Origin of the sequence: Mesorhizobium sp. M8A.F.Ca.ET.202.01.1.1, from assembly GCF_004791595.1 — a bacterium.
Classification (GTDB): Bacteria; Pseudomonadota; Alphaproteobacteria; order Rhizobiales; family Rhizobiaceae; genus Mesorhizobium.
This window is the reverse complement of the sequence record NZ_SRUN01000001.1, coordinates 567,007-622,374: the sequence shown is the minus strand read 5'-3', so window position 1 is coordinate 622,374 and position 55,368 is coordinate 567,007. Positions and strand designations below refer to the sequence as shown.

Below are 55,368 nucleotides of genomic sequence, written 5' to 3'. Positions count from 1 at the left end.
TCTGAAAGTATCGGGTGCCTTTCGCGGTCTCGGCGCCATTGCCATCGAGCACGCGCATGCGCCGTTCATGCTCCTGGTGATGGTGACGCTCCTTACCGGCGTGCTGTCGGCCTTCCTGGTCAACGACGCCATCTGCCTGGTCATGGCGCCGATCGTCGTCCACATCACCCGTGTCATCAACCGCAATCCGATCCCCTATCTGATCGCCATCGCCACCGCTTCGAACTGCGGCAGCGTCGCCACCATCACGGGCAACCCGCAGAACATGGTCATCGGCGCGCTGTCGGGGATTTCCTATCCGGCCTTTTCGGCGGCGCTCGCGCCGGTCGCCTTGTTCGGCCTTGTCGCGGTCATCGTCATTGTGCGGATCGTCTATCGCGCCGAATTCAGGCGCAACGGCGAACTGGCGCCACACATCTCGCGCGGCCGCATGCATCGTGGCCAGGTGCTGAAGGCCGTGGTCGTCTGCATCGGGCTGGCGATCGCCTTCTTCGCCGGTGTTCCCGTAGCCAAGGCGGCGCTCATCGGCGGCGCCATCCTGCTGCTCACGCGCGCCATCAAGCCATCGCGCATCTACCATGAGATCGACGGACCGCTGCTGTTCATGTTCGCGGGTCTGTTCGTGGTGGTTGCCGGCGCGGAAAAGACGCTGCTGACGCCTGACATGATCGCCTCCGCCAAGAACATCGGGCTCGACGACGTCTGGAGGCTGTCGGGGTTCACCGCCGTGTTGTCCAACATCATGAGCAATGTTCCTGCCGTGCTGGCGCTCAGGCCATTCATACCCGGCCTGGAAAACCCCGAGCGCGCCTGGCTGGTGGTGGCCATGAGTTCGACGCTGGCCGGCAACTTCACCTTGCTCGGCTCGGTCGCCAACCTGATCGTCGCCGAACAATCCAAGGCCGCTGGTACACCGTTGTCTTTCGGTGCCTTCTTCAAGGTCGGCCTGCCGCTGACACTGATCACGCTCGCCGCCGGTACGGCGTGGCTGGCGTTCGGGGCCTAGCCTTGCATCTGACTGACCGACATCCGCGCCCTGACCAGCGTCGCCGCGGCTCGTCCGGCGGCTTCGACGTAGTCGGGATTGCGATGGATCAGCATGATCGAAAAGCAGCCGTCTATCAGCAGCACGATCTCGCGGGCCAGTGCCTGCGGCCCCTCGATATCGTGCCCGGACAATTCCGTGGCCAGCCATGTCTCGAAGTTGGATTTGTGCCGCGCCCCGACCTTGACCGCCGGGTGTCCAGGCATCGAGGCAAGCTCGGCAGCTGTGCGCAGGAAGCCGCATCCCTTCCATTTTGGATGGCGCGTGGCCCGGGCCAGATTGGTGAAGATGGCTTCGACCTTGCTGTCCACGCCCCCTTGCTCGGCTTCGAACCAGCCGGCCATCCGTTTCAGATTGGGCTGATCGCGGCCGTCGAGATAGGCTGCGATGAGGTCGTCCTTGCTCTTGAAGTGGTAGTAGAGCGTCCGCTTGGTGAGGCCCGCTTCCTCGGCGACGGCGTCGACACTGACACGGCCGATTCCTTCCGCGTAGAACAATCTGGTTGCGGCATCGACTAGGCGCTTGCGGGTGGGGCTTTGTGCTTCGGCCATGGGTCCATGTATACCGACTAGTGAATATACACAAGGTGCGAACGACGTAACCTTCCAACTCGTCAACAAGCTGGAAGGAAGCCAAATGACCGATCTTGTCCTGAACGAGACCCGCGACGGGGTTACCGTCCTCACCCTCAATCGTCCCGAAAAGCTCAATGCACTGAATTATGCCCTGATCGATCGCCTGCTTGCGGTTCTCGACGACATTGAAGTCGATGACGGCGTCCGGGTTGTCATCCTCACCGGAGCAGGGGAGCGGGCTTTTTCGGCGGGTGGCGACATCCATGAATTCTCGGCCAGCGTGGCGCTTGGCGCCGATATCGCAATGCGCGACTTCGTCATGCGCGGGCAGCGGCTGACGGCACGGCTGGAAGCGTTCCGCAAACCGGTCATCGCTGCCGTCAACGGCATTGCCTTTGGCGGTGGCTGCGAAATCACCGAGGCCGTTCCGCTCGCCATCGCCAGTGACCGTGCGCTGTTCGCCAAGCCCGAAATCAACCTTGCAATGCCGCCGACTTTTGGTGGAACCCAACGCCTGCCGAGGCTGGCCGGGCGCAAGCGGGCGCTCGAACTGCTGTTGACGGGCGACTGGTTTCCGCCGCCGCGGGCGCTTGAGCTGGGTCTCGTCAACGAGGTTGTGCCGCATGCCGAACTGATGCCGGCGGCATTTGATCTGGCCAAGCGTATCCTGCGGCATTCCGGACCGGCCGTCGCAAGCATTCTCACGGCGGTGGCAAGGGGCCTCAACCAGGGTATTGCCGAGGGGCTGCTGATTGAGGCGGAGCAATTCGGCCGTATGGCTCCGACCGCCGACCTGCGTGAAGGGCTGAATGCGTGGATCGAGCGGCGCAAGCCGAGCTACGACGGTTCGTGGACCCATATCACACGGCCCGATGAGGCGCGGCGAACCTCGTTGGCGATCGACCGGCGCGGGACGCGGACCAGGACGCCTTCGCCGCCACACGGCCCTTGACGTCTAGCGGGAGCAACACAAGTCACCGAACCTTCAAAGAGAGCCGTGGCCGATAGACCTGGAGCAATCCCGGACGGAAAACCGCCACGCACTTTTCCGGGATTTGCTCCAATATTCCGATCGACGGCGAAGTGGTCTTTTCGCCATCGATCTCTCAGTCTCACGGCGCCACAACCAAGCGGCCTTTCATGTTGGGGTGGAAGCGGCAGAAGTAGTCGATGGTTCCCGCCGCCTTCAAATTCAGGCTTGCCGACTTCTTCGGCGGGATCATCACCTCCCAGCCACCCTTCACCGTAGCCGTATGGGCGATCACGTCCTTGTTCACCCACTCGATCGTGTCGCCGACCTTCGCATCGACGCTGGCCGGCGAGTAGACGAGCCTGTCGATCGTCACCTGGATGGTTGCGGCCGCCGCCGGCGCCGCCGTAAGGGTCAGCGCCAGCATTGCCAGCCACGTCAGACGTTTCAAGGCGCCCGCTTTCATTTCAGCATGCCGGCAACGTGTTCGGCATGCTGCTCATGGCCCTGGAAGATCGTGAGGCCGGTCTCGAGCAGGCTCTTCAGTTCGGCATTGCTGGCCGAGGGAATGAGCAGCGTTTCGAGCGCGCCGTTGACCTGCTTGTGATAGGCGACCTCGTTTTCGATATAGGCCTTGTCGAAAGCCGCACCTTTCAGCTTGGCGAGCTTGGCGCGTTCCTCAGTCGCAGCCTTGGTCAGCGCCTGGCTGGTGGCGTTGTCCTCGGGCTTCACCTTCAGCTTCTTGACGAGATCGAGCGCCTGCTTGTTCACCGCTTCGTGGTCGCGCTCCATGTCCTTGGCGAAATCGATCACCTCCTTGCTCTTTGATTTCTTGATCGCCTGCTTGGCCGCCTCGATGTCGATGATGCCGGCCGTATAGGCGATATGGGCGATCTGCGGGTCCGTCGGCTTGTCGGCGGCTTGCGAGACCGGGGCAGCGCCGACGAGAAGCAGGGCGGCAAGGGCAACGGTATATCGGGTGAACATGGCATCCTCCTTGGCCCGACCGCGCGGAGGCGCGGGGCTCAAATTTCAGTTGACGCTCATTGGATGCGCGACGGGAGGAAACGTTCCCGGAAAATCAGGACGGCATCATTCGAAACCCAGCCGTCCCATCACCGCCTGGGTCAGTCGCTCGCAGCGCCGTCCGGCGAACGGGAAGGCATCGAGCAGCACCGGACCGATTTCATTGTCCAGCGCCTTGCGCAGCAGGACACGGGCCCGGTGCAGCCTCGTCTTGATGGTCTCCGGCCGCACACCAAGCAAATCGGCGGTTTCCTCCATGCTCAGGCCCTCGACGACGCGGGCGACGAAGACCATGCGGTAGATGTCGGGCAGACTGTCGGTCGCCCGTTCGACAAGTGCGAGAATCTGCCGCTGCGCCATCGCCCGCTCCGGATCGTCGTTGGAATTGAGGGGAAACCGGATGATTTGCGCTTCCGGGTTGTCAGGCATCCCAACTGTGCGACGCTTCTTGCGCACGCGGCCAAGAGCTTCGTTGATGACGATGCGCGACAGCCATGTGGCGAGAGTGGATTCGCCGCGAAACGCCGCCAGGCTGACAAAGGCGCTGACATAGGCCTCCTGGACGACATCCTCGGCTTCGGCGTCGTTGCGCAGAATGCCGCGCGCGATGCGGTAGAGCCGCTGGTTGTGTATCTTCATGATGGCGCGAAAGGCATCCGGTTCGCGCGCCAGCGCCCGGTGGACGAGCAGCATGTCGCCGGAAAGGCTTTCGGCAACCATAGGCACCGTGGCGGGCGTTGCGAGCTTGCTCATCGCGACCGGATCTCCCTGAACAGACGCCTCTTCGAACAGGCGCCTCTTCGAACAGGCGCCTCTTCGAACAGGCGCTTGACTGCACGTTGGATGCGCCTGCCGGCAAAAGGTTCCCGGATCGGTGGGATCCACGTCCGCTATTCTAGGCCGCTGCCAGACCCCTGTCTGCCGTCTGCACGCGGGCGGCCGCCGCCAGCAGGTCGGTCTGCGTGATCAGGCCGAGAATGCGCCGCTCGCCGTCGACGATGACCACGGCATGGCTGCGGCCGTCGGTCAGCACGGGAAGCAGGCTCATCGCCGGCGTCTCGGGCGAGGCGGTGCCGGCCTTTGCCATCACGTCCTTCACCGTTTCTACGGCTTTCGTCAGCTCGCGCAGGCCGACGGCGCCAACCAGCCGGGCATCCGCATCGACCACCGGCAACGTACGGATATTATGATCGAGCAGTTGCTGGCGTGCTTCGTCGGTGGTGGCTTGTTCGGGCACCGAAATCACGTCGCGCGACATGATGTCCTCGCACAGCAGCGTCCGGTGCGACCGCACCATGGCCTGCAATTCGACCTGTCGCAGCAGTCGTTCGAGGTCGTCGCGGTCGATATCGAAGGTCTCGTCGAGCGCCGTCAGCGCCGCGTCGATGTCCTCGGGCTGGAAACCGGCGCGCTGCTGAGCCGGCGGATCGGCGGTACCGTGGCTGTTTGCGGGCGGTGCGGCGACATGCGGGTAGTTGCGCCGCGCCAGCTTGTGGAAAAGGAAGCCCAGCGCCACCAGGATGGTCGAATTCAAGGCCACCGGCACGAACGGGAACAGGAAGCCCGCGCTGATGACGGCCGGCCCGCCGAGCACCGCCGTCAGCGCGGCGGCACCACCTGGCGGATGCAGGCAGCGCGTGAACGACATCGCGGCGATGGCCAAGGCCACCGCGAGACCCGAGGCCATCACCGGATCATGGATGAAATGCGCCACGGTCACGCCGACCAGCGCCGATATGGAATTGCCGCCGATGATCGACCAGGGCTGCGCCAGCGGGCTCGCCGGCACGGCGAACAGAAGCACGGCGGAGGCGCCCATCGGCGCCACCAGCAGGGCCACATGCGGGCCGCCGCCCATCGCCAGCCCGCTGATCACGCCCGTCAACGCGATGCCGATCGTGGCACCGATGCACGCCAGGATGCGTTCACGCAGCGTCGCGCCGGCGAGGATGGGAACAAAAAGACGAAAGGCCATGGCAAGCTTTATGACGAAATGGATTTGGCGCGGACGCCCTGTCCAACGCAATGGAGCCGAACTCGCGGATTTGAAAGTCAAACAAATCCGCAAAGTCGCGGCGTGGGAGAATAATATTGCGCGAGACCGCTCGCCGGGATGCTGCGAGCGGCTCGCGCTTTGCCATCAGCGTCAGTGTGTTGTGGCCGTCCGCCAACTCTTCCGGGCGGCCAGACAGATCAGGCGGTGGCCGCTGCAAGCCCGCGCATGATGTCGGCCTTCAGGTCGTCGACATCCTCGAGGCCGATCTGCAAGCGGATCAACGGACCTTCATAAGGGCCTTTCGCAACGACGCGGTCGACAAGCCAGACCGGCACCGCCAGGCTCTCATAGCCGCCCCAGGAATAGCCGAGACCGAAGATGCGCAATGCGTCGAGGAAAGCGTGCTGCTCCCGCTGGCCACCGCCGGCCAGCACGATCGAAAAGATGCCGCTCGAACCGCAAAAGTCCCGCTTCCACAGATCGTGGTCCGGATGGCTGGGAAGGGCAGGGTGGAGCACCCGCGCCACGCCCGGCTGGCTTTCGAGCCATGAGGCGATGGCAAGCGCGCTGCGCTGATGATGGTCGAGCCGCACGCCCATCGTGCGCAGGCCGCGCAGCACCTGATAGACATCGTCGGGTCCCGAACAGCAGCCAAGCGTGCAAAAACTCTCGTAGAGCTGCTTCCAGCAGGCCTCATTGGCCGAGACCGTGCCGAGGAGCACGTCCGAATGGCCGGCCGGATATTTCGTCGCCGCGTGGATCGAGATGTCGACGCCGTGGTCGAGCGGCCGGAAATAGAGTGGTGTCGCCCAGGTGTTGTCCATCATCACGATGGCGCCGGCCGCATGCGCCGCCTTGGCGATCGCCGGGATATCCTGCACCTCGAATGTGTTGGAGGCCGGCGATTCGGTGAACACCACTTTGGTGTTCGGCTTGATCAAGGCCGCGATGCCGGCGCCGATACGGGGCGCATAATACTCGACCTCGACGCCCAATCGCTTCAGCATCGTATCGGCGAAGTTTCTCGTGGGGTGATAAACGGAATCGACGATTAGCAGATGGTCGCCCGCCGATACGAAGGCGAGCAGCGGAATGGTCACCGCCGCCAGGCCCGATGGCACCACGATCGTGCCGGCGGACCCCTCCAGCGCATCGATCGCCTGTGCGAGGGCATCGGTCGTCGGTGTTCCGCGCGTGCCGTAAGTGTATTTCTGGTTGCGTGCGGCCATCGCGGCGGCATTGGGGAACAGCACGGTCGAGGCGTGCACCACCGGCGGATTGACGAAGCCGAAATAGTCGTGCGGGTTGTTGCCTGAATGGGCAAGCCGGGTGTTGATGCCCACCTTGCCGGAACCCTGCTCGCTGCCGTCTTTCGCCATTCTTGGTCGCCCTGTCTGATAAGGCGCTAGCCATAGTGCGGCGTCGTGGACCGTGCAACAGCCCACTGTCCGCCAGGAATGGACTTCGAATATGCCAATTCCCGGGTCCGGAAAACAGCTGGGGGTTGATCTGAATCGGACCGACCAGGGCGGCCGTGCCTTGCCGGACGCCCAGTCGCCGGCCGGTCGGCCTATTGTAGCCGGCTGTGAAAGATATATACTCAAGTTCTAATATTAATCGCCGGATTGCTTCGATCAGATGCTGCCGGATGGTTTTTGCCGGCTACCTCTCCTGGTCCCCAATCCGGGTATCGCGCCCACCGAGCGCGGCAAAGGGAGGAATGCCATGCCTGACGTCAAATGGACGATGAAGGCGCGCGAATTCATCAACTGCAATTGCGCCTATGGCTGTCCGTGCCAGTTCAACGCCATGCCGACATACGGATTCTGCCAGGCCGTGGCCGGCATGGAGATCGAGACCGGCCATCACGGCGACACCAAGCTGGACGGGTTGCGGTTCGTCGGCATTTTCAGCTGGCCCGGCGCGATCCACCAGGGCAGGGGCGAGGCCGCGGTGGTTATCGACGAGAGGGCCAGCGAAGCCCAGCGTGAAGCTCTGCTTCGCATATTGGGAGGCCAGGACACCGAGCCGGGCGCAACGATATTCCAGGTTTTTTCGACCACGCTGGAGAAATTCCACGATCCGATCTTCGCCGCGATCGATTTCAAGGTTGACGTCGACGCGCGAACCGGCCGGCTGCATGTCAAGGGCGTCACTGACGGCCATGGCGAGCCGATCAAGAACCCGGTCACCGGTGCCGAGCACAGGGCGCGCATCGACCTGCCGCACGGCTTCGAATACGCGATCGCCGAGATCGGTCGTGGCTGGACCAAGGCGACCGGCCCGATCAAGTTCGAGGTGGCCGACACGCACAGCCATTTCGCCAATCTGCATCTCACGCAGAGCGGCGTCGTGCATTGACCTGATCCAATGGGCGACACGGCTCTCGAGGCTGTGCTGCGGCGCGACCGCGCGGTCGTGATGACCGCGCTCGTCGTGATTGCCATTCTCGCCTGGACCTACGTCCTTTGGCTCGCCGCCGACATGGCCATGCCTGGTGTCCCCGTCGCGGACGGCGCGGCAGGCGGCATGGCCGGGATGGACATGTCGAACACGGATATTGGTGGCATGGATATGGGCGCCGCCGTGGCGCCGGGTTTCAGGACCTGGGCATCGGCCGATTTCGTCTTCATCTTCACCATGTGGGCCGTGATGATGGTCGGCATGATGACGCCTTCGATCGCGCCGATGTTGCTGCTCTATGCAGGCGTCGGCCGCAAGGCACGGGTCGATGGCCAGCCTATCGCGTCGACGGCATGGTTTTTTGCCGGCTATCTCATCGTCTGGATCGTCTTCAGCATCGCGGCCACCGGCGCGCAATGGGTGCTCGCCCATTTCGCCTTGCTTGATCCGGCAATGGCTACCAACAGTGCGACCCTCGGTGGCCTCGTCCTGATCGCCGCCGGCCTCTATCAATGGACGCCGGTCAAGGGCGTCTGCCTGCGCCAATGCCAGGCGCCGATCGCATTCCTGGCCAGCCATGGCGGCTTCCGCACCACCCCGCCCGGCGCGCTTCGGCTCGGCATCGGCCACGGCGCCTATTGTCTCGGCTGCTGCTGGGCGCTGATGGCCTTGCTGTTTGTCGGCGGTGTCATGAACGTCCTGTGGATCGCCGGCATCGCCATCCTTGTTCTCTTGGAGAAGATGGTCCCGGCCGGGCAATTGATCCCGCGCATCTCCGGCGCATTGATGGTTGCGATCGGCGTCTGGCTCGTCTTTCCCGCGCTTTGACCTGCGTACCGGCTTTGTTCACGAGCAATATTGACCGGCAATCGCCGGCCGGGGGTATTCCGCGACGTCAATGCATTTCGTGCTGGAGGCAGTAACACTCAGGTATTGCCGGCAATGGATTTCACGGAACCGGCTCACATCCGCGGCAAATGAGCTTTGCCGATTCAATTCGCGCTTGTGACTAAATCGCGGGCGCGTTTGTCTGCAATTCAGGCATTTCGGACAATCGATTTTCAAACCCGTTGCAATTCGGTCATTTTCCTTGACCTCACGAGAATTATCGCCTTCGATGCTGTTCGTGAATGGGAGGCGGCGCGTCGATTTGCGACGCGGGGTTCCGGGAATGGGCCGGGATGGGAGCTTCGTTCACACGGGAGAAAAGATCAGGGTCTGCCTGAAAAAACAGAAAAGGGTCTGTGGGTTATGAAACACATTGCTATCGGCATTCTCGGCGTCGCCACGCTCGGACTGATGGCGTCGGCCGCGTCGGCCGGCACGCTCGATACAGTCAAGGCGAAGGGCTTCATCCAGTGCGGCGTCTCGACCGGTCTGGCCGGCTTCTCGGCGCCGGACGACAAGGGCGACTGGCAAGGCATCGACGCCGATTTCTGCCGCGCGGTTGCCGCCGCTGTCTTCGGTGATGGCACCAAGGTCAAGTTCACGCCGCTCAGCGCCAAGGAGCGCTTCACCGCACTGCAGTCCGGCGAAGTCGACATCCTGTCGCGCAACACCACCTGGACGATCAACCGCGACACCGCGCTTGGCCTGAATTTCATCGGCACGACCTACTATGACGGCCAGGGTTTCATGATCAACGCCAAGAAACTGCCGGGCGTCAATTCGGCGCTGCAGCTTTCGGGCGCCGCCGTCTGCGTGCAGAGCGGCACGACCACCGAGCTCAACCTCGCCGACTACTTCAAGGCGAACAAGATGGAGTACAATCCGGTCGTCTTCGAGAAGCTGGAAGAGGTCAACGCCGCCTATGATGCCGGCCGCTGCGACGTCTACACCACCGACCAGTCGGGCCTTTACGGCATTCGCTTGACGCTCGGCTCGCCGGCCGATCACGTCGTGCTGCCCGAGATCATCTCGAAGGAGCCGCTCGGACCTGCCGTTCGCCAGGGCGACGACCAGTGGTACCACATCGTCAAGTGGACCTATTTCGCTCTGCTCGACGCCGAGGAACTCGGCATCACCAAGGCCAATGTCGACGAGATGAAGAATTCCGCCAGCCCGGAGATCAAGCGCGTGCTCGGCCAGGAGGCCGACACCAAGATCGGCACCGATCTCGGCGTCTCCAACGACTGGGTCGTCAACATCGTCAAGGCCACCGGCAATTACGGCGAAATGTTCGACCGCAATGTCGGTTCGGGCAGCCCGCTGAAGATCGCCCGTGGCATCAATGCGCTGTGGACCAAGGGCGGCCTGCAATACGCTCCGCCGATCCGCTGATCGAAATGTGATCCGGAAGGCAGGCACCTGCCTTCCGGTTTCTCTTTCACAGGGGACGTGACATGGCATCGCAGGAAATCCTACGCGAGGAGCCTAGCCGCGGCTCCTTCGTCAATGATCCGAGAATACGCAGTCTCTTCTTCCAGACGCTGGTCGTCGTCTTGTTGTTCGGCTCCATCTGGTGGATCGTGCAGAACGTCATCGACAATCTGCATCGCCTGCACATCGCCTCGGGCTTCGGCTTCCTCAAGGGGCGCGCCGGCTTCGACATATCGGACACGCCGATCGCCTATACGTCGGACTCGACCTATGGCCGCGCCATCATCGTCGGCCTGATCAACACCATCATCGTTGCCGCCGCCGGCATCATCACCGCCACCATTATCGGCTTCATCATCGGCATCGGGCGCCTGTCGCAGAACTGGCTGATCCAGAAGATCTGCACGGTCTATGTCGAGATTTTCCGCAACATCCCGCCGCTGCTGGTCATCTTCTTCTGGTATTCCGGCGTGCTCGCCGTGCTGCCGGCGCCGCGCGACTCCTATCATCTGCCCTTCGGCTCCTTCCTCAACCAGCGCGGCTTCTATTTTCCGCGCCCGGTCTGGGGCGACGGCTCCTGGCTGATCCTGGTCGCCCTCGTCGTGGGCATCGCAATGTCGTGGTTCGTCGCCCGCAGGGCGCGTCAGCGGCAGATGGCGACAGGCCAGCAATTTCCCGTGTTCTGGACTTCCGCCGCGCTGATCGTCGGCCTGCCGCTGCTCGCTTACGTGCTGAGCGGCTTTCCGCTGACCTTTGATCTTCCAAAACAGTCGACCTTCAACCTGACCGGCGGCTTCCAGGTCAAACCGGAATTCCTGTCGCTCTATCTGGCGCTATCCTGCTACACGGCGGCCTTCATCGCCGAAATCGTGCGCGCCGGCATCAGGGGCGTCAGCAAGGGCCAGACCGAGGCGGCGGCAGCGCTTGGTCTGCGATCCGGGTCGATCCTGCGGCTGGTCGTGGTGCCGCAGGCCATGCGCATCGTCATTCCGCCGCTGACCAGCCAGTATCTCAACCTGACCAAGAACTCGTCGCTGGCGATCGCCATCGGTTATCCCGACCTGACGGCGACAGCCGGCACGGTTCTGAACCAGACCGGACAAGCGGTCGAAGGCGTGCTGATCATGATGATCGCCTATCTCATACTCAGCCTGGTGACCTCGGCCGTGATGAACGTGGTCAACGCCAGAATGGCGCTGGTGGAGAGGTAGAGCCATGCAGGAACATGACATGTCCTGGGTGCGTACCGAAATGGCGCTGGCGCAGCCCGCGCCAGCGAGCGTCAGCGGTCCCGTCGCCTGGGTGCGCAGGAACCTGATCGGTTCGGTCGGCGACACCATCCTCACCATCCTCGGCATCGTCATCGTCGCCTGGGTACTGCCGCAGGTCATCAACTGGGCGTTCATCAACGCACAGTGGACCGGGCCGGACCGCACGGTCTGCGCGACCGTCGCGCAAGGCGGTATTCAGCCCGACGGCTGGAGCGGCGCCTGCTGGGCTTTCGTCAACGCCAAGTTCGGCCAGTTCATGTTCGGCACCTATCCGGTCGAGGAGCGCTGGCGGCCGATCCTGGTCGCCATCCTGTTCGTGGCACTGCTGGTGCCGATGCTGATGCCACGTGTGCCGCGCAAGGGGTTGAACGCGATCCTGCTGTTCCTGGTGCTGCCGATCGTTTCCTTCTTCCTTCTGGTCGGCGGCATATTCGGCCTGCCGCATGTCGAAACCTCACGCTGGGGCGGGCTGCTGATCACGCTGAGCCTGTCCTTCGTCGGCATCGCCGTGTCGCTGCCGCTGGGCACCGTGCTGGCGCTCGGCCGGCGCTCGAAGATGCCGATCGTCAAGATGCTGTGCGTCATCTTCATCGAAGCCGTGCGCGGCATACCGCTGATCACGGTGCTGTTCTTCGTCAGCGTCATGCTGCCGCTGTTCCTGCCGGCCGGCGTCACCTTCGACAAATATCTGAGGGCGCTGATCGGCGTGTCGCTGTTTGCCGCCGCCTACATGGCCGAAGTCGTGCGCGGCGGCCTGCAGGCGATCCCGAAGGGACAGTATGAAGGCGCCGATTCGCTCGGCCTCGGCTACTGGCAGAAGATGGGCCTGATAGTGCTGCCGCAGGCGCTGAAGCTGGTCATTCCCGGCATCGTCAACACCTTCATCGGCATGTTCAAGGACACCAGCCTGGTCCTCATCATCTCGATGTTCGACCTGCTCGGCATCGTCAAGCAGAACTTCTCCGATGCCAACTGGGCAACGGCGCAGACCGCGAAATCCGGTCTTGTGTTCGCGGCCTTCGTCTTCTGGCTGTTCTGCTTCGGCATGTCGCGCTATTCAATGTACACGGAACGCCGGCTCGACACCGGCTACAAACGCTAAACAAAAGAACAAGGGGACCCAGCCATGGCCACCGAAAACGCCGTCAGCGCGGAAGAGATCAAGGTCAACGCCGCCAAGATGCAGATTTCCACCACCGATGTCGCCATCGACATCGTCGCCATGCACAAATGGTACGGCGAGTTCCATGTGCTGAAGGACATCAACCTGAAAGTGATGCGCGGCGAGCGCATCGTCATTTGCGGCCCGTCCGGCTCCGGCAAGTCGACCATGATCCGCTGCATCAACCGGCTGGAGGAGCATCAGAAGGGCAAGATCATCGTCGACGGCAAGGAACTCACCAACGATCTCAAGAAGATCGACGAGGTGCGCCGCGAGGTCGGCATGGTGTTCCAGCACTTCAACCTGTTCCCGCATCTGACCATCCTGGAGAACTGCACACTGGCGCCGATCTGGGTGCGCAAGACGCCGAAGAAGCAGGCCGAGGAAATCGCCATGCATTTCCTCAAGCGTGTCAAGATTCCCGAGCAGGCCAACAAATATCCGGGCCAGCTTTCCGGCGGCCAGCAGCAGCGCGTGGCGATCGCACGCTCGCTGTGCATGAACCCGCGCATCATGCTGTTCGACGAGCCGACCTCGGCGCTCGACCCTGAAATGATCAAGGAAGTGCTGGAGACCATGGTGGGGCTGGCCGAAGAGGGCATGACCATGCTGTGCGTCACTCACGAGATGGGTTTTGCGCGAAAAGTCGCCAACCGGGTGATCTTCATGGATCAGGGCCAGATCGTCGAGCAGAACACGCCGGCCGAGTTCTTCGACCATCCGCGCCACGAACGCACGAAACTGTTCCTGTCGCAGATTCTGCACTGAGCGCTTCACGCCAACTCGAGAAAGCCCGGCCACGCCACGGCCGGGCTTTTTAGCGTCTGGCCGATCGGATATTGATCTTCTCCATTGAGCCGCGACGAATCGCGAAGCTGCACCGATGAAAAAACTCCTGCGTTTCCTGGTCATGCTGGTTGCCGCAGTGGTGCTCGCCGTGTCGCTCGGCACGCTGGTGCCGCGGCCGCTCTGGCCCACGGCTGCCGCAGGCGAGGGCACGCGGCGCATATTGGTGCTGAAGAACCCGATCCACACCGACATCGCCATTCCGGTGGATGACGGGATGCGCCGGCGCTTCCGTTTTCTTGCCGATGCCGGCCTGCCTTCAGACGCCCCCGAAGTGCGCTACCTCGTCTTCGGCTGGGGCGGGCGCGCCTTCTACCTGGAAACGCCGACATGGTCGCAAGTGAAGGCGCTGCCGGTATTCAAGGCGCTGACACTCGACGCCTCGGTGATGCATGTCGACGTCGCCGGCGATATCTCCGAGCCGCGCCCCGATGTCGCCGGCTTCGACGTCGGCAACGACCATTTTGCCGCGTTGCTCGACTTTGTCGAAGCGAGTTTCCAGCAGGGACCGAGCGGCCCGATCGTCATCGACAATGCCGCCTATTCCAATTTCGACCGCTTTTATGAGGCCAATGGCCGTTTCAACGCGCTGATCGGCTGCAATACCTGGACTGCGGCCGCACTGCGCACCGCCGGCCTGCGCACCGGCTGGTGGAATCCGCTGCCGGCATCGCTTGGGTTGTCGATGCGGCTGTATAATTAGCTTTGCCGCATCTCCTTTTAGCGACGGATGACCTGCTGCTGTTCCCAGCCGTAGAGCCAGTCCAAATCCGCCGCGAGCTTCTCTCCTGGCCGAGTCGCCAGGACCAGATTGCGCGCCAATGCCACCGGTCCCCGGGCGTGCCAGGCGAGGCGGTTCAGCGCGCCGCGTTTCAGCACCTTTTCGATGCGCGGTCGTCTTAGGTGCTCCCAGATGGTGAGGCTTTGTGTCAGGTCACCGGGGAAGTCGGCGAGGAGGTTGGCAAGCGTCGCGGCGTCCTCGATTGCCATGGCGGCACCTTGCGCCGCGAACGGCGTCATTGCGTGTGCGGCGTCGCCGATCAGCGCGATGCCGGCTGGCATTGTCCAAGGCTGTCTCTGTTCGACGGTATGCAGCGGCCAGGTCAGCCACGGGCCGGCTATTTCCACCAGCTTCACGAGTCCTGGCGCGGTGCCGCGCATGGCGGCGGCGAGTATGCCGGGATCGGCATGGCCGGACCAGCCCTCGGTAATGCGCTCGCCTTTGGTGAAGGCGACGAGGTTGAATGCGTCGCCCTTACTGACGGGATAGACGACCATGTGGAAACCCGTATGCAGGAAAGTCGTGACGCAATCGGCTGCACCGATCGCGGCGAAGGCCCGCCCGGCGCTGCTGTCTGCCGCGACGGTGGTGCGCCAGGCCAACTCTCCCGAAAAACGGCTTCTTGGCGATGCCATCCTTTGTGCATCGACAAGCTCGCGCACCGACGACCAGACGCCATCGGCGCCGACCAGCAAGGAGCCTTGTTCCTCCGCCGTATTGCCACCGATCTCGACGGTCGCCGTGACACCATGGCTGCCAGTCGCAATTCTTTGGACGCGCGCCCCGACGGTGAGATGGATATCAGGTATCTCGGCAACCCGTGCCATCAACGCGCTCTGCACATCGGCCCGGTGGGCGACGAGATAGGGCGCGCCCCAGCGGCTCTCGCCGGCTTCCCCTAGCGGCACGCGCGCCAGTTGGCGCAACGTCCTTGCGTCCTTCAATACCACGGCCTCCGGCCTTACCACCGCCGACAGCAGTCGGTCGAGCACGCCGAGTTGACGAAGGATGCGTGTCGCATTGGGAGAGAGCTGGATGCCCGCGCCGACCGCTTCAAGGCGCTGCGCCTGCTCGAACACCTGCACGGGATAACCGCGTTCGGCGAAGGCAACCGCCGCGGTCAGTCCGGCAATGCCAGCTCCGGCGATGACGACTTGCCGGGAGCGCGTGTCGTCCATCCGGTTTGCCGCGAAAGGCTTCAGGCAGCCTGGTCGATGTAGAGGCAGCCCGTGGGCAGGGTTTCCGTCGCCTTCAGCTTCGGCGAATAGCGGTAGAGGGTCGAGCAGTAGGGGCAGACTTTCTCATTGTCGTCGCCCATGTCGAGAAACACATGCGGATGATCGAAAGGCGGGTTGGCGCCCGTGCACATGAATTCCTTGACCCCGATGTCGATTGCCGGATGGCCCGCATCGTTCTGGAAATGGGGAATGGAACCGCCTGCCATCGTCGTCTCCTTAACGCAGTCTCTCTGCATCTGGATCATATCAAGCCTCTTTGCAAGTTCGATGAAATCAAACTGTCGCAAAAGCCTGTCAGAGAACTGTCGCAAAAGCCTGCCACAGGATAAGTTAAGCCGGTTGACCGGCCAGGGCGGGCGAAAGAGCGGGAATCATGAACGAATTGAAGCCGGTACAGAGCGAATTCAACAACGTCACGGCAGCGAGCCCGGAAGGCAATCCGGACCGTTTCGTCAACCGCGAGTTCTCCTGGCTGCAGTTCAATCGCCGCGTTCTCGAAGAATCGCTGAACACCCATCACCCGCTGCTGGAGCGCGTCCGCTTCCTGTCGATCTCGGCCGCCAATCTCGACGAGTTCTTCATGGTGCGCGTCGCCGGCCTTGCCGGCCAGGTGCGCGAGGGCATCGTGCTGAAGAGCCCGGACGGACGCACCCCCGAACAGCAGCTCGAACAATTGCTGCGTGAAGTCGAGCGGCTGCAGGAAGACCAGCAGAAGAGCCTTTCGGCACTCGCGGTTCTGCTCAACAAGGAAGGCATCGAGAGCATCACCCGCGATGCGCTGACCAAGGACGAAAAGGTCTGGCTGGAAGAGCATTTCCAGGACCAGGTGTTTCCGGTGCTCACCCCGCTGTCGATCGACCCGGCGCATCCGTTCCCGTTCATTCCCAATCTCGGCTTCTCCATGGCGCTGCAGCTTCGCCACCGCAAGAATGGCGAGGAGATGAGCGCATTGCTGCGCCTGCCGGTGGCGCTGAAGCGCTTTATCCGCCTTCCGGACCGCAAGAACCATGTCCGCTTCATTCCGCTGGAGGAGGCGGTCGGCCTTTACATCGGCAAGCTGTTCCCCGGCTACGAGGTCAAGGGCTCCGGCACGTTCCGTATCATCCGCGACAGCGATATCGAGGTCGAAGAGGAGTCGGAAGACCTTGTGCGGCTGTTCGAAACGGCGCTGAAGCGTCGCCGCCGCGGTTCGGTTATCCGCATCGAGTTCGACATGCTGATGCCGGGGGAATTGCGCGATTTCGTCGCCGGCGAGCTTGGTGTCTCGTCGAGCCGCATCAGCGTGCTCACCGGGCCGCTGGCGCTCAGCCAGATCTCCGAGATCGTCTCCGTTCCCCGCGACGACCTGAAGTTCACGCCCTACAACCCACGCTTTCCCGAACGCATCCGCGAGCATGGCGGCGACTGTTTTGCCGCCATCCGCGAGAAAGACATCGTCGTTCATCATCCCTACGAGTCGTTCGACGTGGTGGTGCAGTTCCTGCGCCAGGCAATGGCCGACCCCGAAGTGGTGGCGATCAAGCAGACGCTCTATCGCACCTCCAACGACAGCCCGATCGTGCGTGCGCTGGTCGACGCGGCCGAGGCTGGCAAGTCGGTGACGGCGCTGGTCGAGCTCAAGGCGCGTTTCGACGAGGAAGCCAACATCCGCTGGGCGCGCGATCTCGAACGCGCCGGCGTGCAGGTCGTGTTCGGTTTCCTCGAACTCAAGACCCATGCCAAGATGTCGCTGGTGGTGCGGCGCGAGGACGGCAAGCTGCGCAACTACGTCCATCTCGGCACCGGCAACTACCATCCGGTGACGGCGCGCATCTACACCGACCTGTCCTTCTTCACCACCGATCCGACGATTGCCCGCGACGTCGCCCAATTGTTCAATTTCATCACCGGCTATGCCGAGCCGACCGCCGAAATGCGGCTGGCGATCTCGCCCTTCACGCTGAGGAACCGCATCCTCCAGCACATTTCAGCCGAGATCACCCATGCGTTGGAGGGACGGCCGGCGCGCATCTGGATGAAGATGAACGCGCTCGTCGACCCTATCATCATCGATGCGCTCTACGATGCCAGCCGTGCCGGTGTGGAAATCGACCTCGTCGTGCGCGGCATATGCTGTCTGCGGCCGCAGGTGCCGGGTCTGTCGGAGAACATCAGGGTCAAGTCGATCGTCGGCCGGTTCCTCGAGCACAGCCGTATCTATTGCTTCGGCAACGGCCATGGCCTTCCCTCGGACGAGGCGATTGTCTACATCTCCTCGGCCGACCTGATGCCGCGCAATCTCGACCGCCGCGTCGAGACCATGGTGCCGATCACCAATCCAACTGTGCATGAACAGATTCTGGGCCAGATCATGCTGGGCAACATCATGGACAATCAGCAAAGTTTCGACGTATTGGCTGATGGAACCTCCCGGCGCGTGGTGCTGGAGGAGGGCGAGGAACCGTTCAACGCGCAGGAATATTTCATGACCAATCCGAGCCTGTCGGGACGCGGTGACGCGCTGAAATCGCATGCGCCCAAGCGAATCGCGCAGTTCAAGCGCCGCAAGAAGAACGCCACCACCTGATGCTGTTCAATTCCCAGGGCCGGCTGCAGGACCGCCGACCGCTGTCCATCATCGACATCGGATCCAATTCGATCCGTCTTGTCGTCTATGAGGGGCTGGCGCGTTCGCCGACCGTGCTGTTCAACGAAAAGATGCTGGCCGGCCTCGGCCGCGGCATCGTCTCGACAGGGAAGCTCGACCCCGAAGGGGTGGCGCGTTCGATGGAGGAGTTTCGCCGTTTCCGCGCGCTCTCCGACCAGGCCGGTGCCGAACACATGTACGTGCTGGCAACCGCCGCCGCCCGTGAGGCGATCAACGGTCCCGATTTCATCCATCGCGCCGAGGAGGTGCTCAAGACCGAGATCCGCGTGCTCTCCGGCCGCCAGGAAGCGCATTATTCCGCGCTCGGCGTCATCTCAGGTTTTCATCCGGCCAACGGTATTGCCGGCGACCTTGGCGGCGGCAGCCTGGAACTGATCGACATCGATGGCGAGGCGATCGGCGACGGCATCACGCTGCCGCTCGGCGGCCTGCGCCTGCAGGATATGGCGAAGAACTCGCTCGTCCAGGCGCAGAAGATCGCGCGCCAGGAATTGGCCCGGGCCAAGCTCTTGAAGGGCGCGCAGGGCAGGACTTTCTACGCCGTCGGCGGCACCTGGCGAAACCTCGCCAGGCTGCACATGGAGATGAACAACTACCCGCTCGGCGTCATGCACCACTACGAGATATCGGCCGACAGTGCCCAAACCTTCCTCAAGCAGGTGGCCAGGGGCGAGGTCGAAAAGGTGAGGGGTATCGAGGGCGTCTCCAAGAACCGCCGCTCGCTGCTGCCATACGGCGCGCTCGTGCTGCAGGAAATCATGACGGCGATGCAACCGTCCAGGATCGTCGTTTCGGCGCAAGGCGTGCGCGAAGGCTTTCTCTATTCACTGCTCGAGGCGGCCGAGCAGAAGGCCGATCCGCTGATCTCGGCCGCCGAGGAGCTTGCGCTTTTGCGCTCGCGTTCGGTCCACCACGCGCATGATCTGGTCGAATGGACCGGCAAGGCCTTCAAGGCTTTCGGCATCGACGAGACGGAAGACGAAGCGCGCTATCGCCATGCCGCCTGCCTGCTTGCCGATATCGGCTGGCGCGCTCATCCGGAATATCGCGGCAAGCAGTCGCTCAACATCATCGCGCATGCGTCCTTCATCGGCGTCGATCATCCCGGCCGCGCCTACCTGGCGCTTACCAACGCCTACCGTCATGACGGCGTCTTCAATGAATTGGTGGCGCCCGAAATCAAGGCGCTGGCGCCGCCGCGCCTGTTGGAGCGCGCGCGCGTGCTGGCGGCGATGATGCGCGTCGTCTACCTGCTGACGGCCGCGATGCCCGGCATCATGCCGAGGCTGAAATGGGAAAGCCGCGCCAACGGCGTGCTGGCGCTGGTGCTGCCGGCTTCGCTTTCCGATCTCTACGGCGAGCGGCCGGCCGGCCGGCTGGCGCAACTGGCACGCGTCACCAATCGCCGTCTGGTGCTGGCGGTCGAGGGCGGCCAGAGCGTGTCGGTCAAATAGTCAAGTCGCGTCGGCGCCTATGCCGAAGCCTCGCCCGTCGGCCGACCATGCGCCGGCGCCAACCATGGCAAGCGCCAGGAAACCGCCCGATATCGCGATATCCTTCATCAGCATCTGCTGGTGCAGGAAAGCGAGCGTCGCATCACCGGCGCCTTGGCCATAGTGGCCGATATAGCCGGCCGCAATGCAGAAGGCGGCCAGCAGCAGCGCGACGATCCTCGTCTGGAACCCAACGAGGATCAGCAGTCCCGCGATCAGCTCAAAAAGGCCGGTGCCCCAGGCGGCGAGCGCCGGCAGCGGCAGGCCAAGACCGGAGAAATAGCTGGTGGTCCCAGCAATATTGGCGAGCGCCTGGAAGCCGGACGGCACGAACAGCACGGCAAACAGCAGCCGCGAAACCATAAGCAATGCATTGCGACCCATGGCACCCTCCCTTGCCGGCACGGTCACCGGCGACCATTGCAGTCTACGCCTGTGATCACACAACGAAAAAGCGGCGCGGAAAATTCCGCGCCGCTTGTTTCGGGTCCTTGGGAGGGGAAAGCGTCAGCCGCGCTTGGCGTCGATCGAATAGGCGCCGGCGCCCGAGGAGGCGAGCAGGATGAAGCCGCCGGTGATGGCGAGGTTCTTGAGGAACTGGATCATCTGCATCTGGTCGGCCCAGCCGGTGTGGGCGACCAGCCCGGTTGCGATCGTGAAGATCGCGAGCACCCAGGCGGCGATTCTGGTCTGGAAACCGACGAGGACGGCAAGGCCGCCAAGCAGCTCGATCAGGCCGACGATGACGGCCGTCGCCGTCGGTGCCGGCAGGCCGAGGCCGCCGAAATAGGCGGCGGTGCCGGAAATGGCTGACAGCTTGCCGAATCCGGAAAGCAGGAAAATGACTGCGAGCAGGATACGGCCGAGAAGGATGGTGACAGAACTGTTGGACGCGGTGCCGGCGCCGGCGGCGGAAGTGTTGATGGACATGGTGGCTCTCCGAATGGGTTGAATGACCACTCACATAGACGATGCCGACTGTTCACCAAAGTCGGCTATGCGGCGACACATTGTTCACAGGAAGGATGTTTTCGGGATTGGCGGCCGCGCGCGAAAATCGTGTCGCGGGATTGGGTTGGAGAAGTAAATTGTGCTGCCGCAAAACGGGATCCTCGGTTCCGAAGTTTGCGAGCACTTGCTTCGGAGATTAGCCGAGACGCTCGTGACGTCGTCATCCACGGGCGAAGCAAGGAGCGAAGCGACGCGCGCAGACCCGAGGATCCATGCCGCGACCTCAAAACAGTCGCAAGCGGTGGAGGATCTACACCGTTGTGCCCTTCGACTGGAGTAGCGGCATGGATTCCAGGGTCTTCGCGACGGAGCTTCGCTCCTGCATCGCCCTGGAATGACGACCTCTTGGGCCTGTCCGCAGGGACCTACCCCGGATGGGTCATGTCCTCCGGCCGCACCAGACGGTCATAGTCGGCCTCGCTGACCAGTCCGGTTGCCAGCGCTTCCTCGCGCAGCGTCGTGCCTTTCTTGTGCGCGGTCTTGGCGATCTTGGCCGCGTTGTCGTAGCCGATGGTGGGCGCAAGCGCAGTCACCAGCATCAGCGAACGGTCGAGGGCCGCCTTGATGTTGTCCTCTCGCGCCTCGATGCCGACGACGCAATTGTCGGTGAAGGAGACCGAAGCGTCGGCCAGCAGTTGCACCGACTGCAGGAAATTATAGGCCATCAGCGGATTGTAGACATTGAGCTCGAAATGGCCCTGGCTGCCGGCGAAGGTCAGCGCGGCATTGTTACCGAACACCTGCACGCAGACCTGCGTCAGCGCTTCGCACTGGGTCGGGTTGACCTTGCCCGGCATGATCGAGGAGCCAGGTTCGTTTTCCGGCAGCGACAATTCACCGAGGCCCGAGCGCGGGCCGGAGCCAAGGAAACGGATGTCGTTGGCGATCTTGAACAGTGCCGCGGCCGCCGCATTGATGGCGCCGTGCGAGAAAACCATGGAATCGTGGGCGGCGAGCGCTTCGAACTTGTTCGGCGCGGTGACGAAGGCGATCCCTGATATGGCGGCGATACGATCGGCCACCCGCTCGGCGAAACCGACCGGCGCGTTGAGGCCTGTACCCACGGCGGTGCCGCCTTGCGCCAGTTCCTGCAGGCCGGGCAGCGTCAATTCGATGCGCTTGATCGACGAGGCGACCTGCGCCGCGTAGCCGGAGAATTCCTGGCCGAGGGTAAGGGGGGTGGCATCCTGCGTGTGGGTGCGGCCGATCTTGATGATGTGATTGAAGTCCCGGCTCTTGGCGGCGAGCGCCTTGTGCAGGTGCTTCAGCGCCGGCAAGAGGTCGTGCACGATGCGCTCGGCGCAGGCAATGTGCATGGCCGTCGGGTAGGTGTCGTTCGACGACTGGCTCATATTGACGTGGTCGTTCGGGTGCACCGGCTTCTTCGAGCCCATGACGCCGCCCAGCATTTCGATCGCGCGGTTCGAGATCACCTCGTTGGCGTTCATGTTGGACTGCGTGCCCGAGCCGGTCTGCCAGACCACCAGCGGGAAATGATCGTTGAGCTTGCCGTCGATGACCTCTTGCGCGGCCTCGATGATCGCCTTGCCGATGGCCGGATCGAGCCGCTTGAGTTCCATATTGGCTTCCGCCGCCGCCCGCTTGACGATACCCAGCGCGCGCACGATCGAAGCCGGCTGCTTTTCCCAACCGATCTTGAAGTTTCCCAGGGAACGCTGGGCCTGCGCGCCCCAATACCGGTCGGCGGCAACCTCGATGGGGCCGAACGTATCGGTTTCAGTTCTGGTCTTTTCAGCGCTCACGGGAAATCTCCGGTCTGTCGATTTGCGCAAGGGCGTATCGCGTTGCACAAATGGCTTCAAGCGGAGAATGACGCGGGTGCGGATGCAAATCGGTTGAAGGAAAGGTCAATCTCCCCCCTCGTGGGGGAGATGCCCGGCAGGGCAGAGGGGGGCGCGAAGGATCGCGGCGTCTGGAAGATGAGATAACGGACACGGCGGCCCGGGATTGCGCATCGACAATCCGTTCCGCGACCTTCGAACAGGAGCGGAAGGCTGGCGGGACAGCGCCCCCCTCTGGCCTGTCCTCACCCTGCCGTATAGCCGCCGTCGATGGCAAAGATCGCGCCGCTGGTCCAGGCGGCCTCGTCGCTGGCAAGATAGACCGCCATCCCGGCGAGGTCGTCAGGGCGGCCGATGCGGCCCAGCGGATAGCTGCGCTCGACATAGGCTTTCAGCTCCGCCTTTGCCTCGACCGGCAGGTTGTCGACGGTCTTGCGCCGCATGGCCGTGTCGACCGTGCCGGGCGCGATGGCGTTGACGCGGATGCCGCGCGGGCCAAGTTCGAAGGCGAGCGATTTGGTCAGCGAATTCAGCGCGCCCTTGGACAGGGAGTAGAGGCTGGACGGACGCTTCGGGATCATCTTGTCGGCGAAGTAGGACGAGATGTTGATGACGGATGCGCCGGTGCCGAAATGCTGCAGCAGCCCCTGTGTGAGGAAGAAGGCCGCCGACACATTGAGCGCGAAGGAGTGCTGGAACTGCGCCTCGCTGACGGTCTCGAATGGCACGAGATAGGCAACACCGGCATTGTTGACGAGAACGTCGAGCGGCCGGCCGGAAGCTTTCGCGTGCTCGACCGCCGCTGCTATGCCGGGGCTGGTGGCGAGATCGGCCGACAATGTCTCAACGGTGCCGACCGGGCCGGAAGCCGTCAGCTTCTGGCGAGCGGCTTCGAGCTTGCCCGCGTCGCGGCCGACGATCAGCACATCGGCGCCCTCGCGCAGGAATGCCTCGGCGATCGCCAGGCCGATGCCGTCCGATCCACCGGTGATCAACGCCCGCTTGCCGTGAAGCCTCATCGCTCACCTCACCATGTGCTTGGCATCAAACAGAGGGATCGCACCGCATGTGCGCGACGGGGTCAAGCCATCAGGCTATCCCAGGGTATGAACTTCGGCAGCCGACTGCTCACGCGCGGGCGGTCGAGCGATCCCGAGTGGCCAGCCGCGCGGCGACATAGTTCTTAACCTGCCGGATCGCCTGTTCGCGCGAGACGCTGCCTGGCTGCAGGCCGAGGCGAAGCCAAAGTCCGCCGATCAAGGCCGTGACGCCAAGCGCGATGTCGTCGGCCTCGCTGGGTGAGGCGAGGCCGCGCAGGCCGGACAACAGGTTCGAGCGCATGCGCCCGTGGATCACCTTCTGGATGCGCGCCAGCTTTTCATCGCGCGGCACCTCGGCGCAGAGCGAAAGCCAGGCATGGCAAAGAGGCGGCAGGAAGAGATGCTCCTCGAAATTGCCCTCGATCACCGCATCCAGGCGTTCCATCGACGTCCGTGCCTGGCGAAGCCTTGCGACCACCGCGTCGCCCAGGACCGCGTTGGCCTCGCGCATGGCGTGCTCGAACAGTTCCTGCTTGTTGCGGAAGTAGTGCAGCACGATGCCTTTGGAGGCACCGGCCTGGGCGGCGACCTTTTCCAGCGTGGCCCCAGCAATGCCTTCGCGCTCCAGAACCGCGAAGGCCGCCTGCCGCAATTCCTTGCGGCGTATGTCGCCGAGGCGCTTCAGTTTCACGGGATCGTTCCATGCATCACGAATCCACGTTGACATTTTCGTCCCGCGAGATCAATCATTGACCAGTGGGACAATAAAAAGACCGATTGGTCAATTTGAGCAATGAGGAGAACGGAATGTTGCGCATCCTTGCAAACGGAGCCTGTCTTGCCGCGCTGGCCCTGGCCTCGCAGGCGGCCCAGGCGGTGGACGCCGAGCAATGCCGCGTGGTCCGCATGGCCGAGCCCGGCTGGAACGATCTCGCTTTCACCACGGGTGTGGGCAATGTGCTTCTGCAAGCGCTGGGCTATCAGCCACAGAGCGAGGTGCTCGGCATCAACGTCATCTACGAAGGCATGAAGAACCGCGATCTCGACCTGTTCCTGGGCTACTGGGACCCGGCGATGGTCACCTACTACGAGCCTTACAAGAAGGACGGCTCGATCGAGAATGTGCGCGTCAATCTCGTCGGCGCCAAATACACGTTTGCCGTACCGACCTATGTCTGGGAGGCGGGGGTCAAGGACGTCTCCGACCTGCACAAGTTCGCCGACAAGTTCGGCAAGAAGATGTACGGCATCGAGCCCGGCTCCAACCAGCTGATGATGGATGCCATCGCCGATCCGGCTTTTGGCCTCGATGGCTGGCACGTGGTCGAGTCCAGCGAAGCCGGCATGCTGTCGGAGGTCGGCTACGAGATCAAGGAGAAGCAGTTCATCGTCTTCCAGGGTTGGGCGCCGCATCCCATGAACACCATGTACGACTTCAAGTATCTGACCGGCGGCGACAAATTCTTCGGCCCGAATTTCGGCGCCGCGACGGTGACGACGCAGGTCCGCAAGGGCTACCTGCAGGAATGTCCGAACGTGGCGCGGCTCCTCGGAAATCTCGTCTTCGACATCGACTTCGAGAATGTCGGCATGGGCTACCTCATCAATGACGGCATGAAGCCGGAGGACGGGGCGCTGAAGGCGATCACGCTGAACAAGAACCGCCTCGATGCCTGGCTCGCCGGTGTCACCACTTTCGATGGCAAGCCTGGTCTTGCCGCCGTCAAGGAAAAGCTCGGCCTGTGAGACTGCCGGACGCCTTGCCCGTTGCCGAGGTGGAACAGGACGCCTGGGCCGCCCGCAAGCAATGGGTCCACACGGGCGATCTCGACATCGCCTATGTCGAGATCGCCGGCGCCGGGCCGCCGCTGTTGCTGATTCATGGTTTCACGGACACCAGCCGCAGCTTTTCACTGCTGGCGCCGCATCTGGCCGGCCGCCGGCTGATCATGCCCGACTTGCGTGGCCATGGTGCCTCGCAAGCGGGCGACGGCTGCCGCGTCGCGGATTTCGCCGAGGACATCGCCGGGTTGATCCGGCACCTGCGGCTGGAAAGGCCTGTCGTCGTCGGTCATTCCCTGGGCGGCATGGTGGCGATTGCGTTGGCCGCTTGGCATCCGGGCCTGATCGGTGGCCTGGTCGTGCTGGCCAGCGCGTTGAAGCCCGGCTTCACGCCGGACCATCCATTGCCGGCCGGCATCCGGGCCTTGCGCGACCCGATATCGGCAACCGATCCGTTCTTTGCCTGGTGGCATGCATGTGGGGCCTCGGTACCGCAGCCGTTTCTCGCCGGCCTGGCGAAGGAAGCTTCCGCCATGCCGGCGGCCCGCTGGCGCGGCATTCTCGATGAAGTCCGCATGACCGACCTGGCAGCCGAGGCACGGGCGGTGCGGGTCCGGACGCTGATCATCGCCGGTGCCCGCGACCCGCTTTTCGGCGAGGCGCACCAGCAGGCTTTGGCCGAGGCGCTGACCGGATCCCGTCTCGTGTGGGCGCAAAATTGCGGTCACAATCCGCACTGGGAGGACCCGGCCTTTGTCGCCTCGGCGATCGCGGAAATGTTGACCGGCCGCTGATCATCTCAACAGCGATCGGGCCGTGGGCACCAGCCACAACGTCTCTGCCGGCTTTGTGCCGACGGCTTGCATGCTCTGAATGAGCGCCCGCCACGCCGACGAAGCGGCGAGGCTATGGTTGGCATGGGCATCGGCGTCGTGGAAGCCGGTAACGGCGACGAAGACGTTTTCTCCGGCGCGCACGGGAAGCCGCGGGAACGTGTTTGCGGCCGGCTCCGTCACGAAGGCGCCGAGCAGACGCGCGCCGGTTTGGGCAAGCCGCGCAACCATCTCCGCCCGGAAGCGCCCGGCGACATCGGCCCCGGTGCCCGGCCGCAAATGATGAATCGAAATCTCAACCAGACCGGGCAACCCATTCCGATCGCTTGTGCTTTTGGCCGCCGATGGCCGGCGCAGCCCCGACAGATCGAAGCCGGCATCCGGCCACGCCGGTCGCAGCAGCAACACATCGTCGGAATCGATCATCGTCGCACTGGCGGCATCGCGGTGTGCGGCCCATACAGGGCCGTCATAGAACGCGCCCAGAGCGTCCTTGCGGGCATCCATGCTGTCGAAGCCGCGCATCCAGACGAACATGTCGGGGCGGTCCAGGTCACGGAATTGGCCGATGATGGTCATCCCCGCGTCTTCCTGGTTTTCGATGAACTCCGTGTCGAAGATCTCGATCAACGTTTCGCGCCGGCCGGGCTTCAACGTGTACTGGCGCAATTCGACGATCGGCGAGGCGAGCGCCACCGGCTTCGGCGTGGCATTCGGGGTCGGGTTCATCCGGCGTTCTCCAAACAGGTTGATCACCCTGTTTATAAACAGACCGGTTGCCCTGTTTTGTCAACATGCTATCCTTCGAGAATGTCAGCAGAGCTCAACATCCGGCCAAGGCGAGCCCGAAGCAAACGCATCAACGACCCTGAGGGCATGCGCCGGAAAGTGCTCGACGTCGCCGAAGACGCGTTTCAGGCACGCGGCTATCATGCTTCCAGCCTCGGCGACCTGATGGCGGCGGCAGGCGTCAGCGCCGGCGCGCTGCATCATCATTTCCCGACGAAGAAGGCGCTGGCGCTGGCGGTCATCGACGAGCGTGTGGCGGCGGCGGTCGAGGAGACGTGGATCGCCCCGGTGCAAGCGGCGGCTTCGGCGCGTGATGGCGTGCGTCAGGTGTTCGAAGCCGTGGCGGCGGAACTGGAACGGCAAGGTTTCGTGCGCGGCTGCCCGCTCAACAATCTGGCGCATGAGCTCTCGCTCGCCGATCCCGAGTTCCGGATTGCGCTTGCCGGCATCTTCGCTGCATGGCGCCAGGCGATCGCCAACAAGATCAGCGCCGACCAGCAGGAGGGCAGGGAGCAAGGCACGGACCCCCGGCAGTTTGCGATGGTTGCCGTCGCCGCCTATTCCGGTGCCATGTCGATGGCCAAGGCAGCGCAGGACGCCAGCCCGTTGCGCGATTGCCTTGCGGCGTTCGAGAGCGCCGCGCAAGCGGCATCATCGCAGGGCGATCCGGGGGCGAGGCGACGTCGCAGGGTGCTGCGGCGGTACGGCGGCATTTGAGGCAGGCTACAGCCCGGCTTTGCGGCGATGCCGCGGCGAGCGCGGACAGCCGGTTCCTAGATCTAGTCGGCCAAAGGCTTGATCGTCTCGTAGCCGTTCACTGATTCCGCGCTGGTGCCTTCATCGTAGCGCCGGGCGAGAGCGGCCTGCAGATCGGGTGAATAGAGTGCCGTGAAGGCGTCGAGTGTCTCTCCGCCTCCGCTCTTGAAGGTCTCCGTGACGGCGAGCACATTGTATTTGCAGTCGCCCAGGCTGAACGTCTCCTTGGCCAGCGTCAGTGTCTTGGTGGCATTCGGCTGCTTGCTGGGCGACAGCTCGACGAACTCGATCGTGCTCTTGGCTCCCGCCTTGAGCGGAAACAGTTTTCGCAGATCGGCAAACGGGATCATTGCCAGCCGACCGGTCTCGCTGTCGCGAAAAACCTCGATGGCGGCTCTTTCATGCGGCGATCGCCGTGGCGAGGACTGAACTTTACTGCCGCCCGCCCTCCATGCTGAAATCCCGATGATGAATCGCCCTTCCTCCATATTGCTCTCGCGCCGTGGGTTTCTGCTACAGGCCGCCGGTCTTGCCACGGCCGGTGCGCTTTCACGCCCGGCGTTCGGTCAGACCGGGCAGCGCATCCAGCTGTCGACGCCACCTTCCTGTTCGTCGCCGATGTCCATGCCTGCCGCATGGCGAGCGGCTTGAGCCCCAATTGCCAGCTGGAAGGCAAGACGGACGCGGCGCTGCTGCGCGACGTCGCGGCGTTGAACGCCATCGGTGACAAGGAGTGGCCGGCCGAGATCAACGCCATCGCCACCGGCCTGCGGCCTGCCGGTAGCCGCATCGGCACGCCGCTCGGCCTTGTCGTCGGCGGTGACATCACCGACGATGGCGGCGGCCAGATCACCGAGCCCAGCGAAGGCACCCAACTCCTGCAGTTCAGCCAGCGCTATCAGCAAGGCATGGGCCCCGACCGCGTGCATGTTCCGGTTTATGTCGGCCTCGGCAATCACGACCTCGACCAGAACGGGCCGCCGCACCATGTCGACTGGTACCGGCGCGAAATGCGCGACTATGTCGAGGTCAATCATCGCGCCGGCGTGTTCTTCAAGCCGCCGGTGCCGGCCACCAGCTACGATGTCGACACCGACTGCTATTCATGGGACTGGGGCGGCCTGCATCTGGTGCAGACCCATCGCTTCGCCGGCGACACCGGCCATGGCGCCGACAACAGCCTGCCTTGGCTCAAGCAGGACCTGGCGACCTATGCCGCCGACGGCCGCCCGGTCATCCTGTTCCAGCACTATGGCTGGGATATTTTTTCGACGGAGCGGTGGGACCCCGCCAGGAGGGCGTTTGACGACGAAGGCAAGGGAGCGTCGCATTGGTGGAGCGATGCGGACCGCCAGGCATTGCTGGCGGCCCTGAAGGGCTACAACGTCATCGCCATCTTCCACGGTCATCAGCACGAGGTGCCGATGATCTATCAACGCGACGGCCTCGATCTCTTCAAGCCGAAAGCGGCCTATATGGGTGGCTTTGCTCTGGCACGTGTCACCGACGACAGCCTGGACGTCGTGTTGGGTGAAGCCAGCAACGATGATGGCGATGTGATTTTCACCAACGCCTTCAGCAAATCGCTGAAGACGTGAAAAGGGCCGCTCGACGCGGCCCTTCCACAGCGATCAAAGCGATTTCTTGACCTTGTCCTTCACGTCGCCATAGGCCTTCTGCACCTTGCCGGTGGCCTTGTCGGCCATCCCTTCGGCCTGTGTCTGCCTGTTGCCGGTCGCTTTGCCGGCAGCCTGCTTGATCGAGCCTTTCACCTGCTTGGCGACGCCGGCCACCTGATCCTTGTTCACCATTTTTCGCATCTCCTGGTTCGCCTGGGCAAACGAGCCGGCACGGTTTCGGTTCCAGCAGTTGCTGCCCGTGTCGGCAAGACAAGTGCCTTTCGGCGGCCGGGTCGGCAGGCTAGGGTGCCGGCCAGCGCACTCCGCAAGGAGCAACCGCCAAGGGGGACAGATGTCGGAATTTACGCTCTATATCGGCAACAAGTGCTTTTCATCCTGGTCGCTCAGGCCCTGGGTGGCGATGCGGTACCTGGAGATACCATTCGAAGAGGGCTTCGTGCGGCTGCGCACGCCGGAAACTGCGGCCAACCTGGCAAAAGTGTCGCCGACCGGTCAGGTGCCCGTCCTGAATCACAAGGGAAGGATCGTCTGGGAAACCCTTGCCATCCTTGAATATCTCGCCGATCTCTTTCCGGAGAAGAAACTCTGGCCGGCCGATATCGGCGCCCGGGCGCTGGCGCGTTCGGCGGCGACCGAGATGCATTCCGGGTTTCGCGAAGTCCGCTATGGCTGGCCGATGAACTTGCGCCGGCCCAAGGGACACAAGCCACTCGACGCCGAGGGCGAGATCCAACGTGCCCGCATCGAGGCGCTGTGGCGCGAGTGCCGTGAGAAACACGGCAAGGCCGGCCCGTTTCTGTTCGGCCACTTCACCGCGGCCGATGCCATGTACGCGCCCGTAGTTACCCGTTTCGACACCTATGGCGGCGATATGGCGCCCGACACCAGGGCTTATGTCGACGCGGTTCTGGCGACGCCGGCCATGCGCCAATGGTACGCCGAGGCAGCCAGGGAGACATGGCCGGAGCCGGGGCCGGACGAGTAGGGTCTGTGCGGAACGATCTTCCCCAGGGGTCGGGATCGACCACTTGCGGCGTTTTTTCATCTGGCGGATTTTCGGCTCGATGGCGCAACGTTTGACAGGCGTCTGAAACACGCGTAGAAGAAATTCGTCGATATTTGTTTGACTGACTTTTGTTATCCGCGCTTTCGAGCGCGCCTTTGACGAACTTCCCACATCAAAAATCGAGACAAACGACGTTGTGCATCCGCATGACGGCGAACGAATATTTGCCATGGAAAGGGTTCGTCATGAGCACCGGCACAGTTAAGTGGTTCAACGCCACCAAAGGTTTTGGTTTTATTCAGCCTGACGACGGCTCCGCCGACGTTTTTGTCCACATCTCGGCCGTGGAACGCGCCGGCATGCGCGACATCGTCGAGGGCCAGAAGCTCGGCTACGAGATGGTCCGCGACAACAAGTCGGGCAAGATGTCCGCCGACCAGTTGAAGGCGGCGTGAAGTAAGAATTCAGCCGTCCCGGTGACCACGGATGTACTGGCACTGGTGAACGGCGAATTCGGGCGCATTGCCACGGGAACCTGAGTTTCCAAGGTTTGTGCTGCCCATCAGGAGCCAGCTTGTGCATCCAGTTGGATGCGCGGCGGCTCCCAGGGAAGGTCAGGCGGTGCCTGGCCTTTTTCATTTTACGCTTGTTGCCGCCGAAAATGCGCTGCGCATTGGGCTGAACGTGCTAAGGGACGCTGCAGCATTCTGAATCCGCTGCCGCATCGCTTTGTACTGGTCCCGACCGAAGACCCGGTCTCGCCCTATCGGTACCAGGCTCCTGACAGGAGAAAGATCTTGACCGCCCATTCGAAGCCAGCCGTCGACCCGGCCGTGTCGCTTTTCAGCAAGACGCAAACCCAGTCGATGTCGCTCAACCGCATCATTTCCGAACGGGATGCCGTCAGCGAAGCACGGGAAGCCAAGACCGCGCGCCTGCGCGAACTGCGGCTGGAGAAGGAGGCCGACGAGATGGCGGCCGCCGCCGCGCTCGCGGCGCTGCCGAAACGAGCCGGAAAACGCTGATGGCCACCAAGCGCGTACCGCCAACGCCGATCGCGGCCGATGCGACCATAGCCGACATGGTCGAAACCCTGGACAAGCCGGTCGAATATGTCCGGCGCGTGCTGGAAAAACTCGAACGCTGCAAGCGCGCCCATGGCGATGCCCAGGTGCGCGTCGGTGTGCGCGGCCGCGCCGAAGCCCCGAACTACCTGATCGAATATGTCCGCGAGGACAAAAAGACCCAGGAGCGGGTGACCTACCAGGACGCCGCCTACAGCGGCAGCACGCATCGTGAGCTGGCGCCGCATCACATCGCGGAAGCGCGGAACTGGTCGCCCGAGGAGATGAACATCACGGCGGTTTCGGCCCTGATCGGCCGCTTGCGCAATCCGCGCGCACCGTCATCGCGTTTCGCCGACGAGGACTGACATGGCCATAAAATTCTCCGCCAAGGACCAGCCGTCAGCGCCGGCTTCCGCCGCAAAGCCGGCCAAACCGGTTGCGGCGCCGAAGGCGGCCAAGGCCGACGAGGCAGCGACCGATCTGTTCAAGTCGCCGGTCGACGCACCGAAGGGCAAGACGGGCAGGAAGAAGTAGCGCCTTGCCTCGGGATGCCGATCGCAACCTTGCCGCTTCGGGGCCGTTTGCCGTGCTAGCCGCGAGCAGTCCGCCTTCGTCAGCTCCTGTCTTCGATTGCCAGAGCTGCGGGGCCTGCTGCTCCTATTCGGCCGAATGGCCGCGCTTTTCGACCGAGGACGATGCGCAGCTCGACCGGATCCCGGAAAAACATGTGGCGGCCGACCTGTCGGGCATGCGCTGCGACGGCGTGCGCTGTTCGGCCCTGTCCGGCGAAGTCGGCAAGTCGACCGCTTGCACCATCTATGAACTGCGACCGGATGTCTGCCGCGCCTGCATGCCTGGCGATGACGAGTGCCTGACGGCGCGCCGGGCGCTCGGATTTTCTACCTCTTAGCAGCGAATGACTGTCGCTTGTGCACGCCTGGCTTGCTGGCTAGGTTGCGTCAGGGCAGGGCGCCGGAGGAGATCATCGTGAGCATCGAATTTCTGTTGACGTCGCTGATCGTCGTGGCTTCGCCCGGCACCGGCGTTCTCTACACGCTGAGCGCCGGGCTTTCGCGCGGCGCCCGGGCCTCGATCATTGCCGCCTTCGGCTGCACGCTCGGCATCATTCCGCATATGGCGGCCGCCATCACCGGCCTTGCGGCGCTGCTGCACTCCAGTGCTGTCGCCTTCGAGACCCTGAAATATCTCGGCGTCGCCTATCTGCTCTACATGGCCTGGAACACGCTGAAGGAGAAGGGCGGCCTGAGCGTCGAGGAAAATGTCGCGCCGCGTTCGGCCGGCAAGGTGATCGCCACCGGCATCCTCGTCAACGTGCTCAATCCGAAACTGTCGATCTTCTTCTTTGCCTTCCTGCCGCAATTCGTCAGCACCACCGAGCCCAATGCACTGTCGAAGATGCTTGAGCTCAGCTCGGTCTTCATGCTTTTGACCTTCGTGGTCTTCGTCGGCTACGGCATCTTCGCGGCCTCGATCCGCAGCCATGTCGTGTCGCGGCCAATGGTACTGACCTGGATGCGCCGGACTTTTGCCGGCGCCTTCGTCATGCTCGGCGCCAAGCTGGCGCTGGCGGACAGGTGATCGACTGGCCTAGCCCTTGACGTAACCCATCGCCTCGATGATGCGCCCGTCCGCGACGCGCATCAGGTTGACGCCGCGCAGCGAACTGCCGTCGGCCATCCAGTAGCGCCAGCGGATCGTGGCGCGGTCGCCCGCCACGAAAGTCTCCTCGAGGTCGAAGCGCGTGCCGGGCGCGGTGGCGATCGCCGACCACAGCTCGACGCAGGCCGCCTTGCCGGCGCGGCGTGCGCCGTCCGGCGCCGGCGTGGTGTTCTCGATCACGCAGTCCTGCGCCACCAATTCGTCGAGCGCCGAGGGGTCGTGGCGCTGGAAGACGTCATTATAGCGCCGCATGATTTCAGCCGTTTCGCCGGAGCGGTTGGCCATGGCGATGTCGATGATCAATTCCTGGGTCACTGGATTTTCTCCTTCCGTCCTTAGTGAGTTACGAGGTTCGCCTTCAGCGTGATCGCTGCGACACCGGCCAGAGCCCGCGAGACGAGGCATCCAGCCTTGGCCGACTGCGCCAGCCGCTCGAAGTCGGCGGCGGCAAGCCCGGCGACATGCGCCTCCGTCTCAAGCTCGATGCGGGTAATCGTCGGTCCGGCCGCGGTGGCGCCCAGATGCACCTTTGCGATCGTGTGGATATTGCTTGCGATATGACCTTCACGGCCAAGCACGGCGGTGAGCGCCATCGAAAAGCAGCCGGCATGGGCGGCCGCGATCAGTTCCTCCGGATTGGTGCCCGGACCGTTTTCGAAGCGGGACGGGAACGAGTAGGCGCCCTCGAAGGCGCCACTGCCCAGCCTGAGCCGGCCGGATCCCTCCTTGAGCGTGCCGTGCCATTCGGCCGATGCGTCGCGAACTGTCATTGCTTTCTCTCCTCTGGTTGGTGAATAGGGGGCTCACGCGCCGTCGATGACGACCTTGCCGAACACGTCGCCCTGCATGAAATGCCGATACGCCTCGCGCGCTTCGGCGAATGGGAAGATCTTGTCGATGACGGGCTTCAAGCGATGCGCCGCGACGGCGGCAAGCATCGCCTCCAGGCCGCTGCGGCTGCCGACGAAGACGCGGCCGATGGTGACAAGACTGCGCTGGTAGACGGCGGCTGGGATCTCGACCGATCTGCCCTTCTGGTCCTGGACCGTCAGCAGCACGATGCGTCCGTAGAGGGAGCTTGCGATCAGCGATTGCATAAAGGTCGCCGGCCCGCCGGTCTCGACAGTCAAATCGACGCCGCCCGTCGCCTCGCGCAGCTTCATGCCCCAATCCGGCGCCTCGGCCGTTGCGATGACGAGATCGGCGCCGAGTGCGCGCAACCGGTCGGATTTTTCGGCGCGGGAAGTGACGGCCGCCACGCGGCAGCCCATCAGCTTGGCAAACTGCAGCGCAAACAGCGCGACGCCGCCCGAGCCGATAACCAGCACCCATTGCCCGGGTTTTGGGGCGTCCGCGCCCGTCAGCGCGCTCCAGGCCGTCAGCCCCGCGCAGGTAAATGTCGCGGCTTCATGCCAGTCGAGGTGCTCAGGCAGCCGCACCGCCCATTGCTCGTCGAGCACAGCGTATTCACCGAGCATGCCGTCCAGCGTGCAGCCGAGCTGGTCGATCAGCCTGGCGTTGATGCGGCCGTCGATCCAGCGGGCGAAATAGCTGCCGGTTACACGGTCGCCGACGGCAAAGCGGGTGACATCATCGCCGACGGCCACCACTTCGCCGGCGCCATCGCTCAGCGGCACGATGCCGGCTCGCGGCGTCAGCGGATAGGTGCCGTTGAGGATCATCGTGTCGCGGCGATTGAGCGAGGTGGCGCGTACCCGCATCAGGATCTGACGCGGACCCGGCTGGACGACCGCGTCCTCGCGCATCGCCAGCCTGTCGAGGCCGCCGTCCTGTCCTTCCAGCCGATAGCTTTGCATCGTCGCCTCTCAAATATGTAGACCGATTTACATATTATGTAGACCGATTGTCATATTCGGGGCAAGCCCTATAATGCGCGCTCCTGACAGAGGTTGACATGGCGACAGACACACGCACGCGGATGATCGAGGCGACGGCACTGCTTTTGCGGCGGCGCGGCTATCACGGCACTTCGCTCAACGACATTTTGACTGCCAGCGGCGCACCGCGCGGCTCGCTCTATTTCCATTTCCCGGGCGGCAAGGACCAACTGGTCATCGAGGTGACTCGCGCCAGCGTGGCCGACGTGACCGAGCGGCTGGGCGCCCAACTGGCGACGGAAAGCGATCCGGCGGTCGCCGTCCACCACATTTACCAGTCTGTCGCCCGCATGCTGGAGGACAACGAGTTTTCGCTCGGCTGCCCGATCGCGCCCGTCGTGCTCGATGCGCCGAACGACGTGCCCGAGCTCGAAGAGATCTGCCGCTCAGCTTTCGAGCAGTGGATCGGCCTGCTGCGGCAGGCCTTCGTCAGGGCAGGGGTGCCCGAGCGCCGCGCGCATGCTTTGGCGCTGCTGGTCGAATCGTCGCTGGAAGGCCTGATGGTGATTGCCCGCGCCACCCGCGACCGCTCGTCACTCAACGCCGTGGCCGACGAAGTGGCTGCACTCATCGAGCAGGCCGTGCTCGCCGGCAAGGTGGCGCAGCAGGCCGAGAGCGCTGCTTAAGAAAGGCAGGTGCCGGCCGAGTTAACTGCCAAAACGAAAAAGGGCGGCATTTCTGCCGCCCTTTCCGTATGCATAAAGCCAAGTTGGCTGGATTGAAGTCCATGCCGCCACTCAAGCCCGCTAGGGGGCTTGAGCAACTTGGATTCATGGGCGTGCTTTATGGACTTCTTAGAAGTCCATGCCGCCACTCAAGCCCGCTAGCGGGCTTGAGCAACTTGGATTCATGGGCGTGCTTTATGGACTTCTTAGAAGTCCATGCCGCCACTCAAGCCCGCTAGGGGGCTTGAGCAACTTGGATTCATGGGCGTGCTTTATGGACTTCTTAGAAGTCCATGCCGCCCATGCCGCCCATGCCGCCGCCGCCCATGCCGCCAGGCATGCCGCCGCCAGCCGAGTCCTTCTTCGGAGCTTCGGCGATCATGGCTTCGGTGGTGACGAGCAGGCCGGCGACCGAGGCCGCGTCCTGGAGAGCCGTGCGCACGACTTTGACCGGATCGACGATACCCATGGTGATCATGTCGCCATATTCGCCGGTCTGGGCGTTGTAACCGAAGGTCGCGCCCTTGTTCTCGAGGATCTTGCCGGCAACGATCGAAGCTTCCGCACCAGCGTTCGACGCGATCTGGCGGGCCGGAGCCTGCAGCGCACGACGCACGATGTTGATGCCAGCGGCCTGATCGGCGTTGGCGCCGGTCGACTTGATGTTGGCCGAAGCGCGCAGCAGGGCAACGCCACCGCCAGCAACGATGCCTTCTTCCACGGCCGCGCGGGTCGCGTTGAGGGCGTCATCGACGCGGTCCTTCTTTTCCTTGACTTCGACTTCCGTCGCACCGCCGACGCGGATCACGGCAACGCCGCCGGCGAGCTTCGCCAGACGTTCCTGCAGCTTCTCCTTGTCGTAGTCCGAGGTGGTCTCTTCGATCTGCTGCTTGATCTGGGCGACGCGGCCCTGGATTTCGGCCTTCTTGCCGGCGCCGTCGACGATGGTGGTGTTCTCCTTGGAGATCGACACCTTCTTGGCGCGGCCGAGCATGTTGAGGCCGACGTTCTCGAGCTTGATGCCGAGGTCTTCCGAGATGACCTGGCCACCGGTGAGGATGGCGATGTCTTCCAGCATGGCCTTGCGGCGATCACCGAAGCCCGGCGCCTTGACGGCGGCGATCTTCAGGCCACCACGCAGCTTGTTGACGACCAGCGTGGCCAAGGCCTCGCCTTCGACGTCTTCCGAGATGATGAGCAGCGGCTTCGAAGTCTGCACGACGGCTTCGAGGACCGGCAGCATGGCCTGCAGGTTGGAGAGCTTCTTCTCGTGCAGGAGGATGTAGACGTCCTCGAGTTCGGCGACCATCTTGTCGGCGTTGGTGACGAAGTAGGGCGAGAGGTAGCCGCGGTCGAACTGCATGCCTTCGACGACTTCCAGTTCGGTCTCGGCGGTCTTGGCTTCCTCGACCGTGATGACGCCTTCGTTGCCGACCTTCTGCATCGCTTCCGCGATCATCTTGCCGACCGACTCGTCGCCATTGGCCGAGATCGTGCCGACCTGGGCGACTTCCTCGGAGGTCTTGATCTTCTTGGCGGCCTTGCCGAGCGCAGCGACCACTTCGGTGACGGCGAGATCGATGCCGCGCTTCAGGTCCATCGGGTTCATGCCGGCGGCAACCGACTTGTGGCCTTCCTGGACGATCGACTGCGCCAGAACGGTCGCGGTCGTGGTGCCGTCGCCGGCGATGTCGTTGGTCTTCGAAGCAACTTCGCGGACCATCTGCGCGCCCATGTTCTCGAACTTGTCTTCAAGCTCGATTTCTTTGGCGACGGTGACGCCGTCCTTGGTGATGCGCGGGGCTCCGAACGACTTGTCGATGACGACGTTGCGGCCCTTGGGGCCGAGCGTGACCTTCACCGCGTCGGCGAGGATGTTGACGCCGCGCAGCATGCGCTCACGGGCGTCGCGGGAGAATTTTACGTCTTTGGCAGCCATGTTTTAGCTCCTGGCAGGGGCTCGGATAGAGCCCGAAAAATTCAAGTTGAGGGTGAGGCCGATAATCAGCCGATGATGCCCATGATGTCGGATTCCTTCATGATCAGAAGGTCTTCGCCATTGAGCTTGACTTCGGTGCCCGACCACTTGCCGAACAGGATGCGGTCGCCGGCCTTGACGTCCAGCGGGACCAGCTTGCCAGCTTCGTCGCGGGCGCCGGAGCCGACGGCGATGATCTCGCCTTCCTGCGGCTTTTCCTTCGCCGTATCCGGGATGATGATCCCGCCGGCGGTCTTGGATTCGGATTCGACCCGGCGAACGACCACGCGGTCATGAAGCGGGCGGAACTTCGACTTTGCCATTTTTTCTTCCTCGAATGAGAACGGTGAGAACAGTTCCTCCGTCCGGCGGTGCCGGACACGTGGTTAGCACTCACCAATGGCGAGTGCTAACGTGGCGCTGAAATAGGCCGCCGACCCGCGAGAGTCAAGGCGCGCGGCAAGGGGCGTCAGCGCGAAATTTTGCTCTTGCCGCATCGTCGCGAAGAATGCGGCGGTTATCGGCCGCGATCTGGCAGAATGGTGGTCAGTTCGATGGAAGCGCTGGGCATCGATTGTTCAATGCCCAAGGCGTAGGCCGATCTCCTGGGTTTCTAGATCCACCAGGAGGCTGTTCCTTTCGAAAAACCGTATCCCGACGATGTTATGTTCAAGACCCGGTACAATCTCCACTTCGGGCTTGTAGGTGGTTGTAAAATTCCAATCGTCCTGACCTTCGGTTTTCACCGCAACCTTCGTGCCGGCGTCTAATGACCTATACGGTTTGGACGTGTCGGTCGGGACCATAATGGTTGAGTTCCCTGTGTCGTATAGCGTTGGCCGACAATTGGGTTTGGAGTTCCATGAGAGGCAGGATTCAAAGGTTGGGAAATTGTAGCGCGGGTTGGCCTGTTTCCATTTCTGCATCTTGAAAGTCTTCTTTACGTCATCCGGAACGCCGATGTGCAAGGCTCGAACCTCAGGGCAATTGCCCTGCTCGTTTGTGCATGGCTTCCACGTGCTGCCGATCGGGGAGAGGTAATAACCTCTGTGCAGGACTGTCCCTACGCTTACAGCGGCCATCGGCGACCTGATCATCTGATTTGGCCCATCGCCTCCAATGGGCGAGATGCCAAAAATGCCTTTTGGCCAGAGCGGACCGCCGACAATTTCACCTGTGTCACGTCTGACTTGCTTGTAGCGAATGAGGAACGAGACCCGCCTGTCCGTGGAAGCCGATGAGACCGGCGAACCAAAAGTCACGCGCGCTGAAGCCACATTTCCATACTCATCGTAGGTGCCATAATGCATGACTACCTTCTTGGTGGTGACAAGTATCCCATCGAACTCCCGACTTTCTGTAATCTTAATGCCGTCCTCGGAACAGAGTTCGGCGGGGAGCGCCGATAGACACTCGATTGTCATACCACTAGACCCTGTATCCAACAAAATCGGCTGATCGATTTTCCGATTTCCTAGGGAAATAATATTCACATAAAGCATGTGAATGTTCTGTGGATTTCCGGGGTACTCTAGTTTCGTCAATGGAATAGCCGTTGGGCCGTCGTCAGCTTCAGATGAAGCGGGCGAATAAATGAGTGCGCAAAATAGGGTCGACAGCACCGCCCCAGATATCTTCATTTCCTTACCGTGTTTCTAATCGATAGATTTCATCGGGGCCGAACATGGAGTATTGCATGGCGTTTTGCAATTTCCGTCTCTTTCAGTGCACGCTGCTGTAGACTCAAACTTTCGGCGACCGCAGCACCAGAAGCGGGCATCTCTCGGCGAGCCCGTAGCCGCCGGTTGGAGCAATGCGGACGTCGTTGAAGAATGCTTCCGCCTCGGCCACGAGCTGCGCTGGTGGTGCAAAACTGTAGATGGCCGTGGAGTTCCGGTAAACGTCGATGGTGGCGATGACAGGCAGGTCCCAGCCCGTCCGCGCGGAAAGTTCCTGGCGGTCAGGGAAGAGTGCATCGAACCTTTCCGCGATCGTCCTGACTGGAATCGCATGGTCGGGAGCGCGGCCTGTCGCGGTCATGGCGACGCGCCATTTGAGCTCGTGGAAAGTGGAGACACCGCCAGAAAGCGCAAGCGCCTGCACCGCTGCCGGATCGTCCGGTGTCTCGGGACCGGCGAAGAGACGCAGGCCCGCGCGGCCATCAGGGCGCAGCACGCGGGCGATTGCCGCGAACAGCGCTCGGCGCGCGGTTGAAAGCCCGAGCACCGACAGGCAGCCGTCGCCGATCACCGCATCGACGCTTGCATCGGAAACCGGCAGGTCGAGCCAGTCGCCTTTGACAGCCTTTCGCGACGCAGTGTCGCCTGGCCAGATTCCAGCGATCATGTCGGAGGATTCGTCGACGGCCATCATGGTCGCGCCGAGCCCGGCGAGTTCCGGAGTCACACCGAGCAGAACGACATGCGCCTCCGAAAGGTCGAGCTCGCGATGGTAGGTTTCCACCGCTTCCGTGGGGGGGCGCAGCGGCGGTCCGAGCAACTTCCAGTGCCCTCGAATGGCATTCCAATGATCAGTCATCCCTGGCCCCAAGCCGGCATTGTATTCAAATGCATAATCGAGGACGCTAATGAAACCAAGTGCGGGGGGCGCATGACACGCATCGCGGTTATTACACATGAGTTCGACAGGTTCGAACGCCGGCGCGGCCCGCTGTTGCGCCGCGACAGTCCCTACATGCTCTTTGATTTGCTGGAAGAACTGAAACGGCGCGGCCATTCCGTCCGCATACTCTCAGGAACGTCGGCGAAGCCGGAGGCCGATATAGCGGTGCTGCATGTCGATGCGACCGTGACGCCACCCGAATATGTCGAATACGCGCGCGCTTTTCCCTTCTGCCTGAACGTTGGGGCAGCCGACATCTCCAAGCGCCGTGTCAGCGGCGCCGTGATCGGCAGGGATGACGACTGGCCAGGGCCGGTCATCGTCAAGAGCAATCTCAACAATCTGGGAATGCGTGAGCAGTCGCTTAACCGGCGATCGCGACGTGCCGGAAAGCCGGAGCCATTTCCCGGCGTCGAGCTTATCGAGGGCTACCACGTCTGTACGTCCCTTTCGGATGTTGCGCCTGCGGTGTTCGACCGAAGGGATCTCGTCGTCGAAAAGTTCATTCCCGAGCCGGAACCGGACGGCTTTGGCGCCCGCTTCTGGACATTTTGCGGGGAGCGCGAGCGCTGCACCCGCCATGTTTCGCCACAAAGCCTGGTCAAAGGCGACGACACGATCCGTCGTGAGCCGGTTCCGGTTCCCGAGGAGCTGCGCGCGCTGAGGCGCGAACTTGGCTTTGACTATGGCAAGTTCGACTTTGTCATGCACGAGGGCGGGGCGGTGCTGCTTGACGCCAACAAGACACCCGGCGGCGCCCGCAATCTTTCTGCCTTTCTCGCCGCCGGCAATGCCAATCTTGCCGACGGCTTCGAAGGCCTCATCCGCGAGTTTACATAACCGGCGTCCTGACATTCATGTCGGCAGTCACCCTCTTATTCGGCGTGGCTTCACGACGATCATCAGGCTTACAAGAACACCCGCAACTGGGTGTGGATGATCGACCGGTAATCCTCGATCGTGCGCCGGCCTTCTTCCTCATCTTGCGTCAGGGCCAGGCGCACGACGCCGCCGGCAAGCTGGAAGATGAGAAAGACCAGGCGTGCGAATGCCTCGCGCTGCTCCGCCTGAAGCATCGGACCGACATGGTCGCAGAATATCTTCGACTGATGTCTCGTCTTGGCGATGTCGAGATGTTGCAGTGCCTTGTCGGCCTGGATGGCATTCTGCAGGTCCTGAATGGCCGGGTCAGCCGCGACACGGCTGTAGTAGTCGTTGAGCAGGCGGTCTGCGGCGCCGGTCACGTCGCCCAGCCCCTGGATTTCGGCGATGATCGCGCCGAAGCGCGCCCGGCTGACCTCCGAGAACCGCTCATAGAGCATCGCCAGGATCGCCGACTTGTTGGGAAAGTAGTGGTAGACGGTGGCGATGGGCCCGCCCGCCAGCATGCCGACCTCCTTCATGGTGACGGCGTCGATGCCCTTTTCGCCGATCAGCCGCATGGTGGTCGACAGGATGGCGTCGATGCGTTCGCGGCTGCGCTCCTGCTTGGGTCTGCGCCTGGGCTCGGTGGCCGTTCGTGTTGCTTCCGTCATGCACCGATCTTTCGCACGGGTTCCCGAATTCCGGTTGACAAAAAATATGATCAAGTATCAGTTTCTTAAATGCTGACAGATTGTCAGCTTTTCTGCCGCGCGGCAAGGACGTTGGGAGGCGCCTTTGACTTCGACAAACACCGGTCTTCAGGGCGATGGTGACTGGCTGGTCGGCAATCCGACCGGCGGCCAGCTTGCCTCGGCCTTGTGGATCGGGTCGGTCGGCCTGCTCATCCTCGGCCTGCAGCCCGTCCTACTTGGCGCGCTCTATACCGAGGGCCATGTCAGCGGCGACGAGCTGGCACTGGTCGCCACCGCCGAGATGATCGCCATCGCGATCGGCTCGGCGATCGTCGCGATGCTGCTCTCCGCCCGCAAGATGCGCTGGAAGAGCGCGGTCCTCCTGCTGCTCTTGGCGCTGGCCAATGTCTGGACGGCCTATGCCGCCGGCGCCAACACGCTGATGGCGGCTCGCGCGCTGGCCGGCCTTGCCGAAGGTGGCCTTGTCGCGGTCGCCACCGAACTGATCGCCCGTTCGCGGCGCGCCGAACGCATTGGCGGTTTCTTCGTCACCATGCAGACGCTGGCGCAATGCGCTTTTGCCTTGCTGCTGGCGCTCTATGTCATCCCCGCCGCCGGATCGGCGGGCGGCTTCCTCGTTCTCGCGATCGTCTGTGCAGCGTCGCTGGTAATCGCCTTCGCGGTCCCCGCCGACTATGCCGACCTGCCGAAGGACGAGAACCTCGCCAATGTGCTGACGGGTCCCTCGATCACCGCGCTGTTGTCGGTCTTCTGCTACTTCATGTTCTTCGGCGCGGTCTGGGCGTTTTTGGAACCTCTCGGCGCCCAATTCGGCATCGATGGCCGCACCGTCGGGCTGATCGTCTCGGCCAGCCTCGCGGCGCAGGTGCTGGGCGCGATGACGGCGACCGTGTTCGAGGCGCGCATCGACTATCGCCTTGCCATCGCCGCGATCGGCATCGTCGCGCTTGCCGCCTCCCTCGTGCTTGCCAGCGGACCTGGCCTTACGACATTCTGGGTCGCCGCCCTGGTCATGGGTTTCATCCTGCTGTTCATCGTGCCCTACCAGATCCGGCTGGCGATCACCGCCGACGAGACGCGCACCGCCGTGCTGCTGGTACCGGCCGCCCAGCTTTTCGGCCTGGCGATCGGGCCGGTCGCGGCGTCGCTGCTCATCGACGGCAAGGATTTTCGCCCGGTTCCGGCATTCGCCGCCGCGAGCGCCGTCGCCAGCGTGGCGCTGCTCGGCCTGTTTGTCCTCGTGGCGCGGCGTCGCCGGGCTATTGCGTGAGCGGCATGTCGAGCAGCTGGAGCAACTGGTCGGGCTTCGTCACCGCCGAGCCGCGGCTGCTTGCCAGCCCGGCCGATGCCGGCGAGCTCGGCGATCTCATTCGCACCGCGCCCGGTCCGGTCCGCGTCGTCGGCGCCGGTCACTCCTTCACGCCGCTGGTGAAGTCGCAAGGCACCATCCTGTCGCTGGAGAAGCTGGAAGGGCTGGTCTCGCATGACGCGAAAAAACATCAGGCGCGCGTGCGGGCAGGGACGCGGCTTGGTCCGCTCATGCACATCCTGCAAGGCATCGGCCAGGGCCTGCCCAACATGGGCGACATCGACCGCCAGGCGATAGGCGGAGCGCTGGGCACGGCTACTCACGGCTCGGGGCCGACGCTCGGTGCCTATCACACGCAGCTGGAAACGGTGCAGATCGTCGATGGGCTTGGCAAAGTCCGCGAGTTCAAGCGGGAAGGGGATCAGGAGACGATCCATGCCATCGGCGTCACGCTCGGTGCCTTCGGCGTCTTGAGCGAAGTGACGCTGAACAACATCGCGACCTACCGGCTGCGCCGCCGCAAATGGGTGCTGCCGATCGGCGACATGCTGCGCGATTTCGAAACGATGATGGTCGCGCATCGCTCGGCCGAATTCTACTACATTCCATTTTCCGGTTACGCGCAGTTCATCGCCAGCGACTTCAGCGCCGAAGCCACGACGACGCGCCCGACCGACGATGATGAGGGCTCGTTGCGCACGCTGCGCCGCTTGCGCACCGGGCTTGCCTGGCTGCCGTCGCTGCGCCGCCGGCTGATCCTGGGCGCGGTCGCCAAGGTGCCGGGCGAGGATTATGTGCAGGACTGGCTCAACGTCTATGCCAGCGACCGGCAGACCAGGTTCAACGAAATGGAATATCATCTTCCCTTCGAGGAGGGGCCGAAGGCGCTGGCCGAGATCATCGAACTGACCGAGAAGCATTTTCCGGAAGTCTATTTCCCGATGGAGGTGCGGTCGGTGGCATCGGACGAATTCTGGCTCTCGCCCTTCCACAAGAGGCTCACCTGTTCCATCGCCATCCACCACGACGCGGCGAACGATCCGTTGCCATTCATGCGCGCGGCCGAGCCGATCTTCCGCAGATATGGCGGCAGGCCGCACTGGGGCAAGATGCACAGCCTGAAAGCGGCCGACCTGAAAAAGCTTTATCCGCGTTGGGACGATGCGATTGCGGTGCGCCGCGACATCGACCCGCACAACCGTTTCGTCTCGCCCTATATCGCCGATCTCTTCGGCATCGACCAATGAAAGCCTATTTCGCCTCGCTTTCGGATGCGCTGAAGCAGGCGGGCATCTTCCAACCCTGCCTGCTGCTCGACCGCGACCGGCTGGACAGCAACATCGCCCTGGTGAAGCAAAGGCTCGATCCTCGCCTCGCCGTGCGGCTGGTCGACAAGTCGCTCGCTTGCCTGCCGTTGCTTGCCCATATCGGCAAGGCGCTTGGTACCCACCGCTTCATGACCTTCCACCCGCCGATCAGCGAGGCGGTGCTGAGCGCGTTTCCGGATGCGGACCTCCTCTACGGCAAGCCGATGCCGGTCGGCGCGGCAAGGGCGGCGCTTTCCAAGGGGAACGCAGCCGGGTCGAGGGTATGCTGGCTGATCGATACACAGCAGAGGCTGACGGAATATGGCGCGCTCGCCGACGAACTCGGCGTCGAGCTGCGGATTGCTTTCGAAATCGATGTCGGACTGCATCGCGGCGGCTTCGCCGAACCGGAAGCCCTCTCGCAGGCGTTGAAGGCGCTGCCGGCCCACAAACGGCTGCGCTGCGAAGGCGTCATGGCCTATGAAGCGCATGCGCCGCATATACCCGGCCTGTTCGGCGGGCCGGCGAGGGCATTGGCGCAAGCCTCGGAACGAGCCGCCGCTTTCGTGGCGCGCCTCGGCATGGACCAGCGCCATATCTTGAACATTGGCGGCAGCAAGACAGCGCTGCTTCATCATGGCGGCGCTGCCAATGAAGTGTCGATGGGCTCGGCCTTCGTGCTGCCCGGCGATTTCGACACGCCGGGCCTCGGTGGCTTTCAGCCGGCGGCCTTCATTGCGACGCCGATCCTGAAAGTGGTCGAGCCGATGCTGCCCGGCCCGCCGGCGGTTTCGCGTCTGCTCCAGGCGCTCGGCCGGTTTCCGCGCAAGGGTTGTTATCTCTATGGCGGCAAATGGATGGCCGAACCGGTGTTTCCCGAAGGCATGACGACGAACGGCCTGCTTGGCCTGTCCTCCAACCAGCAATTCATGGGCCTGCCCGCCGAGGCCGTTGTCAGGCCCGGCGACCATGCGTTCCTGCGGCCGACGCAGAGCGAAGCCGTGCTGCAGCAGCTCGGACCGATCGCGGTGCTTTCCCGTGGCAGGATCGTCGACCGCTGGCCGGTGCTGCCGATGGGGTGACGTTTCGGCGTTCGCCACTGGCGCCTGCATTTGCGATGTCGTGATTCTAGGGGCTGCGCTCCTCTTCGCTCCTTCTCCTAGAATGACGAAGTTGTGAAGCGCCTCGTTACAATGACTTTATTGACTAAGTCAACTAAATGATTGATCCTGTCCACGACAGGAGGACTGCCATGACGATCCACGACCACCCCGGCAAGGAACGCATCGACGCAGTGCGCGCCTTCAACCGCTTCTACACCCGCCAGATCGGTGTGCTCGACGAAGGTTGGCTGAAAAGCACCTTTTCGCTTACCGAGGCGCGGGTGCTCTATGAGCTTGCCCATCGCGACGGGCTCGTCGCCAGCGACCTGGTGCGCGATCTCGGCCTCGACCCTGGCTATGTCAGCCGTTTGCTCAAAAAATTCGAGGAACGCGGTCTGGTCGAGCGCGAAGCCACCGAAGCGGACGCGCGCCGCGCCTCGATCGCGCTGACGCCGGCGGGCAGGGAAGCCTTCGCGCCGCTCAACCAGGATTCGCACGACCAGGTGCGAGCGCTGCTCGATCGACTGGCGCCCGTCGACCAGGATCGGCTGGTCAAGGCCATGCGCATCGTTCAGGACCTGCTCGGCGACAGACCCGAACCCAAGGTGCCTTACATCCTGCGGCCGCTAGAGGTTGGCGACATCGGCTGGGTCACGCGCCGCCAGGGCATGCTCTACGCGCAGGACTATGGCTGGGACGAAACCTATGAGGCGCTAGTCGCTGAGATCCTCGGCGAGTTCGTAAAGAAATTCGATCCGAAATGGGAGCGCGGCTGGATCGCCGAGCGGGAAGGCGAGGTCGTCGGCTCGGTCTTCGTCGTGCGCAAATCCGATCAGGTGGCCAAGCTGCGGCTGCTCTATGTCGAACCGTCGGCGCGAGGCCTCGGCATCGGCAAACGGCTGGTCGAGGAATGCATCGGCTTTGCCCGCGCCAGGGGGTACAAGACGCTGACTTTGTGGACCAACGACATTCTGACCGCGGCCCGGCACATCTACCAGGCGGCCGGTTTCAAGCTGACCGAGGAAGAGCCTCACCATTCCTTCGGCAAGGATCTGGTTGGACAGAACTGGGATCTGGAGCTGTAGCGGCGCCTCTATGCCTTGACCGGCACCCAGATCTCCAGCCCGCCATTGCCGGTGCGGGCATCGAATTCGGGCCCATAGCGCTCGAATTCCGGCGCGTCGGCGATTTCATGGCCGGAGGCCGGGAGCCAGCTGTTCCAGATCGTGTTGACCGTGCGCCGGATGGTCGAGATGTGCTCGCGATGCGTGAAAACGGCGTATTTCCGCGCCGGCACGCGCACCCGGTAGAAGTCCTTCGGCAGGTCGGAGAAGTCCGACACTTCGACGCCGACGACATAGTCGAAATTGCCGGCATCGTCGCCGTTGAGGCAGACACCGTAGAAAACGCCTGGGACTTCGCCGGGTATGTTGCCGATATAAGGGCTGAAACGCTGCCACTGCATCGGAATGCCGGCGCTCGATTCGCAGCTGTAGCGCTCGCCGAAGCCGGCGATGAGGAAAGGTCGGCTGGTCTCGAAGCGCGGTGGTTCGAGGCTGGTGAGCAGGGTATGGTCCATCAGGATAGGCTCCACGAGATCGAGTGTCTTGGTCGAACCTTGCGCGCGCACCAGTTCCGGCGTGGTGCCGAACTGGTCGCGGAAGGCACGGGTGAAAGCCTCATGCGAGTTGTAGCCGGCGTCGAGCGCGACGCACAGTATGTCGGGCGCGCCGCCGGCGAGCCTGCGCGCCGCTTCGGTCAGCCGGCGCGAGCGCATGTAACCCATGACGGAACGGCCGGTGGCCGCGCCGAAGGCGCGTGTCACATGAAAGCGCGACACGCCGCTGCTTTGGGCGACGTCGTCGAGCGTAACAGCCTCCGGCAGATGGCTTTCGACAAACCATAGCGCTTTCTCGGTCGGGTTCATGTGTTCCTCGCATGTGGCGTCTTCACTCTGGCGCCTCGTTGCCCGGCCAGTTTGATCGAAATTGCGCATGGCGCAAAATCGAAAACGGCAACGCTGTCAGGCGTGGACGTAAAGTCCGTGCACGCCATGCCGACGGCAGGCTTGCTCTCGTATAAGTTCTGTTATAACAAAACAAGGCAGTCGCCTTGCCTCGAAACCGCTCGCGGCATAGGCTGCGACTCGTGATGGTCCCCGAGCCGAAAGGCGAGGGGTGAAAAGGGAACGCGGTGAGACCCGGTTTTGGGGTCGAGGCCGCGGCTGCCCCCGCAACTGTAAGCGGCGAGCAAGATCCGGAACGCCACTGGCCGGCAAGGCTGGGAAGGCAGGATTGCGCAGAGACCCGTGAGCCAGGAGACCTGCCATCACTGAGTTGACCGGACGGGGTGTGCCGGGAGGAAACGTGGACATCGGTCTTGTCGGCCGGTCGACCAACATCCTTCCGTCGCCAGTTTTGAAAGTGACGGGAAGTTGGACGGCACAATCGATCGTATTCAGCCCAGCCCCATGCACCAGATCATCGTGTGCACCCTTTGCCGCGACGTGCCGACCGGCATCAGGTCGGGCGAAGGTTTGTGCGCCGAGTTGCGCTTCCGCCTCTCGGCCCAGCCTGACGTGGCGCATGGTTTCACGGTCGAGGGCGTGGCTTGCATGGCGGGTTGCGCGCGCCCCCTGACGGTGGCTTTCCAGGCACCAGGCAAGGCCGCCTATCTCTTCGGGTCGATCGACGCGCAGGCCGACGCCGCCGACCTCGTGCGATTTGCCCGGCTCTACGCTTCGCTTGCCGACGGCTGGTGCAATTCCGGACAACGTCCGCCGCGCCTGGCCGGCAAGACGCTTGCCCGCATTCCGGGGGCGGGCAAGCTGGCGGAAGGCAGTCGATGACAACGCCGCTTCTCGATGCGTGCGACCTGGGCGCGATAGCGAATGGCCGGCATCTGGTCCATGCGGTCAGCCTGTCGGTGACATCAGGCGACCGCCTTGCCATCATTGGCCCCAACGGCGCCGGCAAGACCACGTTGCTGCGCATGTTGTCCGGCATGCTCAGGCCGAGCTTCGGAGAGGTGAAGCTTGGCGGGCGGCGCCTGGACATGATTTCGCCCGCCAAGCGGGCCCTGCATATCGCCGTCGTGGGCCAGAGCGACCAACCGGATCCGCGTTTGGCGGTGATCGACTATGTCGAGCTTGGCCGCGTCCCGCATGCCGGCCTGAGGGGCCGGAGCGAGGAACGCGACATTGTGGTGGACGCGCTGCGCCGGACCGGCCTGTTGTCGTTGCTCGGCCGGAGCATCGGCTCGCTGTCTGGTGGCGAACGCCAGCGCGCCCAGCTTGCGCGTGCCATCGCGCAGGAGCCCAAGATCCTTTTTCTCGACGAACCGACCAACCACCTTGACCCGCGCGCCCGCGCGCAGCTGCTCGAACTGGTGGCCGGCTTCGGCATGACCGTTATCGCGGTGCTGCACGATCTGACCCTGGTGGCACCCTTCGCCACCAGGGTCGCGGTGATGAACGAAGCCCGGCTGCAGGCGCTGGCGCCGCCGCACGAGGCGTTGACGCAACAGCTGATCCGCGAGATTTTCGGCGTCGACGTGTTTCGCCTGCGCCATCCCACCGAGGATCGCGAACTGACGGTGTTCGACCTTCCGAACCGCGCCTCGCCGCCATCCTGATCAACGCCCCTCATCGTCCGACACGGTTCAACCAAGGAGCAAATCCGTGAAACGCCTTGCCTTCTCGCTCGCCCTCTCGCTGCTGGCCTCGACGGCCTTCGCCTTCCCCGTCACCGTCGACAGCTGCGGCAAGCCGCTGACCTTCGACGCTCCGCCGAAGCGCGCCGTCATCCATGATCTCAACATGGCCGAGATGGCCTTCGCGCTGAAGCTGCAGCCTTCGATCGTCGGCCTGACGGGCATCAGTGGATGGTACAAGGTCGGCCCCGAATTCAAGGCCGAACAGGGTGCCATTCCCGAACTGGCGCCGAAATATCCGACCCTGGAGAACCTCGTCGCCGTCGAGCCCGACGTCTTCTTCGCCGGCTGGTACTACGGCATGAAGCCCGGCGGCGACGTGACGCCCGACACGCTCGCTCCGCACGGCATCAAGACGCTGGTACTGACCGAAAGCTGCGTCCACCTCGACAAGAGCCGCCCGGCCGCCTCCATGGACCTGCTCTATGGCGACCTCGAAAAGCTGGGCAAGATCTTCGGCAAGGAGGCAGAAGCGGAACAGCTTGTTGCCGGCTGGAAGGCGCAACTCGCCGAGATCAGCGCCAAGGTCGGCAGCGCGAAGGGAACACGCGTGTTCCTCTACGATTCCGGCGAGGACAAGCCGTTTACCGCGGGAAAATTCGCCATCCCCAGCGCCATGATCTCGGCGGCCGGCGGCGACAATATCATGGCCGACTTGGAAACGAGCTGGGGCAACACGGACTGGGAGACGGTGGCGGCGCGCAATCCGCAATTCCTCATCCTGCTCGATTATCAGGACGGCGGCGGCTACAGGAAACTGCTCGATTTCCTGAAGGCGCACCCGGCGATGAAGGAGACGGACGCGGTCAGGAACGAGCGCTTCGTGGCGCTTCGTTATGCCGAGCTGACACCAGGACCGGCGAACATCGAAGCCATCGGCAAGATCGCCAGGGCGATGCATCCGGAAGCGTTCTGATGGATCTTGCCCGAGAGCACAAATCCGGCGTGCTTTCAGGGCACAGGGCCTTCACGCTGGCCATGACGGCGGGCGCGGTGACGCTCGTCGCTCTCGCGCTGCTGTCGATCGCTTATGGCTCGACGCTGATACCTCTGAGCGATGTCATCGCCGCCCTTGGCCGTGCCGTCGGACTGGACGAGCCTGAGATATCGGGCCCGGTCGGCAAGATCGTCGTCGACCTGCGGCTGCCGCGCACGATCCTGGCGATCTGTGTCGGCGGCGGGCTGGGCATCGTCGGCGCGCTTTTGCAGACGGTGACCCGTAACGATCTTGCCGACCCCTTCCTGTTCGGCCTGTCGTCGGGGGCCGCCGCCGGCGCGGTTTCCGTCATTACCGTGTTCGGCGACAGTTTCGGCATCTGGACCTTGCCCGTGGCTGCGTTCACTGGCGGCATCCTCGCCGCCTCCATCGTGCTTTTGCTGGTGGCGCGGGTGAGGGGGCAAGGTCCTGAGCGGCTGATCCTCGCCGGTCTTGCCGTTTCCTTCATGTTCACGGCCTTGACCAATTATCTGGTTTTTGCCGGTGACCAGCGCGCGGCTCATTCGGTCCTGTTCTGGACCATGGGCGGGCTCGGGCTGGCGCGCTGGGACAATGTATGGCTGGGGGCGGTGGGCGCCGGCACGATCGCGGCCTACGGGCTGTGGAGCCATCGCAGCCTGGACGCTTTCCTCGCCGGTGAGAGCGCCGCCGAGAGTCTAGGCGTGCCGGTGGCGCGCATGCGCAGGACGACATTTCTCGTGGCCGCTTTCTCGACGGCAATCCTCGTCTCGGTCGCCGGCGTGATCGGCTTTGTCGGATTGATGATACCGCATCTGTCGCGGCCGCTGGCCGGTCCACTGCATCTGCGCCTGATCACAAGTTGTGCGCTGTTCGGGGCGGTGCTGCTGCTGGCAAGCGATCTCCTGGCCCGAACCTTGCTGCCGCCGCAGGAACTGCCGATCGGCATCATCACCAGCTCGCTCGGCGCGTTCTTCGTCGTCACCATGGTTGTCCGAAACCGCCTGTGAAGACGTGCCCTCCGAGCGTTGTTGCGCACCGGTACACGTTCATCTGCCGCTAACCAGGATCGGATTGCAGGCCTGCCATGCGCATTTTGCCGGCTTTCATCGCGCTGTGGCATCTTGAATAGTAAGCACGCTTATTATATCTATCGCTTATGGTTTCAGATGGCATCGACAGATTGGGATTTTTGATCCACGACGTGCAGCGCCTGATGCGCAAGCGCTTTGAGGCGCGCGCCAGCGGGCTGGGCCTGTCTTCGGCGCAATGGCGGCTTCTGGTCCGCGTTGCCAAGGAGGCGGGCGTAGCGCAGGCGCGGCTCGCCGAACTGCTCGAAATCGAGCCGATCAGCGTCTCACGCCTGGTCGACCGGATGGAGGAGGGCGGCTGGATCGAACGCCGCTCCGACGCGGCCGACCGGCGCGTGCGCATGATCTTCCCGACCGAGAAGGCGAACGCGGCCTATGCGGACGTCAAGAGCCTTGCTGGCGAGGTCTATGAGGAATCGCTCAGCGGCGTTTCGCCGGAAGACCGACGCGTCCTGATCCGGGCGCTGGATGTAATCGTACAGAATCTGACGGACGGCGAAGCTTCGTCGCTCGAAAAGATCAAGAGTGCGGAAGGTGCGGCAGCATGAACGCGGTAGCCAAGGTCGAAGAAAACGCTCCCAAGGTGGAGATGGAAGCGCCTGCCCAGCCGGCCGCCGCTCCCGTCGCGGTCGCTCCTCCCGTGCAGCCGGCCCCGGCGCCGAAGAAGAAGCGCCGCATCGGCCGCTTCTTCCTGATGTTCGCCTTGCCGGCGGCATTGGTCATCGGCGGCGGCTATGTCTGGGTGACGGGCGGGCGCTACCAGGAAACGGAAAACGCCAATCTGCAGCAGGCCAAGGTGTCGATCGCCTCCGACACGGCCGGTCGTATCGTCCAGGTCGCCATATCGGACAATCAGACGGTGAAGAAGGGCGATCTCCTGTTCGCCATCGATCCCGAGCCTTACCGGATCGCGCTTGGGCAGGCCGACGCAGCGGTGGCTGCCGCGCGCCTCAATGTCGAGCAGCTGCGCGCCGCCTACAGCCAGGCGTTGGCGCAGGAAAAATCCGCCAGCAGCGAAGTTGCCTATGCGCAGTCGCAATATGACCGTGCCGCCGATCTTGCCCAGAAAGGGATCAATGCCAAGTCTTCGCTGGATGAGGCCAGGAATGATCTCGACAAGGCCAAGCAGCAGCTTGCCGTTGCCGATCAGGGCATCGTCAGCGCCAAGGCGGCACTTGGCGGCAATCCCGATATCGAGACGGACAAGCATCCGACCGTGATGTCGGCACTCGCCGCGCGCGACAAGGCTGCCTATGACCTGGCGCAGAGCACGGTAAGGGCGCCTGCCGATGGTCTTGTCTATCAAGCCGCATCCTTCAAGGTCGGCCAGTATGTCGGCTCCGGCACTCCGTTGTTTGCGCTGGTCGAGACCGGTGACACCTGGATCGACGCCAATTTCAAGGAAACCCAGCTCACCAACATGAAGCCGGGTCAGAAGGCGGAGATCGTGGTCGATACCTATCCGGGTAGGACCTTCGAGGCGACCGTCAAGGCTATCGGCGCCGGCACCGGCGCCGACTTCTCGCTGCTGCCGGCCCAGAACGCCACGGGCAACTGGGTCAAGGTCACCCAGCGCATTCCGGTCCGCCTGGAACTGACCGATCCCGACGCCAGGATGGCGCTGCGCACCGGCATGAGTGCTTCGGTCACCGTCGACACCGGCATAGCGCGCGGCTGGCCGTCGATCTTCGGCCACGCCACGGCCGGCGAGCCCGCGCGGTAAGACAGCGGAAGCCCGCAGGGACCGGGCGGGGCGAAGCGAGTTTGCAGGATTTGTCTGATGGAGGGGTGGGAAGGATCAGTGTTTGGGCGAGCCGCATGGCAGCTGTCCAAAGGCCTGAAATCTTCGACACGGTCCCGTCGGTCCTCAAGTTTCCGGGCGGCAGCGTCCGCTCAGCTGGAGACATTCGGTCGATGTAACCCCCACATCGACAATCGCGTCCCACCGCGATGAAGGTCTCTCGACGGAAGGCTTCGCCGCCCGGAAACCCGTTGTACACGTTTCTGTTACTGTCTGGAAGTTCTTCGCCATGAGCACGCCTGAACCGTTCAAAGAAGTGCCACATCGTGGCCTGATCACGGTGGCGCTCATGCTGGCGACGGTCATGCAGGCGCTCGACACCACGATCGCCAACGTCGCGCTCCCGACCATGACCGGCGATCTCGGCGCTTCGCCCGACAACATCAACTGGGTGCTTACCTCCTACATCGTTGCCGCCGCCATCATGACGCCGGTCACCGGCTGGCTCGCCGATCGCTTTGGGCGCAAGGAGCTGTTCCTGGCGGCGGTGGTCGGCTTCACCATCTTCTCGATGTTGTGCGGCCTGGCGTGGAGCCTGGAAACCATCGTGCTTTTCCGGCTGATGCAAGGTGTGTTCGGCGCCGCGATCGTGCCGCTGTCGCAGACCTTCCTGCTCGACATCAACCCCAAGGAACGCCACGGCCAGGCGATGGCGATATGGGGCGCCGGCATCATGCTGGGACCGATCCTCGGCCCCACCCTTGGCGGCTGGCTGACCGAGAATTTCAACTGGCGCTGGGTGTTCTTCATCAACCTGCCGGTCGGCATCCTCGCCTTCCTTGGCATGGCCGCCTATCTGCCGGCTGTTGCCCGGCGGGTGCGCAGCTTCGATTTCTTCGGCTTCGCCATGATATCGCTCGGCGTCGGCGCGCTGCAGCTGATGCTCGATCGCGGTGGCGAGGTCGACTGGTTTTCCTCGATCGAGATCTGGATCGAGCTTGGTCTTTCGATCACCGGTTTCTGGGTGTTCGTCATTCACACGGTGACATCGGAACATCCCTTCATTGATCCGAAGATTTTCCTCGACCGCAATTTCGTCACCGGTCTGGCATTCATCTTCGTCATGGGCGTGCTGATCCTGGCTTCTATGTCGCTGCTGCCGCCGATGCTGTCGACCATCTTCGGTTATCCGACCGTCACCATCGGCATCGTCATCGGGCCGCGTGGCGTAGGCACGATGATTTCCATGCTCGTCGTCGGGCGCATCATGGGCAAGATCGATGCCCGAATTCTGGTCGTCATCGGCTTCCTCCTGACCGCGCAGTCGCTCTACACCATGGCCAGCTTCACCCCACAGATGGACAACTGGCTGATTCTCAGCTCCGGCGTGATCCAGGGCCTGGGCATGGGAATGGTGTTCGTGCCGCTGTCGACGGTTGCCTTCGCCACGCTCGACGCCCGCTACCGCACCGATGCAACCTCGTTGTTCAGCCTGGTGCGTAATCTTGGCTCGTCGATCGGCGTATCGGTCGTGACGGTGCTGCTGGTGCGCAACACGCAGATCAACCACGCCGAGCTTTCGGCCTTCATCAACCCGTTCAATCCCAATCTCTGGGCTGTCTCGCCGGCGGCCGCCGGCGGCGACCCGACGGCGCTGTCGCAGGTCGATCGCATGGTCAATCTCCAGGCGATGATGATCTCCTACGTCAACGACTTCAAAATACTGATGGTGATGACGCTGGCCGCCATCCCGTTCGTGCTTCTGTTGCGCAAGCCGAAAACGGCACCGGCCGGCGGCGGCGCGCCTGCCGCCCATATGGACTGATGGAGCGGCCGCTCGCCAGGGGATGTCCGCCGGCGATATCTTTGCTACCTGCCGAGCACCAGCGACCAGTAGCGCAGGTTGGGGTCGCGGCCGTCACGGACATAGGCAAGCCCGAAGCGGCTGAAGTCCGGATCGAGTATGTTGCGCCGGTGTCCCTGCGAATGCATCCAGATATCGAACAGCTTCTGTTGGTCGAAGCGGCCGGCCGCGATGTTCTCGGCCGCGGCGCCGTGTACGCCGTTGTCCTTCATGCGCGAGGCGAAATCCTTGCCCCAGCCGGTGGTGTGGCTCATGTTTTCACGCTGCGCCATGTAGCCGGCCTGCTGGAGTGCTGCTTGCTCAAGCTGTGCGTCGGAAACAAGCGGCCCCAGCCCGGCGGTCGCGCGCAGGCTGGCCAGCGTGCCGGTT

60 protein-coding genes, 1 pseudogene and 1 riboswitch (2 of these 62 cut by a window edge) are annotated in these 55,368 nt (G+C 63.3%); of the genes and pseudogenes, 35 read left to right on the top strand and 26 right to left on the bottom strand.

What is annotated here, in order from left to right; genetic code table 11:
- Positions 1-1,006 carry the 3' portion of an anion transporter gene (locus EN845_RS03350; RefSeq protein ID WP_127871473.1) on the top strand. It extends 221 nt beyond the left edge of the window, so 1,006 of the gene's 1,227 nt are visible here — the last part of the coding sequence; its start codon lies off the left edge, out of view; it ends in the stop codon at positions 1,004-1,006.
- Here EN845_RS03350 and EN845_RS03345 read toward each other — a convergent pair.
- Positions 1,003-1,596 carry a TetR/AcrR family transcriptional regulator gene (locus tag EN845_RS03345; protein ID WP_127871474.1) on the bottom strand — a complete coding sequence of 198 codons (594 nt, stop codon included), beginning with the start codon at positions 1,594-1,596 and terminating at the stop codon, positions 1,003-1,005. The two genes, EN845_RS03350 and EN845_RS03345, sit on opposite strands and share 4 nt — an antisense overlap.
- An 85-nt stretch (positions 1,597-1,681) precedes the next feature.
- Between EN845_RS03345 and EN845_RS03340 the strand changes: the two genes are divergently transcribed.
- Entirely contained in the window at positions 1,682-2,572 is an 891-nt protein-coding gene (locus tag EN845_RS03340; protein WP_127871475.1) for a crotonase/enoyl-CoA hydratase family protein, read from the top strand.
- Positions 2,573-2,732: 160 nt separating this feature from the next.
- Here EN845_RS03340 and EN845_RS03335 read toward each other — a convergent pair whose 3' ends face one another.
- The 5 genes from EN845_RS03335 to EN845_RS03315 form a co-directional block, all read right to left on the bottom strand.
- Positions 2,733-3,056, bottom strand: coding sequence for a cupredoxin family copper-binding protein (locus EN845_RS03335; RefSeq protein ID WP_167531204.1), 324 nt, complete (start codon positions 3,054-3,056; stop codon positions 2,733-2,735).
- Entirely contained in the window at positions 3,053-3,577 is a 525-nt protein-coding gene (locus EN845_RS03330) for a DUF4142 domain-containing protein (RefSeq protein WP_127871476.1), read from the bottom strand. Before EN845_RS03330 ends, EN845_RS03335 begins: the two co-directional genes overlap by 4 nt.
- Positions 3,578-3,682: 105 nt before the next feature.
- The gene (locus EN845_RS03325) at positions 3,683-4,369 is read right to left on the bottom strand and encodes an RNA polymerase sigma factor (protein WP_167531205.1); all 687 of its coding nucleotides are present in this window, start codon (positions 4,367-4,369) and stop codon (positions 3,683-3,685) included.
- A gap of 142 nt (positions 4,370-4,511) precedes the next feature.
- Positions 4,512-5,591 carry an HPP family protein gene (locus EN845_RS03320; RefSeq protein ID WP_127871477.1) on the bottom strand — a complete coding sequence of 360 codons (1,080 nt, stop codon included), beginning with the start codon at positions 5,589-5,591 and terminating at the stop codon, positions 4,512-4,514.
- A 218-nt stretch (positions 5,592-5,809) separates the two neighbouring features.
- A complete protein-coding gene (locus EN845_RS03315) occupies positions 5,810-6,991 on the bottom strand; it encodes a cystathionine beta-lyase (protein WP_127871478.1) in 1,182 nt (393 codons plus the stop codon).
- Positions 6,992-7,337: 346 nt separating this feature from the next.
- Here EN845_RS03315 and EN845_RS03310 point away from each other — a divergent pair, with 346 nt between their 5' ends.
- From EN845_RS03310 to EN845_RS03280, 7 genes are all read left to right on the top strand, one after another.
- A complete protein-coding gene (locus EN845_RS03310) occupies positions 7,338-7,973 on the top strand; it encodes a DUF1326 domain-containing protein (RefSeq protein ID WP_127871479.1) in 636 nt (211 codons plus the stop codon).
- 9 nt (positions 7,974-7,982) lie between these two features.
- Positions 7,983-8,843, top strand: coding sequence for a DUF2182 domain-containing protein (locus EN845_RS03305; protein ID WP_127281049.1), 861 nt, complete (start codon positions 7,983-7,985; stop codon positions 8,841-8,843).
- 423 nt (positions 8,844-9,266) lie between these two features.
- Complete coding sequence (locus EN845_RS03300) at positions 9,267-10,295, top strand: amino acid ABC transporter substrate-binding protein (RefSeq protein ID WP_127871480.1); 1,029 nt, start codon at positions 9,267-9,269, stop codon at positions 10,293-10,295.
- A gap of 62 nt (positions 10,296-10,357) precedes the next feature.
- Complete coding sequence (locus tag EN845_RS03295) at positions 10,358-11,545, top strand: amino acid ABC transporter permease (RefSeq protein ID WP_127871481.1); 1,188 nt, start codon at positions 10,358-10,360, stop codon at positions 11,543-11,545.
- 4 nt (positions 11,546-11,549) lie between these two features.
- Complete coding sequence (locus EN845_RS03290; protein ID WP_127277336.1) at positions 11,550-12,707, top strand: amino acid ABC transporter permease; 1,158 nt, start codon at positions 11,550-11,552, stop codon at positions 12,705-12,707.
- A 24-nt stretch (positions 12,708-12,731) separates the two neighbouring features.
- The gene (locus EN845_RS03285; RefSeq protein ID WP_127277334.1) at positions 12,732-13,535 is read left to right on the top strand and encodes an amino acid ABC transporter ATP-binding protein; all 804 of its coding nucleotides are present in this window, start codon (positions 12,732-12,734) and stop codon (positions 13,533-13,535) included.
- A gap of 115 nt (positions 13,536-13,650) precedes the next feature.
- Positions 13,651-14,316: a TIGR02117 family protein gene (locus EN845_RS03280; protein ID WP_127871482.1), complete on the top strand. Its 666-nt coding sequence runs from the start codon at positions 13,651-13,653 to the stop codon at positions 14,314-14,316.
- Between the two features lie 17 nt (positions 14,317-14,333).
- On the opposite strand, the gene EN845_RS03275 is transcribed toward EN845_RS03280, so the two are convergent.
- Entirely contained in the window at positions 14,334-15,572 is a 1,239-nt protein-coding gene (locus EN845_RS03275) for an FAD-dependent monooxygenase (protein ID WP_127871483.1), read from the bottom strand.
- A gap of 20 nt (positions 15,573-15,592) precedes the next feature.
- Positions 15,593-15,838 carry a zinc-finger domain-containing protein gene (locus EN845_RS03270; RefSeq protein ID WP_127871484.1) on the bottom strand — a complete coding sequence of 82 codons (246 nt, stop codon included), beginning with the start codon at positions 15,836-15,838 and terminating at the stop codon, positions 15,593-15,595.
- Between the two features lie 167 nt (positions 15,839-16,005).
- On the opposite strand from EN845_RS03270, the gene EN845_RS03265 reads away from it, so the two are divergent.
- Both EN845_RS03265 and ppx read left to right on the top strand, forming a co-directional pair.
- Positions 16,006-18,198, top strand: coding sequence for an RNA degradosome polyphosphate kinase (locus EN845_RS03265; protein WP_127871485.1), 2,193 nt, complete (start codon positions 16,006-16,008; stop codon positions 18,196-18,198).
- Positions 18,198-19,733, top strand: coding sequence for an exopolyphosphatase (gene ppx, locus EN845_RS03260; RefSeq protein WP_127871486.1), 1,536 nt, complete (start codon positions 18,198-18,200; stop codon positions 19,731-19,733). The genes EN845_RS03265 and ppx overlap by 1 nt, the downstream gene beginning before the upstream one ends.
- Here the strand turns inward: ppx and EN845_RS03255 are convergent, their stop codons facing one another.
- The 5 genes from EN845_RS03255 to betI form a co-directional block, all read right to left on the bottom strand.
- Positions 19,734-20,156 carry a DoxX family protein gene (locus EN845_RS03255; RefSeq protein WP_127871487.1) on the bottom strand — a complete coding sequence of 141 codons (423 nt, stop codon included), beginning with the start codon at positions 20,154-20,156 and terminating at the stop codon, positions 19,734-19,736.
- 123 nt (positions 20,157-20,279) lie between these two features.
- Entirely contained in the window at positions 20,280-20,702 is a 423-nt protein-coding gene (locus tag EN845_RS03250) for a DoxX family protein (protein WP_127871488.1), read from the bottom strand.
- Positions 20,703-21,148: 446 nt separating this feature from the next.
- A complete protein-coding gene (gene fumC / locus EN845_RS03245) occupies positions 21,149-22,546 on the bottom strand; it encodes a class II fumarate hydratase (protein ID WP_127871489.1) in 1,398 nt (465 codons plus the stop codon).
- A 284-nt stretch (positions 22,547-22,830) separates the two neighbouring features.
- Complete coding sequence (locus EN845_RS03240) at positions 22,831-23,604, bottom strand: SDR family oxidoreductase (protein WP_127871490.1); 774 nt, start codon at positions 23,602-23,604, stop codon at positions 22,831-22,833.
- A gap of 109 nt (positions 23,605-23,713) precedes the next feature.
- Entirely contained in the window at positions 23,714-24,352 is a 639-nt protein-coding gene (gene betI / locus EN845_RS03235; protein ID WP_127871491.1) for a transcriptional regulator BetI, read from the bottom strand.
- A gap of 80 nt (positions 24,353-24,432) precedes the next feature.
- Between betI and choX the strand changes: the two genes are divergently transcribed.
- Both choX and EN845_RS03225 read left to right on the top strand, forming a co-directional pair.
- Entirely contained in the window at positions 24,433-25,371 is a 939-nt protein-coding gene (gene choX / locus EN845_RS03230; protein WP_127871492.1) for a choline ABC transporter substrate-binding protein, read from the top strand.
- Positions 25,368-26,201, top strand: coding sequence for an alpha/beta hydrolase (locus EN845_RS03225; protein ID WP_127871493.1), 834 nt, complete (start codon positions 25,368-25,370; stop codon positions 26,199-26,201). The genes choX and EN845_RS03225 overlap by 4 nt, the downstream gene beginning before the upstream one ends.
- Here EN845_RS03225 and EN845_RS03220 read toward each other — a convergent pair whose 3' ends face one another.
- A complete protein-coding gene (locus EN845_RS03220; RefSeq protein WP_348631136.1) occupies positions 26,202-26,996 on the bottom strand; it encodes an NIPSNAP family protein in 795 nt (264 codons plus the stop codon).
- 120 nt (positions 26,997-27,116) lie between these two features.
- Between EN845_RS03220 and EN845_RS03215 the strand changes: the two genes are divergently transcribed.
- Complete coding sequence (locus tag EN845_RS03215) at positions 27,117-27,746, top strand: TetR/AcrR family transcriptional regulator (protein WP_167531206.1); 630 nt, start codon at positions 27,117-27,119, stop codon at positions 27,744-27,746.
- Between the two features lie 62 nt (positions 27,747-27,808).
- Here EN845_RS03215 and EN845_RS03210 read toward each other — a convergent pair whose 3' ends face one another.
- Positions 27,809-28,135 carry a hypothetical protein gene (locus EN845_RS03210; RefSeq protein WP_245511624.1) on the bottom strand — a complete coding sequence of 109 codons (327 nt, stop codon included), beginning with the start codon at positions 28,133-28,135 and terminating at the stop codon, positions 27,809-27,811.
- Positions 28,136-28,250: 115 nt separating this feature from the next.
- Between EN845_RS03210 and EN845_RS03205 the strand changes: the two are divergent.
- Positions 28,251-29,383 (top strand): annotated as a pseudogene (locus EN845_RS03205) (metallophosphoesterase).
- Positions 29,384-29,416: 33 nt separating this feature from the next.
- Here the strand turns inward: EN845_RS03205 and EN845_RS03200 are convergent.
- Positions 29,417-29,605 carry a CsbD family protein gene (locus tag EN845_RS03200; RefSeq protein ID WP_167531207.1) on the bottom strand — a complete coding sequence of 63 codons (189 nt, stop codon included), beginning with the start codon at positions 29,603-29,605 and terminating at the stop codon, positions 29,417-29,419.
- 151 nt (positions 29,606-29,756) lie between these two features.
- Between EN845_RS03200 and EN845_RS03195 the strand changes: the two genes are divergently transcribed.
- The 7 genes from EN845_RS03195 (at position 29,757) to EN845_RS03165 (ending at position 33,097) form a co-directional block, all read left to right on the top strand.
- Positions 29,757-30,410, top strand: coding sequence for a glutathione S-transferase family protein (locus EN845_RS03195; protein WP_127871497.1), 654 nt, complete (start codon positions 29,757-29,759; stop codon positions 30,408-30,410).
- A gap of 266 nt (positions 30,411-30,676) precedes the next feature.
- The gene (locus EN845_RS03190) at positions 30,677-30,886 is read left to right on the top strand and encodes a cold-shock protein (protein ID WP_010915421.1); all 210 of its coding nucleotides are present in this window, start codon (positions 30,677-30,679) and stop codon (positions 30,884-30,886) included.
- 342 nt (positions 30,887-31,228) lie between these two features.
- Positions 31,229-31,456, top strand: a complete 228-nt coding sequence (locus tag EN845_RS03185) for a hypothetical protein (protein WP_127280426.1) — start codon at positions 31,229-31,231, stop codon at positions 31,454-31,456.
- On the top strand, positions 31,456-31,863 hold the full coding sequence (locus EN845_RS03180; RefSeq protein WP_056562978.1) for a hypothetical protein: 408 nt from the start codon (positions 31,456-31,458) through the stop codon (positions 31,861-31,863). The genes EN845_RS03185 and EN845_RS03180 overlap by 1 nt, the downstream gene beginning before the upstream one ends.
- A gap of 1 nt (position 31,864) precedes the next feature.
- Complete coding sequence (locus EN845_RS03175; RefSeq protein ID WP_127871498.1) at positions 31,865-32,032, top strand: hypothetical protein; 168 nt, start codon at positions 31,865-31,867, stop codon at positions 32,030-32,032.
- Between the two features lie 52 nt (positions 32,033-32,084).
- Entirely contained in the window at positions 32,085-32,408 is a 324-nt protein-coding gene (locus EN845_RS03170; RefSeq protein WP_167531234.1) for a YkgJ family cysteine cluster protein, read from the top strand.
- 77 nt (positions 32,409-32,485) lie between these two features.
- Complete coding sequence (locus EN845_RS03165) at positions 32,486-33,097, top strand: LysE family translocator (protein ID WP_127871500.1); 612 nt, start codon at positions 32,486-32,488, stop codon at positions 33,095-33,097.
- Between the two features lie 9 nt (positions 33,098-33,106).
- Here EN845_RS03165 and EN845_RS03160 read toward each other — a convergent pair whose 3' ends face one another.
- Genes EN845_RS03160 through EN845_RS03150 form a run of 3 tightly spaced genes read right to left on the bottom strand, consistent with a single transcriptional unit; the run spans position 33,107 to position 34,995 of the window.
- Positions 33,107-33,493 carry a nuclear transport factor 2 family protein gene (locus EN845_RS03160; RefSeq protein ID WP_127871501.1) on the bottom strand — a complete coding sequence of 129 codons (387 nt, stop codon included), beginning with the start codon at positions 33,491-33,493 and terminating at the stop codon, positions 33,107-33,109.
- 20 nt (positions 33,494-33,513) lie between these two features.
- Positions 33,514-33,948 carry an OsmC family protein gene (locus tag EN845_RS03155; RefSeq protein WP_127871502.1) on the bottom strand — a complete coding sequence of 145 codons (435 nt, stop codon included), beginning with the start codon at positions 33,946-33,948 and terminating at the stop codon, positions 33,514-33,516.
- Between the two features lie 33 nt (positions 33,949-33,981).
- Positions 33,982-34,995: an NAD(P)-dependent alcohol dehydrogenase gene (locus EN845_RS03150; RefSeq protein ID WP_127871503.1), complete on the bottom strand. Its 1,014-nt coding sequence runs from the start codon at positions 34,993-34,995 to the stop codon at positions 33,982-33,984.
- A gap of 98 nt (positions 34,996-35,093) precedes the next feature.
- Between EN845_RS03150 and EN845_RS03145 the strand changes: the two genes are divergently transcribed.
- A complete protein-coding gene (locus EN845_RS03145) occupies positions 35,094-35,702 on the top strand; it encodes a TetR/AcrR family transcriptional regulator (RefSeq protein ID WP_127871504.1) in 609 nt (202 codons plus the stop codon).
- A gap of 322 nt (positions 35,703-36,024) precedes the next feature.
- Here the strand turns inward: EN845_RS03145 and groL are convergent, their stop codons facing one another.
- From groL to EN845_RS03125, 4 genes are all read right to left on the bottom strand, one after another.
- Complete coding sequence (gene groL, locus EN845_RS03140; protein WP_135883582.1) at positions 36,025-37,680, bottom strand: chaperonin GroEL; 1,656 nt, start codon at positions 37,678-37,680, stop codon at positions 36,025-36,027.
- A 65-nt stretch (positions 37,681-37,745) separates the two neighbouring features.
- On the bottom strand, positions 37,746-38,042 hold the full coding sequence (gene groES, locus EN845_RS03135) for a co-chaperone GroES (protein ID WP_006203049.1): 297 nt from the start codon (positions 38,040-38,042) through the stop codon (positions 37,746-37,748).
- 255 nt (positions 38,043-38,297) lie between these two features.
- Entirely contained in the window at positions 38,298-39,221 is a 924-nt protein-coding gene (locus EN845_RS03130) for a hypothetical protein (RefSeq protein WP_135897763.1), read from the bottom strand.
- Between the two features lie 241 nt (positions 39,222-39,462).
- On the bottom strand, positions 39,463-40,455 hold the full coding sequence (locus tag EN845_RS03125; RefSeq protein WP_245511623.1) for a class I SAM-dependent methyltransferase: 993 nt from the start codon (positions 40,453-40,455) through the stop codon (positions 39,463-39,465).
- Here EN845_RS03125 and EN845_RS03120 point away from each other — a divergent pair.
- Complete coding sequence (locus EN845_RS03120; protein ID WP_245511622.1) at positions 40,414-41,181, top strand: hypothetical protein; 768 nt, start codon at positions 40,414-40,416, stop codon at positions 41,179-41,181. The genes EN845_RS03125 and EN845_RS03120 overlap by 42 nt on opposite strands.
- Positions 41,182-41,249: 68 nt before the next feature.
- Here the strand turns inward: EN845_RS03120 and EN845_RS03115 are convergent, their stop codons facing one another.
- Entirely contained in the window at positions 41,250-41,876 is a 627-nt protein-coding gene (locus tag EN845_RS03115; RefSeq protein WP_127869709.1) for a TetR/AcrR family transcriptional regulator, read from the bottom strand.
- Positions 41,877-42,000: 124 nt separating this feature from the next.
- On the opposite strand from EN845_RS03115, the gene EN845_RS03110 reads away from it, so the two are divergent.
- The 4 genes from EN845_RS03110 to EN845_RS03095 all read left to right on the top strand — a co-directional run bounded on the left by EN845_RS03110 (position 42,001) and on the right by EN845_RS03095 (position 46,722).
- Positions 42,001-43,188: an MFS transporter gene (locus EN845_RS03110; RefSeq protein ID WP_127869708.1), complete on the top strand. Its 1,188-nt coding sequence runs from the start codon at positions 42,001-42,003 to the stop codon at positions 43,186-43,188.
- Between the two features lie 5 nt (positions 43,189-43,193).
- Positions 43,194-44,474, top strand: a complete 1,281-nt coding sequence (locus EN845_RS03105; protein ID WP_127869707.1) for a D-arabinono-1,4-lactone oxidase — start codon at positions 43,194-43,196, stop codon at positions 44,472-44,474.
- Positions 44,471-45,616, top strand: a complete 1,146-nt coding sequence (locus EN845_RS03100) for a DSD1 family PLP-dependent enzyme (protein ID WP_127869706.1) — start codon at positions 44,471-44,473, stop codon at positions 45,614-45,616. Before EN845_RS03105 ends, EN845_RS03100 begins: the two co-directional genes overlap by 4 nt.
- Before the next feature lie 170 nt (positions 45,617-45,786).
- Entirely contained in the window at positions 45,787-46,722 is a 936-nt protein-coding gene (locus EN845_RS03095) for a helix-turn-helix domain-containing GNAT family N-acetyltransferase (protein WP_127869705.1), read from the top strand.
- Between the two features lie 8 nt (positions 46,723-46,730).
- Here the strand turns inward: EN845_RS03095 and EN845_RS03090 are convergent, their stop codons facing one another.
- Positions 46,731-47,564 carry an AraC family transcriptional regulator gene (locus EN845_RS03090; RefSeq protein ID WP_127869704.1) on the bottom strand — a complete coding sequence of 278 codons (834 nt, stop codon included), beginning with the start codon at positions 47,562-47,564 and terminating at the stop codon, positions 46,731-46,733.
- A 208-nt stretch (positions 47,565-47,772) separates the two neighbouring features.
- Positions 47,773-47,982, top strand: a riboswitch (cobalamin riboswitch).
- Between the two features lie 125 nt (positions 47,983-48,107).
- Between EN845_RS03090 and EN845_RS03085 the strand changes: the two genes are divergently transcribed.
- The 7 genes from EN845_RS03085 (at position 48,108) to EN845_RS03055 (ending at position 54,960) form a co-directional block, all read left to right on the top strand.
- A complete protein-coding gene (locus EN845_RS03085; RefSeq protein WP_135906786.1) occupies positions 48,108-48,485 on the top strand; it encodes a DUF1636 family protein in 378 nt (125 codons plus the stop codon).
- Positions 48,482-49,270 (top strand): ABC transporter ATP-binding protein, encoded by a 789-nt coding sequence (locus EN845_RS03080; RefSeq protein WP_127869703.1) that lies wholly within the window; start codon positions 48,482-48,484, stop codon positions 49,268-49,270. The genes EN845_RS03085 and EN845_RS03080 overlap by 4 nt, the downstream gene beginning before the upstream one ends.
- A gap of 46 nt (positions 49,271-49,316) precedes the next feature.
- Entirely contained in the window at positions 49,317-50,264 is a 948-nt protein-coding gene (locus tag EN845_RS03075; RefSeq protein ID WP_127869702.1) for an ABC transporter substrate-binding protein, read from the top strand.
- On the top strand, positions 50,264-51,313 hold the full coding sequence (locus EN845_RS03070; RefSeq protein ID WP_167531208.1) for an iron ABC transporter permease: 1,050 nt from the start codon (positions 50,264-50,266) through the stop codon (positions 51,311-51,313). The genes EN845_RS03075 and EN845_RS03070 overlap by 1 nt, the downstream gene beginning before the upstream one ends.
- Positions 51,314-51,462: 149 nt before the next feature.
- Positions 51,463-51,942, top strand: a complete 480-nt coding sequence (locus EN845_RS03065; protein ID WP_127281245.1) for a MarR family transcriptional regulator — start codon at positions 51,463-51,465, stop codon at positions 51,940-51,942.
- Complete coding sequence (locus tag EN845_RS03060; RefSeq protein WP_127869701.1) at positions 51,939-53,117, top strand: HlyD family secretion protein; 1,179 nt, start codon at positions 51,939-51,941, stop codon at positions 53,115-53,117. The genes EN845_RS03065 and EN845_RS03060 overlap by 4 nt, the downstream gene beginning before the upstream one ends.
- Before the next feature lie 307 nt (positions 53,118-53,424).
- A complete protein-coding gene (locus EN845_RS03055; protein ID WP_127869700.1) occupies positions 53,425-54,960 on the top strand; it encodes a DHA2 family efflux MFS transporter permease subunit in 1,536 nt (511 codons plus the stop codon).
- A gap of 44 nt (positions 54,961-55,004) precedes the next feature.
- On the opposite strand, the gene EN845_RS03050 is transcribed toward EN845_RS03055, so the two are convergent.
- Positions 55,005-55,368: the 3' portion of a CAP domain-containing protein gene (locus EN845_RS03050; protein WP_127869699.1), read on the bottom strand. The gene runs 152 nt beyond the window's last position; only the last 364 of its 516 coding nucleotides appear in the window; the start codon falls outside the window, past its right edge — the gene reads right to left on this strand; its stop codon occupies positions 55,005-55,007.

Coding starts and splice junctions, on each gene's coding strand:
- groL (WP_135883582.1), bottom strand. CDS start 37,680: ATGGCTGCCAAAGACGTAAAATTCTCCCGCGACGCCCGTGAGCGCATG.
- EN845_RS03310 (WP_127871479.1), top strand. CDS start 7,338: ATGCCTGACGTCAAATGGACGATGAAGGCGCGCGAATTCATCAACTGC.
- EN845_RS03345 (WP_127871474.1), bottom strand. CDS start 1,596: ATGGCCGAAGCACAAAGCCCCACCCGCAAGCGCCTAGTCGATGCCGCA.
- EN845_RS03275 (WP_127871483.1), bottom strand. CDS start 15,572: ATGGACGACACGCGCTCCCGGCAAGTCGTCATCGCCGGAGCTGGCATT.
- choX (WP_127871492.1), top strand. CDS start 24,433: ATGTTGCGCATCCTTGCAAACGGAGCCTGTCTTGCCGCGCTGGCCCTG.
- EN845_RS03090 (WP_127869704.1), bottom strand. CDS start 47,564: ATGAACCCGACCGAGAAAGCGCTATGGTTTGTCGAAAGCCATCTGCCG.
- EN845_RS03200 (WP_167531207.1), bottom strand. CDS start 29,605: ATGCGAAAAATGGTGAACAAGGATCAGGTGGCCGGCGTCGCCAAGCAG.
- EN845_RS03265 (WP_127871485.1), top strand. CDS start 16,006: ATGAACGAATTGAAGCCGGTACAGAGCGAATTCAACAACGTCACGGCA.
- EN845_RS03125 (WP_245511623.1), bottom strand. CDS start 40,455: ATGGCCGCGCCGTTTCAGTTCTTCCAGCAAATCAAAGAGCATGTAGGG.
- EN845_RS03105 (WP_127869707.1), top strand. CDS start 43,194: ATGTCGAGCAGCTGGAGCAACTGGTCGGGCTTCGTCACCGCCGAGCCG.
- groES (WP_006203049.1), bottom strand. CDS start 38,042: ATGGCAAAGTCGAAGTTCCGCCCGCTTCATGACCGCGTGGTCGTTCGC.
- EN845_RS03155 (WP_127871502.1), bottom strand. CDS start 33,948: ATGACAGTTCGCGACGCATCGGCCGAATGGCACGGCACGCTCAAGGAG.
- EN845_RS03175 (WP_127871498.1), top strand. CDS start 31,865: ATGGCCATAAAATTCTCCGCCAAGGACCAGCCGTCAGCGCCGGCTTCC.
- EN845_RS03210 (WP_245511624.1), bottom strand. CDS start 28,135: ATGATCCCGTTTGCCGATCTGCGAAAACTGTTTCCGCTCAAGGCGGGA.
- EN845_RS03240 (WP_127871490.1), bottom strand. CDS start 23,604: ATGAGGCTTCACGGCAAGCGGGCGTTGATCACCGGTGGATCGGACGGC.
- EN845_RS03180 (WP_056562978.1), top strand. CDS start 31,456: ATGGCCACCAAGCGCGTACCGCCAACGCCGATCGCGGCCGATGCGACC.
- EN845_RS03330 (WP_127871476.1), bottom strand. CDS start 3,577: ATGTTCACCCGATATACCGTTGCCCTTGCCGCCCTGCTTCTCGTCGGC.
- EN845_RS03285 (WP_127277334.1), top strand. CDS start 12,732: ATGGCCACCGAAAACGCCGTCAGCGCGGAAGAGATCAAGGTCAACGCC.
- EN845_RS03340 (WP_127871475.1), top strand. CDS start 1,682: ATGACCGATCTTGTCCTGAACGAGACCCGCGACGGGGTTACCGTCCTC.
- EN845_RS03290 (WP_127277336.1), top strand. CDS start 11,550: ATGCAGGAACATGACATGTCCTGGGTGCGTACCGAAATGGCGCTGGCG.
- EN845_RS03305 (WP_127281049.1), top strand. CDS start 7,983: ATGGGCGACACGGCTCTCGAGGCTGTGCTGCGGCGCGACCGCGCGGTC.
- EN845_RS03255 (WP_127871487.1), bottom strand. CDS start 20,156: ATGGGTCGCAATGCATTGCTTATGGTTTCGCGGCTGCTGTTTGCCGTG.
- EN845_RS03085 (WP_135906786.1), top strand. CDS start 48,108: ATGCACCAGATCATCGTGTGCACCCTTTGCCGCGACGTGCCGACCGGC.
- betI (WP_127871491.1), bottom strand. CDS start 24,352: ATGTCAACGTGGATTCGTGATGCATGGAACGATCCCGTGAAACTGAAG.
- EN845_RS03130 (WP_135897763.1), bottom strand. CDS start 39,221: ATGCTTTATGTGAATATTATTTCCCTAGGAAATCGGAAAATCGATCAG.
- EN845_RS03055 (WP_127869700.1), top strand. CDS start 53,425: ATGAGCACGCCTGAACCGTTCAAAGAAGTGCCACATCGTGGCCTGATC.
- EN845_RS03300 (WP_127871480.1), top strand. CDS start 9,267: ATGAAACACATTGCTATCGGCATTCTCGGCGTCGCCACGCTCGGACTG.
- EN845_RS03080 (WP_127869703.1), top strand. CDS start 48,482: ATGACAACGCCGCTTCTCGATGCGTGCGACCTGGGCGCGATAGCGAAT.
- EN845_RS03280 (WP_127871482.1), top strand. CDS start 13,651: ATGAAAAAACTCCTGCGTTTCCTGGTCATGCTGGTTGCCGCAGTGGTG.
- EN845_RS03250 (WP_127871488.1), bottom strand. CDS start 20,702: ATGTCCATCAACACTTCCGCCGCCGGCGCCGGCACCGCGTCCAACAGT.
- EN845_RS03070 (WP_167531208.1), top strand. CDS start 50,264: ATGGATCTTGCCCGAGAGCACAAATCCGGCGTGCTTTCAGGGCACAGG.
- EN845_RS03320 (WP_127871477.1), bottom strand. CDS start 5,591: ATGGCCTTTCGTCTTTTTGTTCCCATCCTCGCCGGCGCGACGCTGCGT.
- EN845_RS03190 (WP_010915421.1), top strand. CDS start 30,677: ATGAGCACCGGCACAGTTAAGTGGTTCAACGCCACCAAAGGTTTTGGT.
- EN845_RS03325 (WP_167531205.1), bottom strand. CDS start 4,369: ATGAGCAAGCTCGCAACGCCCGCCACGGTGCCTATGGTTGCCGAAAGC.
- EN845_RS03195 (WP_127871497.1), top strand. CDS start 29,757: ATGTCGGAATTTACGCTCTATATCGGCAACAAGTGCTTTTCATCCTGG.
- EN845_RS03215 (WP_167531206.1), top strand. CDS start 27,117: ATGCGCCGGAAAGTGCTCGACGTCGCCGAAGACGCGTTTCAGGCACGC.
- EN845_RS03060 (WP_127869701.1), top strand. CDS start 51,939: ATGAACGCGGTAGCCAAGGTCGAAGAAAACGCTCCCAAGGTGGAGATG.
- EN845_RS03270 (WP_127871484.1), bottom strand. CDS start 15,838: ATGGCAGGCGGTTCCATTCCCCATTTCCAGAACGATGCGGGCCATCCG.
- EN845_RS03335 (WP_167531204.1), bottom strand. CDS start 3,056: ATGAAAGCGGGCGCCTTGAAACGTCTGACGTGGCTGGCAATGCTGGCG.
- EN845_RS03115 (WP_127869709.1), bottom strand. CDS start 41,876: ATGACGGAAGCAACACGAACGGCCACCGAGCCCAGGCGCAGACCCAAG.
- EN845_RS03295 (WP_127871481.1), top strand. CDS start 10,358: ATGGCATCGCAGGAAATCCTACGCGAGGAGCCTAGCCGCGGCTCCTTC.
- EN845_RS03120 (WP_245511622.1), top strand. CDS start 40,414: ATGCTCTTTGATTTGCTGGAAGAACTGAAACGGCGCGGCCATTCCGTC.
- EN845_RS03095 (WP_127869705.1), top strand. CDS start 45,787: ATGACGATCCACGACCACCCCGGCAAGGAACGCATCGACGCAGTGCGC.
- EN845_RS03145 (WP_127871504.1), top strand. CDS start 35,094: ATGGCGACAGACACACGCACGCGGATGATCGAGGCGACGGCACTGCTT.
- ppx (WP_127871486.1), top strand. CDS start 18,198: ATGCTGTTCAATTCCCAGGGCCGGCTGCAGGACCGCCGACCGCTGTCC.
- EN845_RS03100 (WP_127869706.1), top strand. CDS start 44,471: ATGAAAGCCTATTTCGCCTCGCTTTCGGATGCGCTGAAGCAGGCGGGC.
- EN845_RS03315 (WP_127871478.1), bottom strand. CDS start 6,991: ATGGCGAAAGACGGCAGCGAGCAGGGTTCCGGCAAGGTGGGCATCAAC.
- EN845_RS03150 (WP_127871503.1), bottom strand. CDS start 34,995: ATGCAAAGCTATCGGCTGGAAGGACAGGACGGCGGCCTCGACAGGCTG.
- EN845_RS03065 (WP_127281245.1), top strand. CDS start 51,463: ATGGTTTCAGATGGCATCGACAGATTGGGATTTTTGATCCACGACGTG.